The sequence below is a fragment of the Corynebacterium alimapuense genome, from assembly GCF_003716585.1.
Taxonomy (GTDB): domain Bacteria; phylum Actinomycetota; class Actinomycetes; order Mycobacteriales; family Mycobacteriaceae; genus Corynebacterium; species Corynebacterium alimapuense.
In genome coordinates, this window is record NZ_PTJO01000005.1 from 1 (window position 1) to 57671 (window position 57671).

General features: G+C 57.3%; 54 protein-coding genes and 1 tRNA gene (1 of these 55 running past the window's edge). 14 read left to right on the top strand and 41 right to left on the bottom strand.

Annotation, left to right across the window (positions count from 1 at the left end; genetic code table 11):
• Positions 1–236: 236 nt before the first annotated feature.
• From tyrS to C5L39_RS10730, 19 genes are all read right to left on the bottom strand, one after another.
• The gene (gene tyrS, locus C5L39_RS07100) at positions 237–1502 is read right to left on the bottom strand and encodes a tyrosine--tRNA ligase (RefSeq protein WP_123048216.1); all 1266 of its coding nucleotides are present in this window, start codon (positions 1500–1502) and stop codon (positions 237–239) included.
• Between the two features lie 38 nt (positions 1503–1540).
• Positions 1541–1726, bottom strand: coding sequence for a Trm112 family protein (locus C5L39_RS07105; protein WP_123048217.1), 186 nt, complete (start codon positions 1724–1726; stop codon positions 1541–1543).
• A 113-nt stretch (positions 1727–1839) separates the two neighbouring features.
• Positions 1840–3273 (bottom strand): argininosuccinate lyase, encoded by a 1434-nt coding sequence (gene argH, locus C5L39_RS07110; protein WP_123048218.1) that lies wholly within the window; start codon positions 3271–3273, stop codon positions 1840–1842.
• Position 3274: 1 nt separating this feature from the next.
• Positions 3275–4474, bottom strand: a complete 1200-nt coding sequence (locus tag C5L39_RS07115; protein WP_123048219.1) for an argininosuccinate synthase — start codon at positions 4472–4474, stop codon at positions 3275–3277.
• A gap of 85 nt (positions 4475–4559) precedes the next feature.
• A complete protein-coding gene (locus C5L39_RS07120; RefSeq protein WP_123048220.1) occupies positions 4560–5036 on the bottom strand; it encodes an arginine repressor in 477 nt (158 codons plus the stop codon).
• Positions 5033–5995: an ornithine carbamoyltransferase gene (gene argF, locus C5L39_RS07125; RefSeq protein WP_123048221.1), complete on the bottom strand. Its 963-nt coding sequence runs from the start codon at positions 5993–5995 to the stop codon at positions 5033–5035. Before argF ends, C5L39_RS07120 begins: the two co-directional genes overlap by 4 nt.
• Entirely contained in the window at positions 5992–7179 is a 1188-nt protein-coding gene (locus tag C5L39_RS07130; RefSeq protein ID WP_123048222.1) for an acetylornithine transaminase, read from the bottom strand. Before C5L39_RS07130 ends, argF begins: the two co-directional genes overlap by 4 nt.
• The gene (argB, locus tag C5L39_RS07135; RefSeq protein WP_123048223.1) at positions 7172–8119 is read right to left on the bottom strand and encodes an acetylglutamate kinase; all 948 of its coding nucleotides are present in this window, start codon (positions 8117–8119) and stop codon (positions 7172–7174) included. The genes C5L39_RS07130 and argB overlap by 8 nt, the downstream gene beginning before the upstream one ends.
• Positions 8120–8134: 15 nt before the next feature.
• Positions 8135–9295 (bottom strand): bifunctional glutamate N-acetyltransferase/amino-acid acetyltransferase ArgJ, encoded by a 1161-nt coding sequence (gene argJ, locus C5L39_RS07140; protein ID WP_123048224.1) that lies wholly within the window; start codon positions 9293–9295, stop codon positions 8135–8137.
• Positions 9296–9335: 40 nt separating this feature from the next.
• A complete protein-coding gene (gene argC, locus C5L39_RS07145; RefSeq protein WP_123048225.1) occupies positions 9336–10388 on the bottom strand; it encodes an N-acetyl-gamma-glutamyl-phosphate reductase in 1053 nt (350 codons plus the stop codon).
• A 239-nt stretch (positions 10389–10627) separates the two neighbouring features.
• Positions 10628–13135 carry a phenylalanine--tRNA ligase subunit beta gene (gene pheT / locus C5L39_RS07150; RefSeq protein WP_123048226.1) on the bottom strand — a complete coding sequence of 836 codons (2508 nt, stop codon included), beginning with the start codon at positions 13133–13135 and terminating at the stop codon, positions 10628–10630.
• A 34-nt stretch (positions 13136–13169) separates the two neighbouring features.
• A complete protein-coding gene (pheS, locus tag C5L39_RS07155) occupies positions 13170–14216 on the bottom strand; it encodes a phenylalanine--tRNA ligase subunit alpha (protein WP_123048227.1) in 1047 nt (348 codons plus the stop codon).
• 62 nt (positions 14217–14278) lie between these two features.
• Complete coding sequence (locus tag C5L39_RS07160) at positions 14279–15109, bottom strand: TrmH family RNA methyltransferase (RefSeq protein ID WP_123048228.1); 831 nt, start codon at positions 15107–15109, stop codon at positions 14279–14281.
• A gap of 21 nt (positions 15110–15130) precedes the next feature.
• Positions 15131–15577, bottom strand: a complete 447-nt coding sequence (locus tag C5L39_RS07165) for a TM2 domain-containing protein (RefSeq protein ID WP_123048229.1) — start codon at positions 15575–15577, stop codon at positions 15131–15133.
• Between the two features lie 158 nt (positions 15578–15735).
• Positions 15736–16122, bottom strand: coding sequence for a 50S ribosomal protein L20 (rplT, locus tag C5L39_RS07170; RefSeq protein ID WP_123048230.1), 387 nt, complete (start codon positions 16120–16122; stop codon positions 15736–15738).
• 54 nt (positions 16123–16176) lie between these two features.
• Positions 16177–16371 carry a 50S ribosomal protein L35 gene (gene rpmI / locus C5L39_RS07175; RefSeq protein WP_123048231.1) on the bottom strand — a complete coding sequence of 65 codons (195 nt, stop codon included), beginning with the start codon at positions 16369–16371 and terminating at the stop codon, positions 16177–16179.
• 35 nt (positions 16372–16406) lie between these two features.
• Positions 16407–16976: a translation initiation factor IF-3 gene (infC, locus tag C5L39_RS07180; RefSeq protein WP_245974929.1), complete on the bottom strand. Its 570-nt coding sequence runs from the start codon at positions 16974–16976 to the stop codon at positions 16407–16409.
• Between the two features lie 244 nt (positions 16977–17220).
• Entirely contained in the window at positions 17221–18027 is an 807-nt protein-coding gene (locus tag C5L39_RS07185) for a hypothetical protein (protein ID WP_126268743.1), read from the bottom strand.
• Between the two features lie 33 nt (positions 18028–18060).
• Positions 18061–18606 carry a hypothetical protein gene (locus C5L39_RS10730; protein ID WP_165858007.1) on the bottom strand — a complete coding sequence of 182 codons (546 nt, stop codon included), beginning with the start codon at positions 18604–18606 and terminating at the stop codon, positions 18061–18063.
• A gap of 85 nt (positions 18607–18691) precedes the next feature.
• On the opposite strand from C5L39_RS10730, the gene C5L39_RS07190 reads away from it, so the two are divergent.
• Positions 18692–20578 (top strand): DUF2339 domain-containing protein, encoded by a 1887-nt coding sequence (locus C5L39_RS07190; RefSeq protein ID WP_123048234.1) that lies wholly within the window; start codon positions 18692–18694, stop codon positions 20576–20578.
• On the opposite strand, the gene uvrA is transcribed toward C5L39_RS07190, so the two are convergent.
• A complete protein-coding gene (gene uvrA, locus C5L39_RS07195; protein WP_123048585.1) occupies positions 20554–23403 on the bottom strand; it encodes an excinuclease ABC subunit UvrA in 2850 nt (949 codons plus the stop codon). The genes C5L39_RS07190 and uvrA overlap by 25 nt on opposite strands.
• Positions 23404–23502: 99 nt before the next feature.
• Between uvrA and C5L39_RS07200 the strand changes: the two genes are divergently transcribed.
• The 3 genes from C5L39_RS07200 to C5L39_RS07210 all read left to right on the top strand — a co-directional run bounded on the left by C5L39_RS07200 (position 23503) and on the right by C5L39_RS07210 (position 27345).
• On the top strand, positions 23503–24105 hold the full coding sequence (locus C5L39_RS07200; protein ID WP_123048235.1) for an MBL fold metallo-hydrolase: 603 nt from the start codon (positions 23503–23505) through the stop codon (positions 24103–24105).
• Positions 24106–24165: 60 nt separating this feature from the next.
• The gene (locus tag C5L39_RS07205) at positions 24166–25083 is read left to right on the top strand and encodes a DoxX family protein (RefSeq protein ID WP_123048236.1); all 918 of its coding nucleotides are present in this window, start codon (positions 24166–24168) and stop codon (positions 25081–25083) included.
• A 117-nt stretch (positions 25084–25200) separates the two neighbouring features.
• On the top strand, positions 25201–27345 hold the full coding sequence (locus C5L39_RS07210) for a HelD family protein (RefSeq protein ID WP_123048586.1): 2145 nt from the start codon (positions 25201–25203) through the stop codon (positions 27343–27345).
• Positions 27346–27428: 83 nt separating this feature from the next.
• Here the strand turns inward: C5L39_RS07210 and C5L39_RS07215 are convergent, their stop codons facing one another.
• The 8 genes from C5L39_RS07215 to rpsA all read right to left on the bottom strand — a co-directional run bounded on the left by C5L39_RS07215 (position 27429) and on the right by rpsA (position 36089).
• Positions 27429–27872 carry a universal stress protein gene (locus tag C5L39_RS07215; protein WP_123048237.1) on the bottom strand — a complete coding sequence of 148 codons (444 nt, stop codon included), beginning with the start codon at positions 27870–27872 and terminating at the stop codon, positions 27429–27431.
• Between the two features lie 69 nt (positions 27873–27941).
• Complete coding sequence (locus C5L39_RS07220; protein WP_123048238.1) at positions 27942–28397, bottom strand: universal stress protein; 456 nt, start codon at positions 28395–28397, stop codon at positions 27942–27944.
• Positions 28398–28406: 9 nt separating this feature from the next.
• The gene (uvrB, locus tag C5L39_RS07225) at positions 28407–30509 is read right to left on the bottom strand and encodes an excinuclease ABC subunit UvrB (RefSeq protein WP_123048587.1); all 2103 of its coding nucleotides are present in this window, start codon (positions 30507–30509) and stop codon (positions 28407–28409) included.
• Between the two features lie 75 nt (positions 30510–30584).
• Complete coding sequence (locus C5L39_RS07230) at positions 30585–31064, bottom strand: heme-binding beta-barrel domain-containing protein (RefSeq protein WP_123048239.1); 480 nt, start codon at positions 31062–31064, stop codon at positions 30585–30587.
• Between the two features lie 26 nt (positions 31065–31090).
• Entirely contained in the window at positions 31091–31507 is a 417-nt protein-coding gene (locus C5L39_RS07235; protein WP_245974930.1) for a DUF4259 domain-containing protein, read from the bottom strand.
• 89 nt (positions 31508–31596) lie between these two features.
• Positions 31597–32196, bottom strand: coding sequence for a dephospho-CoA kinase (gene coaE, locus C5L39_RS07240; RefSeq protein WP_123048240.1), 600 nt, complete (start codon positions 32194–32196; stop codon positions 31597–31599).
• Positions 32197–32214: 18 nt separating this feature from the next.
• Positions 32215–34263 (bottom strand): glucose PTS transporter subunit IIA, encoded by a 2049-nt coding sequence (locus C5L39_RS07245; protein ID WP_123048241.1) that lies wholly within the window; start codon positions 34261–34263, stop codon positions 32215–32217.
• 359 nt (positions 34264–34622) lie between these two features.
• Positions 34623–36089 carry a 30S ribosomal protein S1 gene (gene rpsA / locus C5L39_RS07250; protein ID WP_123048242.1) on the bottom strand — a complete coding sequence of 489 codons (1467 nt, stop codon included), beginning with the start codon at positions 36087–36089 and terminating at the stop codon, positions 34623–34625.
• A 226-nt stretch (positions 36090–36315) separates the two neighbouring features.
• Between rpsA and C5L39_RS07255 the strand changes: the two genes are divergently transcribed.
• Positions 36316–37071, top strand: a complete 756-nt coding sequence (locus C5L39_RS07255; protein ID WP_123048243.1) for a class I SAM-dependent methyltransferase — start codon at positions 36316–36318, stop codon at positions 37069–37071.
• A 12-nt stretch (positions 37072–37083) separates the two neighbouring features.
• Here the strand turns inward: C5L39_RS07255 and polA are convergent, their stop codons facing one another.
• Positions 37084–39687 carry a DNA polymerase I gene (gene polA, locus C5L39_RS07260; RefSeq protein WP_245974955.1) on the bottom strand — a complete coding sequence of 868 codons (2604 nt, stop codon included), beginning with the start codon at positions 39685–39687 and terminating at the stop codon, positions 37084–37086.
• Positions 39688–39806: 119 nt separating this feature from the next.
• Between polA and C5L39_RS07265 the strand changes: the two genes are divergently transcribed.
• The 6 genes from C5L39_RS07265 to C5L39_RS07290 all read left to right on the top strand — a co-directional run bounded on the left by C5L39_RS07265 (position 39807) and on the right by C5L39_RS07290 (position 44112).
• Positions 39807–39883, top strand: a tRNA-Leu gene (locus C5L39_RS07265).
• A gap of 364 nt (positions 39884–40247) precedes the next feature.
• Positions 40248–40514, top strand: a complete 267-nt coding sequence (locus C5L39_RS07270; RefSeq protein WP_123048244.1) for a hypothetical protein — start codon at positions 40248–40250, stop codon at positions 40512–40514.
• Positions 40515–40597: 83 nt separating this feature from the next.
• Positions 40598–41518: a DUF368 domain-containing protein gene (locus C5L39_RS07275; protein ID WP_123048245.1), complete on the top strand. Its 921-nt coding sequence runs from the start codon at positions 40598–40600 to the stop codon at positions 41516–41518.
• Positions 41515–42420, top strand: coding sequence for an ABC transporter substrate-binding protein (locus C5L39_RS07280; RefSeq protein WP_123048246.1), 906 nt, complete (start codon positions 41515–41517; stop codon positions 42418–42420). The genes C5L39_RS07275 and C5L39_RS07280 overlap by 4 nt, the downstream gene beginning before the upstream one ends.
• A complete protein-coding gene (locus C5L39_RS07285; protein WP_123048247.1) occupies positions 42417–43340 on the top strand; it encodes an amino acid ABC transporter permease in 924 nt (307 codons plus the stop codon). The genes C5L39_RS07280 and C5L39_RS07285 overlap by 4 nt, the downstream gene beginning before the upstream one ends.
• Position 43341: 1 nt before the next feature.
• Positions 43342–44112, top strand: coding sequence for an amino acid ABC transporter ATP-binding protein (locus C5L39_RS07290; RefSeq protein WP_123048248.1), 771 nt, complete (start codon positions 43342–43344; stop codon positions 44110–44112).
• On the opposite strand, the gene C5L39_RS07295 is transcribed toward C5L39_RS07290, so the two are convergent.
• Positions 44109–44840 (bottom strand): TIM barrel protein, encoded by a 732-nt coding sequence (locus C5L39_RS07295; protein WP_123048249.1) that lies wholly within the window; start codon positions 44838–44840, stop codon positions 44109–44111. The two genes, C5L39_RS07290 and C5L39_RS07295, sit on opposite strands and share 4 nt — an antisense overlap.
• Before the next feature lie 45 nt (positions 44841–44885).
• Between C5L39_RS07295 and C5L39_RS07300 the strand changes: the two genes are divergently transcribed.
• The gene (locus C5L39_RS07300) at positions 44886–45608 is read left to right on the top strand and encodes an SDR family oxidoreductase (RefSeq protein WP_123048250.1); all 723 of its coding nucleotides are present in this window, start codon (positions 44886–44888) and stop codon (positions 45606–45608) included.
• A 121-nt stretch (positions 45609–45729) separates the two neighbouring features.
• Here C5L39_RS07300 and C5L39_RS07305 read toward each other — a convergent pair whose 3' ends face one another.
• Genes C5L39_RS07305 through C5L39_RS07340 form a run of 8 tightly spaced genes read right to left on the bottom strand, consistent with a single transcriptional unit; the run spans position 45730 to position 52948 of the window.
• Positions 45730–46473 (bottom strand): sulfite exporter TauE/SafE family protein, encoded by a 744-nt coding sequence (locus C5L39_RS07305; protein WP_123048590.1) that lies wholly within the window; start codon positions 46471–46473, stop codon positions 45730–45732.
• A 12-nt stretch (positions 46474–46485) separates the two neighbouring features.
• Positions 46486–46971 carry a pantetheine-phosphate adenylyltransferase gene (gene coaD / locus C5L39_RS07310; RefSeq protein ID WP_123048251.1) on the bottom strand — a complete coding sequence of 162 codons (486 nt, stop codon included), beginning with the start codon at positions 46969–46971 and terminating at the stop codon, positions 46486–46488.
• Complete coding sequence (gene rsmD / locus C5L39_RS07315) at positions 46972–47547, bottom strand: 16S rRNA (guanine(966)-N(2))-methyltransferase RsmD (protein ID WP_123048252.1); 576 nt, start codon at positions 47545–47547, stop codon at positions 46972–46974.
• The gene (locus tag C5L39_RS07320; RefSeq protein WP_123048253.1) at positions 47544–47753 is read right to left on the bottom strand and encodes a biotin/lipoyl-containing protein; all 210 of its coding nucleotides are present in this window, start codon (positions 47751–47753) and stop codon (positions 47544–47546) included. Before C5L39_RS07320 ends, rsmD begins: the two co-directional genes overlap by 4 nt.
• Positions 47754–47763: 10 nt before the next feature.
• Positions 47764–49875 carry an ATP-dependent DNA helicase RecG gene (locus C5L39_RS07325; RefSeq protein ID WP_123048254.1) on the bottom strand — a complete coding sequence of 704 codons (2112 nt, stop codon included), beginning with the start codon at positions 49873–49875 and terminating at the stop codon, positions 47764–47766.
• Positions 49876–49877: 2 nt separating this feature from the next.
• The gene (locus C5L39_RS07330; RefSeq protein WP_123048255.1) at positions 49878–51320 is read right to left on the bottom strand and encodes a DAK2 domain-containing protein; all 1443 of its coding nucleotides are present in this window, start codon (positions 51318–51320) and stop codon (positions 49878–49880) included.
• 11 nt (positions 51321–51331) lie between these two features.
• On the bottom strand, positions 51332–51976 hold the full coding sequence (locus tag C5L39_RS07335; protein WP_123048256.1) for a uracil-DNA glycosylase: 645 nt from the start codon (positions 51974–51976) through the stop codon (positions 51332–51334).
• A 3-nt stretch (positions 51977–51979) separates the two neighbouring features.
• Positions 51980–52948, bottom strand: a complete 969-nt coding sequence (locus C5L39_RS07340; protein ID WP_123048257.1) for a thiamine-phosphate kinase — start codon at positions 52946–52948, stop codon at positions 51980–51982.
• A 29-nt stretch (positions 52949–52977) separates the two neighbouring features.
• Between C5L39_RS07340 and C5L39_RS07345 the strand changes: the two genes are divergently transcribed.
• Entirely contained in the window at positions 52978–53916 is a 939-nt protein-coding gene (locus C5L39_RS07345) for a DUF3515 domain-containing protein (RefSeq protein ID WP_123048258.1), read from the top strand.
• Between the two features lie 63 nt (positions 53917–53979).
• Here C5L39_RS07345 and C5L39_RS07350 read toward each other — a convergent pair whose 3' ends face one another.
• Positions 53980–55053: a D-alanine--D-alanine ligase family protein gene (locus C5L39_RS07350; RefSeq protein ID WP_123048259.1), complete on the bottom strand. Its 1074-nt coding sequence runs from the start codon at positions 55051–55053 to the stop codon at positions 53980–53982.
• 21 nt (positions 55054–55074) lie between these two features.
• Positions 55075–56055: an NAD(P)H-dependent glycerol-3-phosphate dehydrogenase gene (locus C5L39_RS07355; protein ID WP_123048591.1), complete on the bottom strand. Its 981-nt coding sequence runs from the start codon at positions 56053–56055 to the stop codon at positions 55075–55077.
• 137 nt (positions 56056–56192) lie between these two features.
• Between C5L39_RS07355 and C5L39_RS07360 the strand changes: the two genes are divergently transcribed.
• Complete coding sequence (locus C5L39_RS07360) at positions 56193–57197, top strand: bifunctional NUDIX hydrolase/histidine phosphatase family protein (RefSeq protein WP_123048260.1); 1005 nt, start codon at positions 56193–56195, stop codon at positions 57195–57197.
• Here C5L39_RS07360 and leuD read toward each other — a convergent pair.
• On the bottom strand, positions 57175–57671 hold the 3' portion of the coding sequence (leuD, locus tag C5L39_RS07365) for a 3-isopropylmalate dehydratase small subunit (protein WP_123048261.1). Its footprint extends 106 nt past the window's final position; only the last 497 of its 603 coding nucleotides appear in the window; its start codon lies beyond the right edge, outside the window; its stop codon occupies positions 57175–57177. The two genes, C5L39_RS07360 and leuD, sit on opposite strands and share 23 nt — an antisense overlap.

The window sequence follows — 57671 nt, forward strand, 5'->3', positions numbered from 1 at the left end:
CTCAAACAACATTCGCACACTCTCTCACCTTCAACCCTTGCGGGCTGGACTTGAAAGCGGCTGAGATTCTCACTCTAGTTGATATCTTAAGAAGATGTCAACTCGGGGTTAATCTCTCTGTCATCTTCAGGTCTTTGCGGTTAACCCGCCGTCCCTGTTGGCGACTTGAACTAAGTTACTCACCAACTCAGCATCTAACAAATCGCCAGGTCAGGACGGACAAATTGACGATCTACCTACTTGAGTAGCCGCACTCCTGCGAAGTTTTTCTTTCCGCGACGCAATACCAACCATGATCCGTGCAGAAGATCATCTTCTGCCGGCTCCCAGTCCTCGGCGGTGATTCGAACGTTGTTGACGTAGACGCCGCCCTCCTTGATTGATCGACGTGCAGCGCCCTTGGAATCGGCGAGCCCCGATCCCAGCAACAGATCTACGATGCTGCGTGGCTGTTCTGCTTCGATCTCAAGAATGTCGGTCTCTGATAGAGCCGATGCCAGCGTGGCCTCATCCAGATCAGTCAATTCTGCTCGCCCAAACAGTGCCTGAGCTGCCAGCTCGACCGCGGCAGTCGCAGCTTCACCATGTACGAGGTTGGTCATCTCTTGAGCCAAGCGCTTTTGTGCTTCTCGCTTGAAAGGCCGTTCAGCCACCTCAACGGCCAGTTGGTCGAGTTCTTCCTGAGTCAGGAAGGTAAACCACCGCAGGTAGCGGATGACATCGGCATCCGATGCGTTGATGAAATACTGGTACCAGGTGTAAGGACTGGTCATCTCAGGATCTAGCCAGAGGGAGCCACCACCGGTGGATTTTCCGAACTTCTTGCCCTCCGAGTCAGTGACCAGCGGGACGGTGAGTGCATGGACGGACTCGCCATCCATACGACGGTTGAGATCAACTCCGGCGACCAGGTTGCCCCACTGATCTCCGCCGCCGATCTGCAAGCTGCAGTCATATTCACGACGTAGCTGTACGAAGTCGTTGGCCTGCAACAGCATGTAGGAAAATTCAGTGTAGGAAATGCCATCATTTTCCAGACGACGTTTGACGGTATCCCGGGACAACATGGTGTTGAGCGAGAAGTGCTTGCCCACGTCACGCAAGAACGTGATCACGGACATGTCCTTGGTCCAGTCGTTGTTGTTGACCATCTGAGCTGCGTTATCTCCTTCAAAGGAGACAAACCGCTGGAGCTGCCCAGCGATCCGTTGCGACCAATCGGCGACAGTATCGGTAGAGTTCATCGTGCGCTCACCAACATCACGAGGATCGCCGATCATGCCGGTAGCACCGCCGGCTAGGACTAGGGGTCGGTGTCCGGCTTGCTGGAATCGACGCAACATCAGCAGCGGGACTAGGTGCCCGGCGTGGAGCGAGGGCCCCGTTGGGTCGAATCCGCAGTAGAGGGTGATCGGGCCAGCTTCGGTGGCCTCACGGAGGGAGTCGAGATCGGTGGACTGGTTGATTAGTCCGCGCCAGGACAGTTCTTCAATGATGCTCATATGGTGTTCAGGGATCCTCTGGAAATGTTCGGAATGGATTATTCGGCAGTAGCGGGCGGCCAGGTAATTGCTTCATCAATGAGCATCACTGGGATGCCATCATCGATGCGATAGGCGAGGCCGCAGCGCTCGTTTACCAGGACCTGCTGGTCCTCCAGATAGGTCAACGGGCCTTTGTCCTTGGGACAGGCCAGGACCTCCAACAGCTTCGGATCAAGACTCATGAGTGTGTATCCTACCCGCTTGTACCTTCGCCCGACCGGAGAGATCGGGCAATGAGAAAGCGGGTGGAGAGGATATCCTCTCCACCCGCTGAACTGTTTTCGTTTCAGATGACTTAGCTGCGTACCGGTTGTTGTGCCCACTCGCGGTAGCTGCTGACAGCCTCACTGACGCGATCGCGCTGTTCGCGTACTCGCACGCCAGCGGTACCGCCACGAGTCGACCTAGAAGCCACTGCCCCATCGATGGTCAGCACCTCACGGACTGCCGGGGTCAACCGCTTATCGACGCCGCTGAGCTCCTCGTCGCTGAGCTCAATCAGGCCTACTCCGCGGGCCTCCGCGATCCGGACGCAAGCGCCGGATGCCTCGTGTGCCTCGCGGAAGGGAACTCCTTGTCGAACCATCCACTCGGCCAAGTCGGTGGCCAGGGTGTATCCAGCGGGAGCAAGCTCCCGAAGGCGATCTTCATGGAAGGTCAAGGTGGAGATCAACCCGGTCATCGCCGGCAAAAGCAGGTTGAGCTGGGCCACCGAATCAACGATGGGTTCCTTGTCTTCCTGCAAATCCCGGTTATAGGCCAGCGGCTGCGCCTTGAGTGTGGCCATCAACCCAGTGAGGTTGCCAATCAACCGGCCAGTCTTGCCGCGGGTGAGCTCAGCAACATCTGGGTTTTTCTTTTGCGGCATAATCGACGAACCCGTCGACCACGCATCCGAAAGCGTGACGTAGCCAAACTCCGGGGTGCTCCAGGCGATGATCTCCTCGGACAAACGCGACATATCCACCGCAATCTGAGCGAGCACATAAGCGGTCTCGGCAGCGAAATCTCTCGAGGAGGTCGCATCGATGGAGTTATCGGCGGCCGAATCAAAGCCCAATTCCGCGGCGATAGCCTCAGGGTTGAGCTTGAGCGACGAACCCGCTAGAGCTCCGGAGCCGTAGGGAGACACAGCCAGGCGCTTATCCAAGTCGCGGATGCGCTCGACATCGCGCAGCAGCGGCTGCGCATGTGCCAGCAACTGATGAGCAAGCAACACCGGCTGCGCTGCTTGGAAATGGGTCTTGCCCGGCATGATCGCGTCCGGATGGGCAGCTGCCTGGCCCACGAGGGCGTCGATAAGCTCGGTGACACCTAGGGCGATGTCACGCACCGCGTCACGCACCCACATCCGAAATAGGGTCGCTACCTGGTCATTGCGCGAACGGCCAGCACGCAGGCGTCCGCCTACCTCTGGTCCCACGCGGTCAATCAAACCGCGTTCCATCGCACCATGGACATCCTCGTCACCCGGGTTGGGGCCGAAGCTGCCATCAGCGACGTCTGCGCCTAGCTGATCGAGTCCAGCCAGCATTGTTTCCAGATCAGCATCCGACAACAGATCAGCCGAATGCAGGACGCGGGCGTGTGCTTTGGAGGCAAGAACGTCATAAGGGGCCAATACCCAGTCGAAATGGGTAGACACACTCAGTGCGAACATCGCATCAGCAGGCCCGCCGGAAAACCGGCCACCCCACAATGCACCTTCGTTAGTTCCGTGCTGTTGCATGTTACTTGGACTCGCGGTCACGGCTGTTGGCGATCTTGGAAGACAGGCCGTGCAGCTCGACGAATCCCTTGGCCATGGTCTGGTCGAAGGTATCGCCGGTGTCATAGGTAGCCAGGTTGAAATCGTAGAGCGAGTGGCTGGAGCGACGACCGTTGACCACGATCGAACCTGCGTGCAGCACGAGGCGGATATCGCCGGTGACATGCTCCTGGGTGGAGTCAATGAAAGCATCCAGGGAGCGCTTGAGCGGTCCGAACCAGAGGCCGTCGTAGACCTCTTCAGACCAACGCCCATCGATCTGGCGCTTGTAACGTGCCAGCTCGCGCTCGACGGTGACATCCTCGAGTGCCTCGTGAGCGGCGATGAGCACCATCGCGCCCGGTGCCTCATAGATCTCGCGGGACTTGATGCCCACGAGGCGGTCCTCGACCATGTCCAAACGGCCTACGCCCTGAGCGCCGCCACGGCGGTTAAGCTCTTCGATCGCCTGCAAAACGGTGACCGGGCGGCCATCGATAGCGGTGGGCTTGCCGGATTCGAAGGAGATGATCAGCTCATCCGGGGCGTTACCCAGGGAAGGATCCTCGGTGTAGGAGTAGAGGTCCTTGGTCGGCGGGTTCCACAGGTCCTCCAGGAAACCGGTCTCAACAGCGCGGCCCCAGACGTTCTGGTCAATGGAGAAAGGCGACTTGGTCGACTGCTCGATCGGTAGGTCGATCTCCTCTGCGAAGGCAATAGCCTTGTCACGAGTCCAGGCGTAGTCGCGGGCCGGGGCGATGATCTCCAGGTCCGGGTTGGTGTTACGGAAGCCAACCTCGAACCGGACTTGGTCATTGCCCTTGCCGGTGCAGCCATGGGAGACGTGCGTGCCACCGTGCTCCTTGGCAGCCTCAACCAGGTGCTTGACGATCAGCGGGCGCGAAATCGCAGAGACCAGCGGGTACTGCTTCATGTACATGCCGTTGGCCTTGATGGCCGGCAGGCAGTATTCGTCAGCGAACTCATCCTTGGCGTCAATGACGATGGATTCCACAGCGCCACAGTCGAGGGCACGCTGGCGGACGGACTCCATGTCCTCGCCGCCCTGGCCCAGATCGAGAGAGACAGCGACGACCTCGCCGCCGGTCATCTTGGCCAGGTAAGGGATGGCGACGGAGGTGTCGAGTCCACCGGAGTATGCAAGTACGACGCGATCGGTCATGAGGTTCTCCTTAAATAAAAGTACTGGTGTTACTGGGAAAGAAAAGGTGAATCTGTAGCTGTGTTCTTATCAGGATACCGGGGTCCTAGCGGGAGGTAAGCAGCTCCCCTAGCTCTCGGCCACTCATCGGCTCACGAGCGAGCACGAAAATGGTGTCATCGCCGGCAATTGAGCCCACGACTTCTTCCAAGCCGACCCGATCAATAAAGCTAGCCAGATATTGTGCAGCCCCGGGCGGAGTGCGCAGCACTGCGGTGTTTCCAGACGCGTCCACCGATACCACCAAATCATCAAGCATCCGACGAAGTTTTTCTCGGGGCCCACTGAGCTGCTCAGCTAGTGCCTGCTCAACGTGTCCGACGGTGTAGTAGGAACGCCCGTCATCGGGCCGCACCTTCTTCGCTCCTAGCTCATCAAGGTCCCGGGAAAGGGTGGCCTGGGTGATGTCGAAACCCTCGTCTAGCAGCAGCTCGGAGAGTTGCACCTGACTATAAACCCTGGTCTTGGCCAATATTTCGAGGATTTTTGCTTGGCGTGCGGCGCGGGTGACTGGGATAGTCATCGCTGACCTGGCTGATGAGCAAGCAACCAGGTCATCAGCGCCTTCTGCGCATGCAAACGGTTTTCCGCCTCATCGAAGACCCTCGAGGCGGGTCCGTCAATGACCTCAGCGGTGACCTCATTGCCACGGTAGGCCGGCAGACAGTGGAGGAAGATTGCGTCCTCTCCTGCGGTTTCCATCAACTCCGTGGTGACTTGGTAGGGCAGGAAGGGCGTGCGGCGATCTTTGCCGTCATTTTCCTGGCCCATAGATACCCATGTATCGGTGATGACCACATCCGCGCCAGCCACTTCGGCAGTATCCGAGGTGACGGTGACAGTGGCACCAGTCTCGGCTGCGCGCTGCTGTGCCCGCTCAACGAACTCAGCTGCCGGCTGGAATCCGGCCGGGGAGATGATGGAAATATCCATCCCTGCGGTGGCAAAACCGATCATGTAGGAATTGGCCATATTGTTATTGCCATCGCCCAAATAGACTGCCTTCTTGCCTGCCAGGCCAGCTGGCCCCTGCTCTGGGCAGAGGTTTTCTACACAGGCTTGCAAGTCCGCGAGAATCTGGCAGGGGTGCAGATCATCCGAAAGCGCGTTAATGATCGGAGCCGAAGAGGTTTCCGCCATGGCATGGAAATTCGAGTGATCGTAGGTACGCCACACGATGGCTTCCACGTAGCGAGATAAAACTGCGGCGGTGTCCTGGTAGGTCTCGCCCTTACCCATTTGGGTCTTGCCAGAGTCCACAACGATTGCGTGACCGCCGAGGTGGGCAATGCCTGCGTCGAAAGAAAAGCGGGTTCGCGTCGAAGACTTATCAAAGAGCACTGCCACCGACAGCGGGCCTTCAAGAGGACGCTTCGACAGCGGGGCCTTCTTTAGCTCCGCGGCAAGCGAGAGCACCTCTGCCTGCTCGGCTTGGGTGAGGTCGTCATCGGCCAAGAAATGCCGGACGTTGGGCTTGATCATGAGGAAGACTCCTGAGAATGAAGTTCGGTGAGCAGGTTTTTCAGTGCGTCAGCAGCGATGGCGATTTCGGCGTCGCTGATGATCAATGGCGGAGTTAGCCGAATGACATCCGCGGCTGGAGCGTTGAGAATCAATCCGTGGTCGAAGCCGCCAGCAACTGCTGCTTTGGCAATCGGCTCATCGAGCACCACACCAAGCATTAGGCCACGTCCGCGGACCTCGCTGACTCCCGGAATCTCGCTGACTAGTTCAGCGAACTGGGCGCCCTTGCGAGTGACCTCAGCACAGAATTCATCGTCGATAATGCCCAGCACCGCGTTCGCTGCTGCACAAGCGACGGGGTTACCGCCAAAGGTGGTGCCATGAGCGCCTGGTGCAAAGAGCTCAGCAGCGCGGCCTCTAGCTAGGGTCGCTCCGATCGGGATGCCGCCACCAAGGCCTTTGGCCATGGTGATGACATCGGGAACGATTCCCTCGTGCTGATAAGCGAAGAAGTCTCCCGTACGCCCCACGCCGGTCTGGACTTCATCGACGATCATCAAAATTCCGTGCTCATCGCAGAGCTCACGAACGGCACGGAGAAAACCCTCCGGTGCCGGGATGACGCCCGTTTCACCCTGAATTGGCTCGAGGATGATGGCCGCGGTCTCTGCAGGGTTAACTGCCACGAGACTAGTGAGATAGTCAATATCGCCGTAGGGGTAAAACTCCACGCCACCGGGCAGCGGCTCAAAGGGCTTGCGCTTGGCCGGCTGGCCGGTCATAGCCAAAGAACCCATGGTTCGACCGTGGAAACCATCCACTGCGGCCAAGATCCGAGAACGCTTAGTCAAGCGTGCCAACTTGAACGCAGCTTCATTTGCCTCAGCGCCGGAATTGCAGAAGAACACTCGGGTCGAGTCATCGCCGACTTTGGCAACCAAGCTCGCGGCTGCGTCGACAACCGGGCTGCTGGCGAAGAGGTTGGACACATGTCCCAGAGTGCTAACTTGTGCCGTCACTGCTTCGATGATCGCTGGATGTGCGTGTCCAAGGGCATTGACCGCGATTCCGGCCAGCAGGTCAATATGACTACGTCCTGCGGCGTCGACGACTATCGCGCCCGAGCCGGAGACCAACTCAAGCGGCGGAGTGCCGTAGTTGTTCATGAGCACGTGGTTCCAATTGGATACAGAGTTATTCATTCGGGGCGTCCTTCCGGAATACCGTTCCCTCGGGGTAGTCCCCTCGGTCGTAGTTGTCGGGTAGCACCATCGTTCCGATACCGCCCATAGTCATGAGCTCGAGGATCACTGCATGAGAGATTCGTCCATCGATGACATGCGCTGCAGATACGCCACCGCTGACGGCTCTGAGGCAAGATTCCATCTTGGGGATCATGCCGGCATCTAGGTTAGGCAAAATGGCCTTGATTTCATTGGCCAAGATCTTCGACACCAAGGACTCGCGGTTGGGCCAATCGGTGTAGAGACCCTCAACGTTGGTCAGTACCACAAGGCGCTCAGCGCCGATGGCCTCAGCCAGAGCACCTGCTGCGATATCGGCATTGATGTTATAAACTTCGCCGTCCGCTCCTGGTGCGATGGTCGAGACCACGGGGATCCGGCCAGCTTCAATGATGTCCATAATGCCGTCTGCGTTGACGCTGGTGATGTCACCGACCAAGCCGATATCGGTAGGCACTCCGCCGATATCGACCAAGCGACGCTCTGCAGTAAACAGGCCAGCATCTTCACCAGAGGTACCCACCGCATAGGGGCCATAGGAGTTGATCAAACCGACCAAGTCGCGGCCAACTTGACCAAACAAGACCATGCGTACGATCTCCATGACCTCAGGGGTAGTAACCCGAAATCCCCCCTTAAACTCGCCTTCTAGGCCGACTCGTTTAAGCATCGAGGAAATCTGTGGCCCGCCACCGTGGACGACGACCGGCTTCGCGCCTACGGTGCGCAGGAAGACCATGTCAGCGGCAAATGCTGCTTTAAGATCCTCGTCGATCATGGCGTTGCCACCGTATTTAACCACGATGATTTTGTCGCGGAAATGCTGCAACCAGGGCAGCGCCTCGGCTAGCACATGCGCCCGCTCCTCGGAGCTAAGGTCTTTCATCAGATTCTGCATTCTGGTTGTCCTCCTTTAGCTGGAGTAGGCGGAGTTGATCTCCACATAGTCGTGGGACAGATCGGTGGTACGAACGGTTGCTCGTCCGGGGCCATCAATGCCGAGATGAACCAGAACGTCAATATCCGCTCCGCTGAGGTCAACCTCACGGGCGCCTGGGGTACCAGTGGTATCGACGCATACGGGCTGGCCGTTGAAATAGACGGAAATATGCTCGGGATCCATGTCCGCGTCAGCTACTCCGACGGCAGCAAGCACTCGACCCCAGTTGGGGTCTGAGCCAAACATCGCGCACTTGAACAGGCTGTCCCTAGCAAGGGTTCGAGCAGCATCCAAAGCTTGGATGTCAGTAGAGGTGCCCTCAACGGTGACTGCCACTCGCTTGGTCACGCCCTCGGCGTCGGCTTGCAGCTTGCTGGTCAGTTCTTGGCTTGCTGCTAGGACTGCGGCGTTGAGTTCTTCCTGAGTCGGACTGACTCCAGAGGCGCCAGAAGCCAGGAGGAATACGGTGTCATTGGTTGAGGTAGAACCATCAATATCGAGGGTGTCGAAGGTGACCCGAGTAGCTGCCCGCAACGCGGTGTCTAGCATCTCCGGAGTGGCGGAAGCATCGGTGGTAAAGCACACCAGCATGGTGGCCAAAGACGGGGACATCATTCCCACACCCTTGCCCATTCCACCCAGGCTCCAACCATTGCCTTGGACCAAGATCTCTTTCTTCACCAAATCGGTGGTCATGATGGCTTCAGCAGCCACCCCACCGTTGTCTCCCAAGTCGGTCGCTAACTTATCGATGCCCGCGCGCAGCTTGCCCATGGGCAGTAGCTCCCCGATCAGTCCGGTGGAGCAGATACCCACGTCCGAAGGACTCAAATCCAGGAGCTCTGCCACTTGGTGCTGCAGCTCGGCAGCATCAAGATCTCCTTGTCGGCCGTTACAGGCATTGGCATTACCGGCGTTGTAGAGCACTGCTTTGACCTGGCCATCAGCGATTGCTTGGCGAGAGAGCTTCACCGGGGAGGCAACTACACGGTTGCGGGTGAATACCGCTGCGGCATGGAACTCTGGTCCAGTGTTGACGACCAATGCCATGTCGGGGTTGCCGGAGGGTTTGATGCCGGCGGTGAGTGCCGCGGCAGTAAATCCGGCTGGGGCGGTGATTCCAGTGGTGCTCATAATGGTTTTGAGAGCTTTCTATGGGTGAGAGGGAGCTAGATCAGGGGGCGACGGCAGCTTGTGGGAGTCCGGCGATCTCCGGCCACCCTAGGGAGAGATTCATACACTGGAGAGCCGCGCCACCGGTTCCCTTAGTTAAATTGTCAATCGCTGAAGTCATCAGCAACCGACCAGATCGCATATCTACTTCAACCTGGACATGGCACATATTGGAGCCAACCACATTCTGTGTTTGCGGTTGCTGACCTTCTGGGAGCAAGTGAACAAACGGTTCATCTTGGTAGAACGCCCGGTAGGTCTCGTAGGCAGCGTCTTGGGTAACCCCAGCGGCTAATGGAGCGGTGATAGTGGTGAGAATCCCGCGCGGTAGCGGAGCCAGGACCGGAGTGAAGCTCACGGTGATCTCTTCATCGGTGACCTCAGCGAGATTCTGGGTAATTTCCGGGGTGTGTCGATGCTTACCTGCGGTGTTATAAGCCTTGAGATTGCCCATTACCTCGGAGCCAAGCAGTCCCACGGCAGCTTTCTTACCGGCTCCGGATACTCCGGTGATGGAGACCACTGCAAGATCTGGCACCACGAGTGCTGCAGCAACGGCAGGAAGTGATGCCAGAGTTGCACCGGTGGGGAAACAACCAGGCACCGCGATCCGCTTGGCGCCTTGTAGCTGCTCGCGGTGACCCGGCATCTCCGGAATGCCATAAGGCCAGTTCCCAGCGTGTTCACCGCCGTAGTAGTGCTCCCACTCCCCTGCGTCCTGCAGGCGGAAATCCGCCGCACAGTCAATAACGACGGTCTCTGGGTTGCGGTCGGCCAAAGCCTGACCGATCGCTGCAGAATGACCGTGCGGAAGGGCTAGGAAAACGACGTCATTGTCTCCCAGGATTTCCGGAGTGGTGTCCTCGACAATTCGGTGGGCTAACTGCGGCAGATGCGGAAGCAAATCAGCCACAGAAGCGCCAGCTGAGGACCCCGCGGTCAGCGAACCAATCTGGAGGTCCCCGGACAGGTAAGAGGGATGCCCCAAGAGCAAACGCAGGATTTCTCCACCTGCGTATCCTGAGGCACCGGCTATTGCAACCTTGATCGTCATGTCGGACACTCTAGCAATTATGCATCAGAATGAAAAGTATGCACGCCGGAAATCTCTAAGATCTTCCAAAAGTTCTATCGCTCCGCGCCCAGCCTCAGTACCCCTCGCGCAGAGCTAGTAGTTAAGTCTCCAGTGCCAAGACACTCGATCTGAATTCGATCATTCTGGTGCCAGAGCGCTGAAATGGGCCGACCGATATCCGGCCGACCCAGCTACTAGCTACCTTATTCTCCCGAAAATCAGGAGCGCAGCTCAGCTCCGAGCTGCTCGCTGGCTAGCTCAGCGGCAGCCAGCCGACATACATTGGCTTCCTCATCGGTCAAAGTTCGGTCATTGGCACGGAACAACAGTGCAAACGCCAGAGACTTACGGCCCTGCCCAAGGGACTCTGAACGGTAGACATCGAATAGTTCGACGGACTCGAGCAACTGGCCCGCGCCCTCCTCAACTACTCGACGCACGGTCTCTGCCGGCACTGCCTCATCAACCACCAAGGCGATGTCCTGATGCAAAGCCGGGAACGAGGACAATACCGGTGCTGGGAAACGCTCAACTAGCGGCACTGCAGTGACGTTAAGCTCCATCGCACAGGTTCGAGCAGGCAAACCAAGTGCTTCAAGGACCTGTGGGTGCAGCTCACCGGCGTAGCCAACAACTTGGCCGTCGACACTCAATGCAGCGCAGCGACCTGGATGCCACGGAAGCGACTGTCCAGCGGAAACCTCGATCTCCACGTCTGCTGCTCGGGCCACAACTCGTGCGGACTCGATGGCATCGGCAAAGGTATAACTACGTCCCTTACCCCACGGTCCCTCGAACTCGATGGCGCCAGTTCCGACGGTAGCTACGTGCAGTGGCTGGTAGGGCAAAGATTCCAAGAGCTCATTCACGGTCTCCTCATCGGGGCGCTGAGCCACCGAAGGCATCGGAGAGGCTGCTGCTTTGGTGAACGAGACCTGCTGAAGTCCGAAGAGAGAGACGTCATGTCGACCACGAGCAACATTGCGGGCCAAAGCATCAAGCATTGAGGGCAGCAAGGTGGTCCCCAGGACCGCACGATCACTCTCCAGGGGATTCTGGACGGCGACTACTCGACGGCGCTCATCTTCAGCTGACAAACCCCAAGCATCGAAGGTGTCATTGTTGATAAATGGGCTAGGCAGGATCTCGGCATAGCCGTTGTAGGCCAATGAGTGGCCGATTGCCCTGCGGCGTCGCTGAGCAGGGGTCAAGCCGCGGCCTCCCACCGGAGTCGGAAGGACCAATGGGATATCTTCTAGACCCTCTAACCGCAGGACTTCCTCAACCAGGTCCGCAGGCATAGTCAAATCAGAACGCCACGTCGGCGGTGTCACACTCAGGAGCTCTCCAGAGCGCTCAACCAGACAACCAACCTCTTCCAGGCGAGCAATAACTGTCTCCGCGGAGTACTCCACACCGGCGAGCTCAGAAGGCTTAGTCACCCGCATCTCGATGCTGGGCATAGCCGGCACGTCACCAACCAAGGTACGAGCGGGCGAGATCGTACCGCCAGCGATATCTACCAGCAGCGCGCACGCCAAGTCCAGCGCAACCTCAACGATCGCCGGGTCTACTCCGCGTTCGAAACGACGGGAAGCCTCTGAGCTGAGCTTGTGGCGCCGCGAGGTCCGTGCCACGGTGATCGGATCCCAGGTAGCGGCCTCAAGAAAGACCTCGGTGGTGGAATCAGAGATTTCTGAGCGGGTACCGCCCATGACACCAGCCAACGACTGGATGCCATTGTCATCGCAAATAACGACGTCGCCAGCATCAAGCGTGCGCTTAACGTGATCCAAAGTCTCGAAAATCTCGCCAGCTTCAGCATTCCTCACGTTCAAGCCACCAGCAATAGCTGTGGCGTCAAAAGCGTGCATCGGCTGGCCCAGCAACAGCATGACGTAGTTGGTCACATCGGTAGCAGCATTAACCGGACGCTGACCTGAGAGCATCAGCTCGCGCTGCAACCAGAAGGGGGAATCAACATTGGGATCAATTCCGGTTACCTTGCGCAATCCGAACCGGATGGCCTTGGTCTCTGGTTTTAGCTCTACCGAGAGCAGCTCTGAACTCGGGGCAGGAACCTCGGATAGGTCATGCCCAGCGGCAGCCGGGTTCTGAGCGATATCGGTGTAGTCCAGGCCAAAAGCTGAAGCCAACTCACGGCTCAATCCCCTGGCAGAGAGTGCATAGCCGCGATCCGGGGTGATATTGACGTCGAACACAGTGTCTGAGAGACCCAACACCTCGCGCGCGTCATCGCCCGGCTTGCCAGCAGAAGGATCAAGCGTGATGATGCCGGAGTTTTGTTTGTCGCTCAGACCCAATTCGGCGGCTGAGCAGATCATGCCGTCTGAAATATGGTCGTAGGTCTTTCGCGCCGCAATCTTGAAACCGCCGGGCAGCTCTGCACCAGGCAGAGAGACCACCACGGTGTCACCCTCAGCGAAGTTTCGAGCACCACACACAATGCCCTGCAGCTCGCCGGTGCCATTGGCCTCGCCGACGTTAACCTTGCAGTAGCGAATTGGCTTCTTGAAGCTCGTGAGCTCTTCGATATTGTCGACCACACCAATGACCAGCGGGCCAGTGGATTCTGGGATGGCCTCGAAACCTTCGGTCTCGAAGCCAACGCGTACGAAACCAGCGTCGAGTTCAGCGGAGCAAACTCTGAAATCGGGGTTGGTGTGGCGCAGCAGTCCGGTCACCCAGTTCTGAGCGATAAGCATGAAAAATGATCTCCTTGTCGGTCGAACTGGTCAATTACTTGCTGATGCCGAAGGGCAGAGTAAAGCGGGCATCGCCCTCCACCATGTCGCGCATATCGGATAGTCCGTTGCGGAATTGCAAAGTGCGCTCCAAGCCCATGCCGAAGGCAAAGCCGGTGTAGATTTCCGGGTCCACGCCTACTGCACGCAGGACATTCGGGTTGACCATGCCGCAGCCGCCCCATTCGATCCAGCCAGCGCCACCCTTTTTATTGGGGAACCACACATCAACCTCGGCTGAAGGCTCCGTGAAGGGGAAGTAATTCGCCCGCATGCGGGTCTTGGTCTCCGGACCGAACAAGGTCTTAGCCAAGTGGTCAAGAGTACCGCGCAGGTGCGCCATGGTCAGTCCCTTATCCACTGCCAATCCCTCTACCTGGTGAAACACCGGAGTATGGGTAGCATCAAGCTCGTCGGTGCGGAATACCCGACCCGGGCAAGCAATATAGACCGGCACGTCACGATCAAGCATCGTGCGAATCTGCACCGGCGAGGTATGGGTGCGTAGTACCTGGCGCGAGCCAGCCTCACCGACGTGGAAGGTGTCTTGCAGCGTACGGGCCGGGTGATCTGGCAAGAAGTTCAGCGCGTCAAAGTTGAAGTACTCAGCCTCGACCTCAGGACCATCTTCAATTTCCCAGCCCATACCGAGGAAGATATCCGAGATGGTCTCCATCAAGGAGGTAATCGGATGAAGCGCACCAGCCTGGGCGCGGGTGGTGGGCACAGTAACGTCAACGGCTTCCGTCACCAATTGTGCCGCACGATGTTCGGCCTCTAAGCGAGCTGCGACTTCTGCGTAGTGCTTCTCGACGCGCCCGCGAGCCATGTTGACCAACCGTCCGGCGTCCTTGCGCTCTGCCTTGGGCAGAGTGCCTAAAGAGCGCCTAGCCTGCGGAATAGCAGCCTCATCGCCCAAGTGGTCGCGGCGAGCGGCGGCCAGTGATTCGAGATCCGTGGCTGCGTCGAATGCGGCGACGGCCGTCTCTGCAGCGGCGGTCAGGCCCGCCTCGGTCAGTTCAATTCCAGGAGTCTCAGACACGTGGCCCTACCCAAACCCTTCCATAGTGTGGACGCAAACCTAACCCGTACAGCATACCCGGATCAGTTACGATCCCTTTCCCGGGCCTGTGCCTGCGCTTTGGCGGATTCATAGAGGCAGATCGATGCGGCGGTAGCCAGGTTTAGAGATTCAGCTCGTCCCCGGATCGGGATGCGAATCCGGTGATCGGCTTCTGCTAACAGCTCTGGTCCTAGACCATGCGCTTCATTGCCAAAAAGCCAAGCTGTAGGGCGTTCTAGGAGCTCATCAGCATCATCGAGATCAATCTCTCCGTCGGCAGCAGTCGCCAGAATGGTCAGACCGGCCTTGCGCAACTGACCAAGAACGTCGCGCACCCCGGTATTGCGGGCGACGGGAAGGTGGAACAGTGACCCAGCCGATGAACGGGCAGCTTTTCCTGACTGGGGATCGACGGTTTCTCCGGCGAATACGACAGCATCAGCACCCATGGCATCAGCAACTCTGATCAGGGTTCCGGCGTTGCCAGGCTCGGAAGTCTCCACCGGGACAGAAACCAGTTGTGGTCTCCCCTGCAGTGCCTTACCGACCGTCCACAACACCGGTTCGCAAACTGCGAACAGGCCGGTAGTGGTGACAGTGTCAGACAGGGACCGAGACGCACCTTCAGTGATCGGATGTACGTAGACCCCGAGATGTCCAGCAGTGGTAACAATCTCGGCGAATCGTGATGCGGCGGCTTCAGTGACAAAAAGGTCCTGAGCCGCACCGGTGGCCACCGCCGCTTCTACAGCGTTTGCCCCCTCCACCAGGAAGGCTTTCGCCTTCTTCCTCGCTGCCCCCCGATGAAGCTTGGCAGCATTGACGATGCGAGGGGTGCGTTCGGTGAAGGCGTCTTCAAAATTTAGCGGCATGGGCACAACAGTACCCAGCTACTACTTCAGTGGAATGCCTCGGGAGTCACGTCCAAGGGAACCACTACGAAGCAGGATAAAAATGAAATCTATAAATGCCCAGATGCCGACTACCGCTAGGAAAACAAAACCGATGAGAAGAATTGCGGTAATCCACCCGATGACAGTCAGTGCCAACTGGATAGCACCTTTCGAGGTGTAGCCAAGATAGAAGTTGTGCACCCCAAGAGTGCCAAAGAAGAAGGCTAATAATGCGGCAACTACCCAGGACTTCTGATCCACTATTCCGTGTGCGTACATGGCCTGCGGAGTGGAGGCCTGGTAGATCGGCTGCGGAGTTTGAGCCTGATACATCGGCTGAGAGGTCGGTGCTTGATAGATGGGTTGTGGATTCGACGTAGGTGCCGGTGCGATCGGCAGTCCATCTTTGTCATACTGAGTGAACTGGTTGGGATCGGGATAGGTCATGAGTGCAACTCCTGCGAGAATCGGCCAAAAAGTCCACTCGATCGAGCGGTTGAGCAATCTTATCAGAACCCACCAACACCAACATCGATCTTTCGAAATGCAAAACCCCCGACACGCAGTCAATGCGTAGTCGGGGGAAGCAAGGTAGAAGCCAAAAACTAGGCGGCAACCCGGGGAGCGTTAACGTCAGCCGGCAGAGCAGCCTTGGCTGCTTCGCACAGTGCGGAGAAGGCACCAAAGTCATTGACAGCCAGCTCGGCGAGCATCTTACGGTCAACCTCGATCTCAGCCAGGCGCAGGCCGTGGATGAGGCGGTTGTAGGTGATGTCGTTCATGCGGGCAGCGGCGTTGATGCGCTGGATCCACAGCTTGCGGAACTCGGACTTACGCTGCCGGCGATCGCGGTAGGCGTAGGTCATGGAGTGCAGCCACTGCTCTTTTGCCTTGCGGTAAAGGCGGGAGCGCTGGCCGCGGTAGCCCTTGGCGGACTTGAGGATTGCGCGACGCTTCTTCTTGGCGTTAACTGACCGCTTGACACGTGCCACGGTGATACTTCCTTAAATGCTTATGAGAGATGTGTGGAGGGCAGGCGGCCTGAATTAGGCCTTGCCGAGGAGGCGCTTGATGCGCTTGACGTCGGCCGGGGCAACGTCTTTGGTGCCCTTCAGGCGACGGGTGCGGGTGGAGGGCTTGCCCTCGAGAAGGTGACGACGGCCAGCCTGCTCGCGGCGCAGCTTGCCGGAGCCGGTGATCTTCACGCGCTTAGCGGTGCCCTTGTGGGTCTTCTGCTTCATGAGATGTAAGTCCTTAAAATCCCGGTTGGTGGTTGCTACTTCTTGCCCTTGCGCAAGGGGCCCATGACCATGGTCATGTTTCGGCCGTCTTGTTTTGGTCGCATCTCGACGGTGCCGTAGTCTACGACGTCGTTGGCCAGTCGTTCCAAGAGCCGGTAACCCAGCTCGGGGCGAGACTGTTCACGGCCGCGGAACATGATGGTTACCTTGACCTTGGATCCCTTCTCCAGGAAGCGGATCACGTTGCCCTTTTTCGTCTCATAGTCGTGGTCATCGATCTTCGGGCGGAACTTCTGTTCCTTGACCACAGTCTGCTGCTGGTTCTTACGAGACTCGCGAGCCTTCTGTGCCGCCTCGTACTTGAACTTTCCGTAATCCATGATCTTGGCGACCGGCGGCTTTGCAGTCGGGGCAACCTCGACTAGGTCGAGATCTGCATCGAAGGCAAGTTTGCGGGCATCGTCAGTGCGGACGATGCCGACCTGCTCACCATTCGGACCGACAAGACGGACCTCGGGAACTCGGATACGCTCATTAATTCGAGCTTCAGCGCTGATGTGTGACTCCTCTACTAAACGGGGGTTTCGTGATCTATACCTTGCCACCCGCGGAAGAATCATTCCCGAGATCAAAAAACCCGCCTGCCGATTACCGGCATGCGGGAGATCTCAAAAGTTAGAACACAGACCGAAACGGTTTCTGCATCCTACGATTGACCTGTGTCCATCCGAAAAATCGGCGGCATGAGGTGGGATAATCTCCGCTTGTGGCCCGAGCCCCTGGAGTGGCACTTCGGGCGGTAGTGAGATCACCTTAACAGACCCCTCACTTCAGCGCCAAATCGTGGTTCTATTCGACACAGTTGATGCCTGAGCCAAGCAGCCCACTCTCAAGAAGAACACTCAATCCTTGCCCTAGCTCTTGGATCATGGCCTCTGCCGTCTCTGGAGTGTTATCACCCGGATGAGCGATCACTGCCAAGCCAAGTGCACCGTCTAGCGTCTGTACCGAACCGAATTGCCGGTAGGTATAGATGTCGTCAGTCTCTTGACCCCAACCGCTCTTGAAGTGTGCTTCCGGAATAAGTCCGAGACCGATGTCTTGCCACTCGACTATCCGACCCATTGCGTCATAGGTTGTTCCGACGGTATCAAGGCAAGAAAGATTAGTGGCAAACTGCGCTTGATCGGCCAAAAGCCAATGAGTCTCCCCCATCAGCTCTTCCAGTTCCGGTACATAGGGCAATTCAGTCTGATCGACTTGTAACCGAAGCAGATAGGCCGCGTCATTATCAGAAACAGTGATCGCAGCCTCTATTAGCTCGGGATCTGCCAACCCTGCGGCATCCGCGGTGATCGCGACTGGAACCTTGATAGTTGACCAAGCATCAGAGTCACCTAGGTCGCCCACTTGGACTACTCCATCGGCCCCGGCCACAGCAATACCAACGGTGCCACCATGAACGGCTTCGATGTCGTTGATAAGCCTCGTGAGGTTTTCTTCGACCGGTAGGACAGCTGTTTGCTGAGCCTGTTCGGTGAAAGTCTGTACCGGCGGAAGTTCCGCATCAAGACTCGCTTCAGCGCATCCTGCCAGCAAGTTAAGTGACCCAGCAAGAGCCATCACCCGCCAGAGAATGCGTGTTTTTCTGTTCATTTATAGGAACAATACAACCGAGAACTGTGAAATCTAGGAGTCGATTCCTGAGACTCTCTCGAGCACAACCACTGCGTTGTCTCCGCCGCGGCAGATGAAAGAGCTCTCATCCTCTGGCTCGCACCGCATATCATAGTCCTGACCAGTGACGGGACTAGTTGCTCGAATCTCCTGAGCTAAGGAACTGGAAGCCATCGGAGCCATGGCTCGCCCGACCGCCTCTGCAAATCCACAGCTAGTTTCCACACTTCCCCGATATATGTGCCAGCTTTGGCTACTTAAACAAAGGTCAAGATCTTCTGCGACCTCAACTGCGGTCTCCGGGACCACTGACGCACTCAATGGTATTGATTCCGGCGCAGAGCTTTCTGAAACAGCTGGGCTCTGCACCGACGCTATTGGTGTCTGCTGCGATCCGCCGAAGACGGTATTAAAGAGGCTGAGCCCTAGCGCTACTACTCCGACTACCAGCAGTAGGAAAAGCACCAACGCCAATCCAGAGCGCTTCCGCGTCGGAGGTTGGACAGAAAACTCGATGGTCTCTGGCTCTGAGCGAGAGGGTGTCCCGTGCAAGCTCATATTCGGGTTCTCCTCATATCGGATGGTCTTGCTTGGTGACTATATCCGAGACACTTTGGCCCCTCGAACAATCTAAGCTGATCTCATGGATCACAGACATCAAGAGTCCATGGACCTGCGGATCGCGCTCGCTAGGATTGAAGCTGCCGAAGTCGCGCTTTCCGATGCCCATCGCAGTCTGTCCGATGTCATCTCCCGCGAGGATGCTCCGACTCCGAAACCCGTCGTCGCCTCGGTGGACATTACTGATGCCACCCCGACGGAAGTGGTGGCATCAGTTGCATCAGCTACATCTGTGCCGTCTGCTGAAGTCCAGGACCATCCGACGGCCGTCGCCGCTCCAGCCACAGCTGAACCTGGCCACCGATTGAAAGCTCCAGTGTCCATGGAAACCAAGGTGCTGCGAGTCATCGCTGTCCTAGGCACATTAATCACCGTCGCCGGAGTGGGCTTCGTTGTGAACTTGGCGATTCAGCAGGGACTACTTGGTCCCTTAGCTCGAGTGCTGATGGCGATAGCTTTGTCGATGCTGCTGTTGGGAGCGGCACTCTGGCTCGAAAAATACCGAGGACACTCGGCCGGCGTCGGTGCACTAGCCGTAACTTCTTTGCTGATTTCAGTTCTGGTGGTCTATTCCTTGGTGAGGATCTTAGACTGGTGGTCAGAAATAGCCGGAACCATCGCATTGTTTGCAGTGTGGCTAGCCTATTTGATGCTGGCCAAGCAAAGGCACTGGTGGATCGTCATGACAGGCATGGGAGTCGTGGCAATCCCTATCGTCGATGGATTTCTACTTCCAGAAGTTCCAGCCACCTGGCCGGTCGCGCTACTGCCCCTCATTCTCTTAGGTTTTACCTTCCGCACCAAGTACCCCGTACCCCGAATTATCGTGGCGATCGCATCCCTACTCCTCCAAGCTCAGCTTTTGTCCTGGATGGACACGGACTTCCGTAACACCGGGATCATCATCGCTGTGGTCACGGCCCTGGCCTTCGCGACAGTTTCCCTATCCGACAGCCAAGATCTTCGGACCGGTCGATTCACGGGCGTGATCACCCCCATGCTGTTGCTATTGCTCTCAGCCGTTGCAGCCTCTGGGCCGAAATATCTCAATTCACCCGGAGATTCCCTCGTGGTCTGGTTGCTCATCCCAGCGATGATTGGACTCATCGCCCTTGGTCATTTCTACCGTCATTCGAATCACCCGAAGACCAAACAACTAGCACGAATCCTCGAATTAGTTTCATGGTGCGCCACCGCGGTGACTTTCCTCATTGTCTGGCTGCTGAGTCCGCCGCTAGGAGCCGAAGAACGGACCAATGCCACCGTGGTCGTAGTCCTATTTTTCCTCGCTGCTTCGGTGACTATTGTGTGGTTGTCGCGACATCCGGTCTCTCAGAACAAAGCGCTACCCTGGTTGTTTTGGATGGGGGCTGCACTGATCATCACGTTCAGTCTGGGACACAATGTCCTAGCTGGAACTCCACTCTGGTTAACAGACCAAGTCGCATTGCTACAGGCGCTGCTGATCACGCTATTCCTGGGTGTTTTAGTATCTCATCAGCGGGTGATCTCCGAATTTGATACTTGGATTCAGATCGTGTTTGCCGTGCTAGGACTCTATTTGTCCATGATCGCGATAGTCACCGCCAGTACGTGGGCGGGAAACGTGCTGGGCGGTTCCAACGGCATGTGGCTGGGCTATTTCATCGGCCATGCGACGGTCTCGGTGCTGTGGATGGCCATGGCAGCTTGGATACTCTTGGCGCCAAGCACTCTCTCGGACCGAGTTTCCTTGGGCGCTGGGGTGGTATTGGCAGCAGCTGGCGTGATCAAACTAGTGTTCTTTGATTTAGAGGCGCTAGACGGTCTCCCCCGAGCGGTCGCTTTCTTGGCCTCCGGGCTAGCGCTGCTGGCTATGGCTTCTCTACGTTCTCGAAGAAAAGCTCAGAGCACCTCAGCCAAGAACTGACCGGTATAAGACCCGGATACCTTTGCTACGTCTTCTGGGGTGCCTTCCGCAACGAGGAGACCACCACCAGAACCGCCTTCCGGACCCATATCGATTACCCAGTCGGCTGCCTTGATCACATCCAGATTGTGCTCAATGACCAACACCGAGTTGCCCTTGTTCACCAACCCCTGGATGACCAACATCAGCTTTCGAATGTCCTCAAAATGAAGGCCAGTGGTCGGCTCATCGAGGATATAGACGGTTCGGCCATTCGATCGTTTCTGCAGTTCGGCAGCTAGTTTCACTCGTTGTGCCTCGCCACCAGAAAGTGTGGTGGCAGATTGTCCAAGCCGGACATATCCCAGTCCGACCTCGACCAAGGTATTCAAGTAGCGATGGATTGAGCTGATCGGTTCGAAAAACTCTGCAGCCTCAGAGATCGGCATATTCAATACCTCTGAGATGTTCTTTCCCTTGTACTTAACCTCAAGAGTCTCCCGGTTGTAGCGGGCCCCCTCACAGACCTCACAAGGGACAAAAACATCTGGCAAAAAGTTCATCTCAATCTTCAACGTGCCATCGCCCTGGCAAGCCTCGCAGCGACCACCCTTGACGTTGAAAGAGAAACGTCCAGCTTTATATCCACGAACTTTCGCCTCAGTGGTCTCGGCAAAGAGCTTGCGCACCTTATCGAAGACCCCCGTATAAGTCGCGGCATTCGACCGCGGCGTACGACCAATAGGTGATTGATCAACCTGGACGAGTTTGTCCAAGTGCTCGATACCGTCGACTCGCTTGGCTCGGCCAGGAACACGCCTGGCTTTATTGAGCTGGTTAGCCAGGGTTTTAGCCAGAATCTGATTGATCAAGGTGGATTTACCAGAACCAGAGACACCGGTAATGCAGCACAAGACACCGAGTGGAATCGCCACATCGATGCCTCGAAGATTGTTCTCTCTGGCACCAACCACACGCAATTGTCGTGCCGGATCAATCGAGCGACGCTGATCGGGCACTCCTAGTGCTTTTCGCCCGGACAAGTAGGCACCGGTCAGGGAATCCTCGCACGCCAATAAGCCCTCTGGGTTGCCTTGGTAGATGACTTCACCACCGAACTCGCCGGCTCGGGGTCCGACATCAACAACCCAATCGGAAGCATTGATGGTCTCTTCATCATGCTCCACGACAATCAGGGTGTTGCCGATGTCACGCAAGCGTTGCAGCGTAGCGATTAACCGCTGATTGTCGCGCTGGTGCAAACCGATCGAGGGTTCGTCGAGGACGTAGAGGACCCCGGCCAAGCCAGAGCCAATCTGAGTAGCTAGGCGGATGCGTTGAGCCTCGCCACCAGAAAGCGTCCCAGCAGCGCGATCGAGAGTGAGATAAGACAGCCCCACATCGAGCAAAAACTGCAGCCGGGCTTGAATCTCTTTAAGCACTGCCCCTGCGATGACCAATTCCTTTTTCCCCAGCACCAAGCTGTCAAGGAACTCACGAGCATCCATAATCGACAGACTCGTCAGTCCAGCAATGGACTGTTGACCATGGGTGGTTGACGCCAGCCGCACCGCGAGGATCTCTGGTTTCAGCCTGGCTCCCTGGCAGGTCGGGCAGGCAACCTCTCGGGTGTAGGCGAGGTAGCGTTCCTTCGACCACTCCGATTCCACTTGATCAATCTTGCGGTGGAGATAGCCCATTACCCCTTCAAAAGGAGCGCTCCAATTGCGGACCCGCCCATAGCGGTTTTTATAGCGCACGGCGACCTCGGTGCTGGTGCCATGAACCAGTGCTTTACGTTGCGCCGCAGTCAACTCCGAAAAAGGAGCCTTTGGGTCAAAGTCGAGAGCTCCGGCGAGTCCCTCAATGAGCTTTTCAAAGTAGCTGCTGTTGGGGCTTGAATTCCAGGGTTGAACCGCGTGGATAACTGGCGCGTCTGGATCCGGGATGATCAGATCAATATCAACTTCTGCCCGGGTACCGATTCCATCGCATACTGGGCACGCACCATAAGGAGAGTTAAAAGAAAACGCCCGCGGCTCCAACTCATCAACATTGAGGCTATGCCCATTAGGGCACGATAGCCGTTCCGAAAAACTGATATAGCGGGCTGGATCGTTCTCGGCTTTGCTGACAAATTCCAGGGCTACCACGCCATCGGCAAGCTTTAATGCCGTCTCCACTGAGTCAGTCAGTCGCTGCTTCTGGGTCGGTTTAACCTGTAGACGATCAACAACGACATCAATATCGTGTTTGATCTGCTTTTTTAGAGTCGGAGGTTCGGAGAGCTGGTAGACCTGCCCATCGACTCGGATTCGGGAATACCCCTGCGATGCTAGGTCAGCAAATAGATCAACGAACTCACCTTTTCGCGTCCGGACCACCGGGGCGAGGATCTGAAATTTCAGCCCCTCCTCCATCGCCAAGACTTGGTCAACAATCTGCTGAGGGGTCTGTCGCTGCACCGGAGCGTCACACTCTGGACAGTGCGCAGTACCGGCACGTGCGAACAGCAGTCGAAGATAGTCGTAGATTTCCGTGATAGTGCCCACGGTCGACCGAGGGTTGCGGTTGGTGGATTTTTGATCGATGGACACTGATGGAGACAATCCATCAATGAAATCGACGTCCGGTTTGTCCAGCTGCCCAAGGAACATACGAGCATAAGAGCTCAATGACTCCATATAGCGCCGCTGCCCCTCAGCGAAGATGGTGTCGAAGGCCAAGGAGGATTTTCCAGATCCGGATAGACCAGTGAATACGACCATCTTGTCGCGGGGCAGATCGATATCCACACTCTTGAGATTGTGTTCGCGTGCTCCGCGCACTACGAGGCGATCAGCCACTTTGTCCAGCCCTTCATCAGCATCAGTCGCCGGTGTCACCGGCAGGCATCAAGTCTCGAACATACCAACGAGAGCGCATCCAGCGCTACCCTAGAAACCATGACTCATGACCTCTCGCTGCACCAGATCTCCGTCTCAGAGATGGACAACAACTGCTACCTCATCGTCGCAGGACAACAGGCACTGCTTATCGACGCCGCCGCTGATGCCCCCGCTATCGCAGACATGGCACAGGCTGCTGGGGCCACCATCACCGCGGTATTGACCACCCATCGACACGCTGATCACTATCAGGCCCTAGTCGAGGTCTTGAAGGAGACCGGTGCGCAGCACTACGCCACCTTCTTAGACTCTCCGGCACTACCGGCCGCTGTCGATATTGAGCTCCACCACGGCGACTCCATTGAATTCGCTGGCTATAGCTTTCCCATCGCTGTGCTGCGCGGACATACCCCAGGAGGGGCTGCCCTGGCCGCCGAGATTGATGGAACCACTCACCTATTTGTAGGAGATAGCCTCTTTCCCGGCGGGCTCGGTAAAACTTCCTCCGAAAACGACTTCGTCCGCCTATTCAAGGACGTCTCCAAGCGGATCTTCGATGTCTACTCAGATGATTCCATCGTGCACCCAGGACATGGCAAAGACACCACGATCGGAGCTGAGCGCCCCCACCTAGCACAGTGGTGGGAACGTCGTTGGTAGAGATTCGTCGCTAAGGTGGAACCTAGATACAGATACCGCACTATCCCCCAAGGAGCCGTCATGATCCGAAAGATCGCCCGCCCGATGATCGCGTCCGTCTACATCGCCGATGGGGCGGATACCCTCATCAACACCAGCGAGCACGTCGATGGTGCGCAGGCCCTTCTCCGCCAGGTACGTGTGGTCCTGCCGCGCCAGTGCGCACGCAATCTTCCTACTGACCCCGAACTGATTGTGCGCTCTCTTGGTCTGGCCAAGGTCGGCGCCGGTTCCACCCTCGCGGTCGGATTCTTCCCTCGTGTCTCGGCCACCGTGCTTGCCGCCGCTGCGATCCCCACGATGCTCAGCCGGCACTCTTTCTGGGAAACCCAAGACACCGAGGAGCGCGCCGCACGTCGTTCCGGTTTCCTCACCAGCTTCGCTCTTCTTGGTGGCCTGATGATCACCTCGATGGATACCGAAGGCAAGCCAGGTCTGCGCTGGCGCGCGCACAAGGCTGCGGAAGTCACCAGTGACAAAGTCCAAGCGGCGCTTCCTACTAAGGATGAGCCAGAGAAGTTCGCTGACAGCGCTAAGAGCTGGTTCGAAGATACTTCTGACAAGGTCTCCAATTACGCGACCTTGGCTCAGGATTACGTCCACGAGAATAAGGACGAATGGATCGATTCCGCTAGCACCTCCGCGGCAGTCGCTTCCGCTTCTGCTACTGATGCTGCCCACAAGGTCACTGATTATGTTCATGAGCATAAGGATGACTGGCTGACGCTGGCTCGGGACCATGCTGCCCATGCCCGCAAGGAAGTAGTCAAGGCTGCAGCACAGACTCAGGAGTTAGCAGACCAAGCTCTGGCCGCTGCTGACCAAAAGGCTGGCATCGGCGCAAAGAAGGCTCGCAAGCATGCCGATAAGCTGCAGTCGCGTGCAGACAAGGCGTTGGTTAAGGCGCAAAAGCAGATCGGAACCAACTTCAACCGCTAGTCGGTCGGAGTAGCTGCGCTAGACTAATAGTTTTCGTATCTGGTGACGCGGAAGGTATTAGGAGGCAGCGACGTGAAGGATAAATCGCAACAGGAACACGCGCTCGAACAGGCTTATATGGATGGCCTGTTCGAGCGTCTCGACGTTGAGGTCTCCCAAGCCAATGAGCATCTGCGGCAGGTCCAGCTGGAGGTCGATCCAACAAATCCGGACGCTGATGCATTGGTACGTCGGGAAACGGAATACCATGCCTTAAACTCTAAAATCGACCGGCTCAACTTAGCCCAGCTCGGATTAGTTTTTGGTCGCATTGATATCGCCTCAGATGATCCGGACAATCCCGTCCCCGGGCAACCTGGATTGGACCGTCGCTACATCGGTCGCATGGGGCTCGATGTCCGAGAAGAGGGCTATCGCAATCTTTTGCTCGACTGGCGGGTGCCTATGGCCCGCCCCTTCTATCTCGCTACTACTGCCCAGCCCGAGGGCGTCCACTTGCGCAGGCATATCCGCACTGCGGGACGCAAGATTACCAAGATCGATGATGAGTATCTTTCCGGCGAAGCCCTCGACGGCAGCCTCGACGGCGTAGGCGGAGAATCTGCATTATTGAGCGCGATGGCAGCGGCCCGCACGGGACATATGCACAGCATTGTGGAGACGATTCAGCGCGAGCAGGACCTCATCATTCGTGATGAGCATCGCGGAATCATGGTGGTCGAGGGAGGCCCCGGCACGGGTAAGACCGCCGTGGCATTGCATCGCGTGGCGTACCTGCTCTATACCGCTCGTGAGCAACTATCTAAATCCGGTGTCTTAATTGTCGGGCCCAACCCGGACTTTCTGAACTATATTTCTCGGGTGCTCCCAGAGCTCGGCGAGACCGGCGTGGTGTTAGCCACTATTGGTGAGCTCTACCCTGGTGTCATCGGCAACGCTGCGGAATCCCTGCTGACCCGTGAGGTCAAGGGTTCCGAAGAGATGGTCACTATTCTCAACGAAGCCGTCCGCGCTTATCAGGTGCTCCCCGATCGAACTTTGGAGCTACCACACGGTTCCCTCACCCTGCTTATCGACGCCCAGATGATCAAGGCCGCGCGAACCCGCGCCCGTCGTTCCCAGCGAGCTCATAATGATGCCCAAGAGATCTTTGCCGAGCATCTCATCAGTCAACTTGCCGCGCAGTTGGCCGAATCCATCGGTGCTGATCCGCTAGGCGGGCAGAATCTTCTCTCAGCTGCTGATGTCGACCAGCTTCATGACGACCTTGCGGGAGAAATCGGCGTCGAAAAGCTCATTGACGAGTATTGGCCCCGACTCGACCCCGAAGAGGTCTTAAGGGGTTTGCTCGAAGACGCCGAAGCCATTGAGTATGCCGCCGGCGATTACGACGAGGAGACCCGTGCTGCGTTGCTCCGGGACCAAGGCTCGCCTTGGGCTGCCTCAGATGCGGCGTTGCTCGATGAACTAGCCGTTATGGTGGGACTGCCTGACCCTGAGACGTTGGCTGCCCGCGCCGATCAAGCATGGCGACAACAGGTCGTTGAGGCCCAGGAGGCTCTAGATATTCTCACGGGTTCGGCGTCCACTGACAATGATGATGATCTCTTCGATGCCGAGATTCTCTCTGCCCATGATGTCATCGATGCTGAAACCCTTGCCGGGCGTCAGATAGTCAGCGACTCTCGTTCCACCGCTGAACGAGCCCGCGAGGACCACACCTGGGCCTATGGGCACGTCATTATTGATGAGGCTCAAGAACTCAGTCCGATGGAATGGCGGATGATCTTCCGGCGCAGCCCCTCGCGGTGGATGAGCTTGGTCGGCGATACTGCGCAGACTGGCTCGCCGGCGGGAGTGGATTCTTGGGCAGAAACCCTCGAGCCTTATGTGGGCGAGAGATTTCATCATCATGAGCTGACCGTGAACTACCGCACCCCGGCAGAGATCATGGAGGTGGCCAACCGCATCTTGGCTCATATCTCCCCAGAGGCAAGTCCAGCTACCGCCATCCGAGAGTCCGGAAAGCCCGTATCCTTCCTGCCCTTAGGCGCTGAATATTCATTCCCAGGGGACGGATTATCCAAAGTCATCACCGCTGAAAATGTCACCGAGATCAAGGGGTTGGAATTCGATCACGTCTTTGTCATCGAACCAGCTGCGATAATCGCACGCTCCCCTCAAGGCTGGCAAGACCTCTATGTCGCGGTCACTCGAGCAACCCAAACGCTCACCATTGTCGGTGAGCTGCCAGAGATCTAGGCCTTATCTTGGCTGTTTGCAACCTAGATTAGGCAGGAAAAAAGGGCCTCCGAAGAGACCCTGGTTTCGCCGTCAGACAAATACTAGGTGACGGTGTGGACGATCATAACGTCGCAGTCGGACTGACGCGCGACATCGGCTGGCACCGATCCCAGCAGACGACCGGTCAGGGAGTTGATTCCCCGGTTACCGACGACCAGTAGATCAGCCTTGTTGTCGGTCATGATGGCCATAAGTGCCTCGACTGGAGTGCCGGGACGAACGGCCTTCTCGACCTTGGTGGCACCGGCCTCGCGGGCGGTAGCTTCACCTGCCTCAAGATTCTTCTGTGCGGTCTCATCACCGAGGATGGTCACGGAGTCCTGACGAAGCGTCTCCGAAGCATCATCTTTGTTCTCGTAGTAAGCGCAACCGATGATGAGGGTGGCATCGAAAGCCGCAGCAATCTTCGCTGCTCGTTCGACGGCCAGCAGGGAAGACTTGGAGCCGTCCGTGCCAACCACGATTGTCTGATAATTATCGCTCATGGGACCTCTCGGGACCTTTCCTCGGGGATGACTGTTTATTGTTACAGCCATTTTAGCAACGTTTCAGAATCAAGACGCGCGGTCGTCAGTATTGACGATCAAGACGTTGACCGGCGAACGACGCACTACCTCAGTCGGGATGTTGCCAAACACTCGTCCAGTCAGGGTATTTACTCCCTTGTTTCCGATAACCAGCAGGTCAATGTCGCTTTCGATGACGGCCTTGGTCATGGCCGTAGCCGGAGCTCCGGAGACTTTGCGCAGCTCGATGCTGGTTGCTCCCTCTTCTGTGGCTGCCTCATGAGCAGCCTGGAGGCAGCTGTCGGCGGCGTCTTCGCCGACAATCGGCACTACTGAGACGTCGCTATGGGGAGCGTTAAGCAAGGAGCCAGAAGCGGCATACCAAGCAGAGATGATGACGAGATTGGCATCATAGACACGTGCCAAGCTAGCAGCAGTACGGACAGCGAGCAGCGAAGATTCAGAGCCATCGGTGCCCACAGCGATTGTGGAGTAAGTGATCATGCGAACAGCTTACATCCCAACGTCCTTTATTCCCTTGAGTTCCTTACGCAACTCGGTGATCTCATCCCGCAACCTTCCGGCCAGTTCGAATTTTAGTTCTCGCGCAGCCGCACCCATCTGGGCGGCCAAGTCATCAATGAGTTTCTGCACCTGTTGCGCCGGCATCCCCGAAGTGTCTGGGCGTTCGACCATCGCCGCCTCGCTGCCACCTCCGCTGCCTCCCGGATTATCGGCGGTCGAATCATAGACCTGATCGAGAATATCTGCGATCTTCTTCCGCAACGGCTGCGGGTCGATGCCGTGCTCAGTGTTGTAGGCGATCTGTTTCTCCCTGCGGCGATCTGTCTCCTCGATCGCATGCTCCATCGAATCGGTGACTCGGTCGGCATACATAATCACCTCGCCAGAGACGTTTCTCGCTGCTCGTCCTATCGTCTGAATGAGAGCGGTCGCTGAACGCAGGAAGCCCTCCTTATCTGCATCCAGAATTGCTACCAAGGAGACTTCAGGAAGATCCAGCCCTTCACGCAGCAGGTTAATGCCCACGAGAACGTCGTAGTCACCCAGCCGCAGTTGACGCAGCAGCTCCACTCGCTGGAGAGTGTCAATATCCGAGTGCAGATAGCGGACCTTGATCCCATTTTCCAAGAGATAGTCGGTGAGATCCTCTGACATTTTCTTCGTCAGGGTAGTGACCAACACCCGCTCTTTTTTCGCGGTGCGTTCTCGGATCTCGTGAATAAGATCGTCGATCTGGCCTTGAGTGGGTCGAACACTGACCTTCGGATCTACCAAACCGGTAGGCCGGATGACTTGCTCGACGAACTCTCCCCCAGCCGCCGCCATCTCATATTTGCCAGGTGTGGCTGAGAGATAGACCGTCTGGCCCACTCGTTCCTCGAATTCTTCCCACGTCAATGGACGGTTATCCATCGCGGAGGGAAGCCGGAATCCAAACTCCACCAGATTGCGCTTACGCGACATATCCCCTTCGAACATGCCACCAATCTGCGGGACGGTCACATGCGACTCGTCGATAATCGTCAGGAAGTCCTCTGGAAAGTAGTCGATCAGAGTAGCTGGTGCGGTCCCGGAGCCACGGGCATCTATGTGGCGTGAATAGTTCTCAATTCCAGAACAAAACCCCACCTGCTCGATCATTTCTAGGTCGTATTCGGTGCGCATCCGCAGTCGCTGCGCTTCCAAGAGCTTGCCGCGATTTTCCAGATCGGCCAGGCGCTGGGCTAGCTCTTCTTTAATAGCCACAACGGCCTTTTCCATCCGCTCTGGTCCCGCCACATAGTGAGTTGCCGGGAAGATCCGGATATCTTCCACTTGGCGTACTGCATCCCCGGTCAGCGGGTGAATATAATACAGGGCATCAATCTCATCACCGAAGAATTCCACCCGCACTGCCAGCTCTTCATAGGCCGGAATGATATCTACGGTATCGCCTTTAACTCGAAAAACTCCGCGCTGGAAAGCGATATCATTGCGCTCATATTGGATATCCACCAACAGCCTGAGGAAGCGGTCCCGGTCGACTTCTTCGCCCACGTTGAGAATTACAGAGCGGTCCAAATAGGACTGCGGAGTGCCTAGACCGTAGATGCACGAAACTGAGGACACCACGACGACGTCGCGACGCGAGAGCAACGAGGAGGTCGCCGAGTGTCGCAATCGCTCAACATCATCATTGATCGAGGAGTCTTTCTCGATATAAGTATCCGTTTGCGCAATATAGGCTTCAGGTTGGTAGTAGTCGTAATAACTAACGAAATACTCCACCGCATTATTAGGTAATAAGGTGCGCAGCTCATTGGCTAGCTGTGCTGCCAGCGTCTTATTCGGCGCCATTACCAAAGTGGGACGCTGTTGCTGCTCAATCAGCCAAGCAGCAGTAGCAGATTTGCCGGTACCAGTAGCGCCCAACAAGACGATGTCACGCTCACTACGATTGAGCCGCTCATCGAGTTCTTTAATAGCCGCAGGTTGATCGCCAGCCGGCTGATAGTCCGAGATGACCTCAAAACGGCCATCACTGCGCTCTACCTCGCCGACGGGGCGGTGTTCGGAATGGGACAACACGGGGTGTTCAGCAGCAAAAGCCATGGAAACGAGGATACCCCGATCTTGGATCTGCCAGACCACCTCAGCCAGGCTCGGCCACCGAAACCACCGAATCGCTTAAGAGTCTTGCTGAGACAATTCACTGGCTAGGTGCTGCTGAAGCGGCTGACCGACGGCACCCATGTCGAAGCGAGTAGAAAGCACAGAGAAGTCATCATTGAAGGTGTAGATTCGCCGCGTGGTATCCACATGCTTGGCGGTGGCGGTATTGACCACGGAGGATTGTCCGAACTCTAGGACTCGCCCGCCCTGCTGAGCCTTGCCTGCAAGCAACTCTGTTTGACCGGTTGGTTGAGCGATAACCAGCTCTAGGTTGCCCTCACCGACGGGTCGAAGAAAACCAACTTCAGTGTGCATCGGACCATTAGCTCCCCTGCTCTTCTGCTCATAGCGGAAAAAGGGCTTGCCCGCAGCAGCGGTGAAAGTCACGGTTTCAGAATAGGAAAAGTCCTTAATGGTCGGATAAAAGCCCCGTCCATCTCCTGCCCAAGAGCCAAGGAGAAAAGCAAAGGGCTGCAGGTTCGGGTGAAGTTCCATGACTATAGACATTAGGCGAGAAACGCCTAGCTCAGGCTGACATGCGCCTTCGCTTTCCATTCGTAGAGCTGATCAGTGCCCTGCTTGGCCCAATGCCCGGCGAGTCCGGACACGGTTCCATCAGCAAGCACTGCTTCCAAGCTCTGGCGGAGCCGTTCTTTCATCGCTGGATCTTGCAGCTCGCTGACGTGTTCAGCAGTGATGTTCTCGGGCAGGTCGCCTGCGGCCAAGTGCGCCAAAGCAATAATCATCGCGCCTTGATCAGCCTCAATATAATGGTTGCCAGCGCCTGGAAGTAGTTCATCTAAGTAGAGTTCCTCTCCCTGGCGAACATCCTCGAGCAGTTCGGCAGCATCGTCATTGTCGAATGGTCCGGTGTTCCAGATTTCCATGATCGACACCATACTCTGATCTAGAACGATGCCCCATGCGAGAAAACTCATTCGTAGGATTGCGCGTCTTATCTGCTGCGGTGTCCGTAGTCCTCTTCCCTATTCTCGCGGCGCCTGCCAGCGCCTTCGTCTGCGTAGTTTCAGCTCAACGCACGAATGCGCGCTACCAGCGCATCGACCTGGGGTGCCAGTGCTTCAAGTGCGCCATTGTTGTCAATGACTACATCGGCTGCTGCCAGCCGGATCTGATCATCAATCTGGGCGTCGATCCTTCGACGGGCATCGGACTCAGCTAAGCCTCGCCATTCCACCAGTCGCCGGATGCGCTTATCGACGTCGACGTCAACCACCACCACCAGATCCATCCCGGTGTGCAGCCCGTTGTCGACCAACAAGGGCATGTCATAGACTACTGCGGCTTCCCCAGTTGCTTCGGCGTGGGCAAACTGACGCTGGGTTTCCTCGTGGATCCGCGGGTGGGTGATGCCATTGAGCAACCCGGTGTGTTCTTGATCAACGAAAGCTCGAGCTGCCAGCTCTGCACGATTGAGGGTGCCATCGGGATGGATGATATCTGCGCCGAAAGTCTGGGCCAGCTCTGCTAATGCAGGGGCGCCTGGTTCGACGATATCCCGGGCAATCTGATCGGCGTCAACGATCTTGAGGCCTTGAGAATGAAGAAGATCGGCAACGGTTGTCTTACCGCTGCCGATCCCTCCGGTGAGTCCGATTTTAAACATGGACTCGATTCTAGCTAGTTATGCAGTTTCCGCTTCCGGAGCAGTCACCGTGATGATTTCATCACCGATGCTTGCCTGAGCGCCGGTATGGCCCTCGACGGTAGCGAACTTCTTGGTGTTGACTACCAACACTGGGGTGACAGCTGAGTAGCCGGCAGCCTTAATCTTGGCTAGGTCAAAGCGCACCAGCGGAGTGCCAGCAGAGACTTGCTGCTTCTTTTCCACGAGGACCTCGAAGCCATCGCCGGCCATGTTCACCGTGTCAATGCCGATGTGGATGAGAAGCTCCACGCCGTTGTCCAAGCGCAGGCCAACCGCGTGGCCGGTCTTTTGGACAGTCAGGACTTTGCCAGCAGCCGGAGCAACAACAGTGTCGCCAGTCGGCTCAATTCCCACGCCCTTACCGAGTGCTTCACCGGCGAAGACTGGGTCGGGAACCTCGGAGAGGGCAATGACCTTTCCTTCTAACGGAGCAGTGATCATCGTGACTGTTCCTGCTTCCAGGGCAGTCTTAGTCGGGGCCGGAGCGGTAGCTACGGCACCAGCGGCTCCAGCGGTACCTGCACCAGCGGAAGCTGCGGTGATGTTCTCAGCAGCATCGATGCGCTCGTCCTCAGCTTCGTTGGCCTCGGCCAGCTCAGCTTCAATCTGAGCATGAATCTCATCGCGCTCATCCTTGGTGCGGTAATCAAGAACGATAACCAGCAGCATGGAGGTCAAGAAGGCTGCGGCGATACCGATGGTGTAGCCGCCCCACGGGTCCATAGCCGGGATGGTCAGCAAAGAGGTGAAGACGAAGGCATAAGCCTTGACGTCGAAGATGCCCATGACAACGCCACCGACGAAACAGCCCGGCAGCAGGCGGTAGTAGGTCTTCTTGAAACGCAGCAGAACACCGTAGAGAGAAGGTTCAGAGATACCGCCGAGCAGGCCGGCAAGCATGCCGCCAAGGGAGACCTGGCGCATTGCCTTGTTGCGTTCCCGAATGGAGAGGACGAAGACACCGGTGACGACACCGAAGCAAGCGAAGTTCCAAGCACCCATTGGGCCCTGGATGAAGTCGTAGCCCAAGGTGGCGATGTTCTGAATCATGATGGCGTTGAGCGGCCAGTGCAGACCCAGCGGAACCAGGAAGGGGTAGAGCAGCGGGACGATGATCGCCAGGATGAACGGCGAGAGGTCATTGACCCAGAAGAGCATATCGGAGATACCGTTACCGATACCGATACCGAATGGGCCGAGCAGGAATGCGGTAGCCGGGATCATGATCAGCAGGGAGAAAAACGGCACGAAGACCATCTGCACGGCGGCAGGGATGATTTTCTTCAGGCCCTTTTCTGCCCAGAACAAGCCGATGGCTGCGATCAGCGGCGGGAAGACCTGGCCGGAGTAGTCGTTGAGGACCATCGGCAGGCCGAAGACGGTGACGGTATCACCAGCGGAGCCCAAGGAGAGGAACTCCGGGGTCAACAGTGCAGCCGGGATAGCGGCGCCCACCCACTCATTAGCTCCGAGCTTTCGGGCTGCAGTGGCACCAACCATGATCGGCAGGAAGTAGAACACCGAACGCCACATGGCATGCATGAAGACGTAGGAGTCAGGCTGCTCATCCATTGGTGCGCGGAAGTCCTGCAGGCCGAAGGTATCGGCGAGGACCAGCAGGGTAATGATCAGTGATGCGCCAAGCAGCGCCCAGAGGATCGGACGGAAAGTATCAGAGAGGAATTCGAAAGCGAAGTCGACGCGGGAGGACTTTCCGCGAACTCCGCCGTATTCCTTAGTTCCGGAGGACTTATCTTCGGAGAGATTGCCCATTCCGGGTTCTTTGATGATGGCACCGTAGTAGTCAGCGACACCACCACCCATAACCACCTGCAGGCCGGTGGTTCCCTGAGGAACCACACCGAGCACAGCTGGGTCAGATTCCAAGGCAACCATATCTACCTTGGACTGATCTCGAAGTTGGAAACGCAGGCGCGTTGCGCAATGCGTAAGCGAAGTAACATTCTCAGCCCCACCGATTTTATCGATGATGTGCTGAGAGGTCACTATGGTCTTAGACGCCATGTTCAGGACCTTTCTCAGGGGCCCAGCCGACTTACCTGTAGGTAGAACCAGCCGCAGCCATAATTGTCCGGTAGCCGATTAGGGCCTCGCCGAACTGGTTATGACCAGAATTCCCTCCGCGCTAGCGACGGGCGATGAGACAATCTCCGACTCTCGGTATTACACAGATATAGTACAACGAAAACCACCTGAACAAAAGACCATATTCATCCTTTTCCCACCAGATCCCAAGCCTCCCCACATTCTTAAGGTGGTAATGACCTGTTGGGCCTCATTGCCTGCACTAACAGCTAGAAATAGCAAAAAGGGCCGTGCGTGAGAAATTTCTCACGCACGGCCCTTTCGGGCAAAACTAGTGACTAGTTGCCAGCCAGCTTCTCACGCAGAGCAGCGAGCTGCTCGTCGGAAGCCAATGCTCCACCGTGCTCTTCGGCGACATCCTCGGAAACCGGGGCGTCATCCTCAGACTTGGACTCGGAAGAGTAGTTGGTAGCGGACTCTTCTGCAGCCTCAGCGGCAGCGGCACGGTGACGCTCGATCTGAGCGGTGTGCAGCTGGAAGCGGCGCTCCGACTCTGCGTAGCGACCCTCCCATGCCTGACGCTGCTCTTCGAAGCCTTCGAGCCATTCGTTGGTCTCGGCGTCGAAGCCCTCAGGGAAGATGTAGTTACCCTGATCGTCGTAGGAGTCGGCCATGCCGTACTTGGAGGGATCGAACTCCTCCGAGTAATCCTCGTCGGCCTGCTTGAGGGACAAGGAGATGCGGCGACGCTCGAGGTCGATGTCGATGACCTTGACCATTGCTTCTTCGCCAACGGTGACAACCTGGTCGGGAACCTCGACGTGGCGCTGAGCCAGCTCGGAGATGTGGACCAGGCCCTCGATGCCCTCTTCGACGCGCACGAAGGAACCGAAGGGAACCAGCTTGGTGACCTTGCCGGGAACGATCTGGCCGACAGCATGGGTGCGTGCGAACACGCGCCACGGATCCTCCTGAGTCGCCTTCAGCGACAGGGAGACACGCTCGCGGTCGAGATCGACGTCGAGCACCTCCACGGTGACCTCGTCGCCGACGGTGACAACCTCGGAGGGGTGATCGATGTGCTTCCAGGACAGCTCGGAAACGTGAACCAGTCCGTCGACTCCGCCGAGATCGACGAAAGCGCCGAAGTTAACGATGGAGGACACGACGCCCTTGCGGACCTGGCCCTTCTGGAGCTGGTGGAGGAACTCGGAGCGAACCTCAGACTGAGTCTGCTCGAGCCATGCACGACGGGACAGGACCACGTTGTTGCGGTGCTTGTCCAGCTCGATGATCTTAGCTTCGAGCTCCTGGCCGATGTAGGGATCCAGGTCGCGCACGCGGCGCATTTCAACCAGCGATGCCGGCAGGAAGCCACGCAGGCCGATGTCGAGGATGAGTCCACCCTTGACGACCTCGATGACGGTACCGGTAACCGGCTCGTCCTTGTTCTGCAGTTCCTCGATGGCGCCCCATGCACGCTCGTACTGGGCGCGCTTCTTGGACAGGATCAGACGACCCTCTTTGTCCTCCTTGGTGAGGACAAGTGCGTCGATCTCGTCGCCGACCTGGACAACCTCGTCCGGGTCAACATCGTGCTTGATCGACAGCTCACGGGACGGAATGACGCCCTCGGTCTTGTAGCCGATATCGAGCAGCACCTCGTCGCGGTCGACCTTGACGACAGTGCCTTCAACGATGTCGCCATCGTTGAAGTACTTGATCGTCGCGTCGACGGCGGCCAGGAAATCCTCAGCGGTGCCAATGTCGTTGATGGCAACCTGAGGGGCAGTGGTGTTGGGCATGTGTTCAGTTGCTCCGAGTTGGATAGGAGATAGGAAGTGGACAGGAACGCATCTTTCGACGGGGTTTCACTAAAGAAAACACGGCTCGATCTCACTTTGAAGTAGCACGGACCCTCCCATTACGGCCCGGCACGCCACAAAGCTACGACACGCCTGAGATACAATACTCTTTTTATGCAGCGGAAGCAAATACCACAAACCTGAGTTTCCCGGAGGGAAAACGCACGTGACTAACACCGATACCCCCGCAGCTCAAGCTGCGAGCGCCAACCGGAGCTGGTGGGATTCTGATGCCGATCGCTACCACTTAGACCATGCCCCCTACCTGGCTGGATTTCATTGGTGTCCGGAAATGCTCGCGGAATCCACCGCCCAGTTACTCGGAGATGTGAACAACTCTGCTGTTCTCGAGATTGGGTGCGGCTCTGCCCCCTGTTCTAGGTGGCTGGCAGAGCAGGGCGTCGGTTTTATCACTGCTTTCGATCTCTCCCTTGGCATGTTGCGCCACGCCGAAACCAACACTGTCAATCTCGTCCAGGCCGACGCCCAATCGATGCCCTACTGCGAAGATTCTTTCGATGTGGCCTTCTCCGCTTTCGGCGCCTTTCCCTTCATCCCTGACATAACAGCAGTTTTTGCCGATCTAGCCCGGGTGCTTCGCCCCGGTGGCCGACTAGTGTTTTCCGTCAACCACCCCATGCGGTGGATTTTCCCTGACTATCCCGGATCTGAGGGACTAACCGCCGAAATTTCCTATTTCGAACGGGAATACCTCGAAACTGATGAACACGGCACCATCACCTACGCCGAATACCACCGAACTATCGGCGATTGGGTGCGAGCGTTAGTGGCCGCCGGGTTCACTATCGAGGACATTATTGAACCCGAGTGGCCAGCAGAGCTCACCGAAGAATGGGGACAGTGGTCTCCCCTACGCGGGCGAATCTTCCCCGGCTCGGCAATTTTTGTCGCCTCACTATAATTTCGCCAGACCTCAGTGAGCTGCTTGATCCCAGTTCGCGCCTTCGCCAGCTGAGATTTCCAAGGGCACCCGCAGACTGATCGCTCCGTCCATTTCCCTGGCGATGATCGACCGCACCTGCTCAAGCTCACCCGGCGCGATTTCCACCACGAGCTCATCGTGGACTTGCAGTAGGACGCGGGAGGACACGCGGGCGTCGCGAAGCTGCCGATCTACCCGGATCATTGCCACCTTGATGATGTCTGCCGCGGTTCCCTGGATCGGCGCATTCAGGGCTGCTCGCTCGGCGTTTTCCCTTGCTACTCGGTTATCGGAGGTGAGCTCCGGCAGGTAGCGTCGGCGGCCAAATAGGGTCGAGGTATAGCCATCTTTGCGTGCCTTGTCGACGATCTCGGCAAGGTAGCGCTGTACTCCGCCAAAGCGCTCGAAGTAGCTTTCCATAATCGTTTTGGCCTCACCTGCGGGGATATCGAGCTGTTGGGAGAGCCCGAAAGCCGAGAGCCCATAGACCAGGCCATAGGACATTGCTTTGACTCGGCGTCGCAGTTCCGGGGTGACCTGATCGATGGGGACGTTGAAGACCTTGGAACCTACGTAATTGTGGAGGTCTTCGCCTGCCAGGTAAGCCTCAATGAGTCCGGGGTCCTCCGATAGGTGCGCCATGACGCGCATCTCGATCTGGGAATAATCGGCGGTCAGCAAAGTCTCATAGCCTTGGCCAACAACAAAGGCAGAGCGGATTCGCCTGCCCGCTGGGGTGCGCACGGGGATATTCTGCAGGTTCGGCTCAGTAGAGCTGAGACGGCCTGTAGAGGCAACGGTCTGGTTGAAGGTGGTGTGAATTCGACCATCGGACTGAACCGTCTTGATCAGACCTTCCAGGGTCGTCTTCATCTTCTGGTATTCGCGGTGTGCCAGGAGTCGGTCGAGGAAGGGGTGCGGATGCTTGGCCGCTAGCTGCTCAATCTCTTTTGCTGCAGTCGAATGGCCCGTTTTGGTCTTCTTAGTCTTCGGCAGGCCGAGTGTTTCAAAAAGGACGACCTGTAGCTGCTTCGGGCTGGAAAGGTTGAGTGAAGGGTCGCCAGCAAGTTCGCGAGCGATCGCTTCTTCGTGTGCAACTTTCTCAATGAAATCTTCTAGTTGTTCTTCCAGAGTGGCTACATCTACCGCGATACCGGCGGCTTCCATCCGGCCGAGGATTCCGGCTAGCGGAAGCTCAAGATCGTGGTAGAGCTCAAAACCATCAATCTGTTGGAGCTGAATGGTCAATTCTTCTGCCAGCTCGAGTACCGCTACCGCCGAATCAACCAGGGAGGTATCCCCCATCAGCGAAAGCTGACCATCAGGTTCGGCGAGCTGACGTTGCAGATGGCGTTGGTAGATATCTTTCAGATCATAAGTACGTTGACCAGGTCGCAGCAGATAGGCCGCGATCGCAGTGTCATGAGCTACACCCTGAAGCGGCATTCCCCGCCCGGCCAACATATGGAAAGCGGCTTTGGACTCGTGCAGGTACTTAGGCTCCGCAGAATCTAGCCAGTTGGCTAACGCCTGTTCATCAGCTGGGTCCAATTCTCCCAGTTCAACGCTGACTGCATGCCGCTGCTTATCGACGATCGCCAGCGCCGAGGCATCCCCCTGGTTCGGCGTAGCCGTGCCCATGATGAACAAGGCCATCCCTTGTCCCCTGCGGGAGGGCAGCCATGTGGCAAGCGACTCCTCATCGACCACGACATCGGATAACTCGGCGACTTCCTCGGATACCTCGCCTTCGGTGGGAACCACTGCGAGAACACGTTCACGGAGGTTGGCACCGAATTGAAGTTCATCAAAACGCTCGGCGACTGCTGCCACATCGACCGAATCGATCTGTAGCTGATCGGGACCAACGGGCAGCTCCATGTCAGTGAGCATTTGAGTGAGTTCTCGATTGAGCCGAACCTGATCGAGTCGCTCTCGGAAGTTCTCGCCAGCACGTCCCTTAATCTCCCCGGCATGATCGAGCAGGCTATCGAGAGTGCCGTACTGCTTGATCCATTTGGTGGCCGTCTTTTCCCCTACCCCTGGGATATTGGGCAGGTTGTCTGACGGGTCCCCACGCAGTGCTGCGAAATCTGGATACTGCTGAGGGGTCAAGCCATATTTTTCTTCAACTGCTTGCGGGGTGAAGCGGTGCAGTGTTGATACCCCACGCATGGGATAGAGCACGGTGGTCTGCCCATCAACTAACTGAAGATAGTCGCGGTCACCGGTGACAATTCGAATCTCATAACCCAGTGGCCGCGCGGCAGTAGTCAAAGTGGCCAGGATGTCATCGGCTTCGTAGTTTTCCATGCTCAACGTCGTAATGCCGAGAGTCCCCAGGATTTCTTGCAAAATGCCCACTTGGCCTTTGAAGGCTTCCGGAGTGGCCTCGCGTTGAGCCTTATACGCGGGGAACATCTCCGTACGGAAAGTCTTGCGCCCCACGTCGAAAGCCACCGCGACGTGGCTCGGCTTTTCCTCCGCCAAGATATTGGCCAGCATGGACAAAAATCCATAGACGGCGTTGGTGTGCTGACCTCCCGTCGTGGAAAAATTCTCGGCCGGTAGGGCGTAGAAAGCACGGAAGGCCATCGAGTGTCCGTCGATGAGCAGGAGGCGGTTGTTCTCGGTCTTCTCAATCACGTTCACGAGTCTAGCGAGGGGCTATTGGCTATTGGGCTACCTGTTGGTTTAAGATATATTTCGGACACGCCCTAGTAGCCCAATTGGCAGAGGCAACGGATTCAAAATCCGTCCAGTGTCGGTTCGAGTCCGACCTGGGGCACCAATAGAATATCTAGTTATCCCCGATCTCCGGATTACCCTCTGTGAGCTCGGGGATAACTCCATTGTGGGCATCATCATGATTCCCTGATTGCATCCACTAAGCTCTTGCCTGAAATCATGCCTATAGGCTTGACCTAGCATCAGAATGAATGTGTATCGAGTCGAGAGCCGGAATATTTTTCGACTCCATCATTAACGTTCCTAGTACTCGCGAGTCTTTCTGAGTTTTAGCCAGAACCGCCACGATTGACGAGGGACAACACAAATCTCAGGCTGATTGATCTGCGACGGAAAACGATAGGATTCCAACAACTTCGGGCTATAGTTTGCAAGTCTCTATAAATACTCTCGAGGAGCCTTTGAGCATGCGCCGCACCATTGTTGCACTAGCCACATCCACCGCCCTGATCTTCGGTGCCATACCTGCTGCAAACGCAGCTGAAGACCTACCGGATGCGTTGACCACGGGCTCTACCGGCTTTGAACTGATCGTGAATAATCTCTCCTCTGATCCGTTTGGCCCTGAGGTGCTTGAAGGCTCTTCGCTATTGCTGCGCGACTGGCTGGTCGGCTTCGTGGGTATCACCGTGGTCGGTTCATCACTCGCAGCAATCTCGTCCTCCAACTACTGATCGATATACCCGTTGAGTGTGTCTTTTAGACTGACCCACGCAACACACATCTTCTGAATTCTTTAAGGAAAGCGACGTCTGATATGTCTACAGATCTCACTCATCCAACCCCGACGTCGCGCACCCCGATGGCTGTGATCCTCAATGTCATCCGTGGTGCCCTTATCGGTCTGGCAGAGCTCGTCCCAGGAATCTCCGGTGGCACAGTCGCACTCGTGGTCGGTATCTACGAACGCGCACTCCACGCCGCCGACATGCTCTTTCGCCGTAAGTTCTCTGAGGTTGACTGGTTTTTCCTCATCTCCGTCGCGGTTGGCATGGTTACGGCTGTATTCACGTTGTCGACTGTCCTCCACGATTTCGTGGACAACTCACCCGAATATGCCCGTGGATTATTCCTAGGCATGGTCGCGGTATCCATCTGGGTTCCCGTGGCCATGATGGACCACCGGGAGCTGCGCAACCGGTGGATGGTCGTCGTTCCTTTGTTCCTTGCCGCTGTCGGATTGAGCTTCCTAGGTACTGGTTTCTCCTCTACCACGCAGACTGATCCTTCGCTCATCGTCATCTTCTTGGCCGCGTCTGTAGTGGTCTGTGCTCTCGTTCTTCCGGGTGTTTCCGGATCATTTCTTCTGCTGACCATGGGCCTATATTCACCAGTCTTGGCTGCGGTCTCTGACCGAGACTGGGTAGTGATCTTTACCTTCATTGCAGGTGCCGCAGTCGGTATCGCGCTGTTCGTCCGAATGCTGAGCTACGCCATGAAAAACCACCGCACCCTGACACTGACGGTGATGGCCGGCTTTATGCTCGGTTCCCTCCGCGCATTGTGGCCGTGGCAGTCTTCCACCTCAGAGCTGCTTGCCCCCGGAGATAACCTCTGGGCGGTCTTTGGGATGACACTTATCGGGGCACTGGTAGTGCTGAGCTTCATCATCGCTGACCGAGTTGCCTCTGCCCGACGGAAGGCAACGGTGATTGAGGAAGAAGCATCAGCCTCATGAACCAATACCGAGCCCTCGCGTTAGCTACCCCGCTACTGTCCGCCCTGTTATTGGGCGGTTGCGTCACCAATGTTGAAGACAGCACCCCGGCTGGTTGGGAACCAATAGTCCCCGAGGCTGTCCCGGAGATCGCGGAGATGGTGCCCGCGGATATCGCCGATGCTGGAGTCCTCAGCGGTGGAGTTAATCCACCATTTGCTCCATTCGAGCTCAAAGACCCCGACGGCGCCATCATCGGCATGGAAATGGATCTAGTTCACGCGGTCGCAGCTGTCATGGGACTAGAATTCCAGCCAGTTGAGCAGGACTTCGCGCTGATTCTTCCGGCAGTTCAAGCTGGCACTCTCGACGTCGGCGCCTCCGGATTTACCGATAACCCGGAACGACGAGAGAGCTTCGACTTCGTCAACTTCCTGTACGCAGGAATCCAGTGGGCTCAGCAAACTGGCACAGACGTCGATCCAGATAACGCTTGTGGTCTGACGGTAGCGGTGCAACGCACCACCGTCTCCGACACTGAAGATGTCCGACCGCGATCCGCCGAATGCGAAGCTGCCGGACAAGAGCCAATCACGGTGCTGGCCTATGACACCTCTGATAACGCCGCGTTGTCAGTGCTCATCGGCCGGGCCGATGCCCTCTCCGCCGACTCTCCGGTCACTGCGTGGGCGGTCTCTCGCTCCGAGGATGAGATGGAATTAACCGGCCCGATGAAAGATGCTTCTCCTTATGGCTGGGCAATCCCGCAGGACTCCGAGCTCGGCCCGGCGATGGCCGCTGGTCTGCAATATCTCATCGACTCCGGGGACTATGAACGCATCCTGGCTCAATGGGGCGTCGAGACCGGATTAATCGACACTGCCCTGATTAATGAACAACCCGTGGACGGAGTCTCCTCATGACGAACACCCCTGCCCCGATTAAGGCGAAGCCACTACGCCACCCCGGCCGATGGACTTTAGCCATCATTCTGCTTGCCCTAGCCGGCTGGTTTATTATCAGCGCGCTCAACAACGAGGCTTACGGCTGGGAAACCTACCGCGCCTATCTTTTCGACACTCGAATTGCCAACGCAGCACTTCATACCCTTGCTTTGACGGTGCTCGCCATGCTGATCGGTGTAGCCCTGGGTGCTGTTTTGGCAGTCATGCGGATGTCGCCCAACCCAGTTTTGCAAGGAGTCGCGTGGGTCTATCTGTGGATCTTCCGTGGCACCCCGGTCTATGTTCAGTTGGTGTTCTGGGGACTGCTCGGATCGCTGTATCAGAGCATCAACCTCGGTTTCGCTGAAATTGACTTGGAAAGCATGCTGCGCAACGCCTTCCTGCTGGCGGTAATCGGCCTTGGCCTCAATGAGTCCGCCTATATGGCCGAGATCGTCCGTTCTGGTATCTCCTCGGTACCAGAGGGACAAATGGAAGCCTCCAAGGCACTCGGGATGGGCTGGTCCATGACCATGCGCCGGACTGTGCTGCCCCAAGCTATGCGCATTATTATCCCACCCACCGGCAATGAGCTGATCTCGATGCTCAAGACCACCTCGTTGGTCGTAGCAATTCCTTATACCCTCGAGCTCTACGGGCGATCGATGGATATCGCGGCTGCACTATTCGACCCAGTCCCTATGCTCTTGGTTGCCGCCACCTGGTATCTGGCCGTGACCTCTTTGCTGATGGTCGGCCAGTACTACTTGGAAAAGCACTTCGAGAAGGGTGCCACTAGGCAGCTAACCGCCCGTCAACTCGCTTCGTTGGCAGATGCTGAGGGCACTGCCCCTGGCAACGTCACCATCATCCCCAACAGCACGCGGAAGGACCGTTGAGATGACTGAGACCCCTCTGATGATCGACGCCCAGCAAGTCTGCAAGTCCTTCGGCCAGCTCGAAGTCCTCAAAGGCATCGATCTTAAGGCACCACAAGGCACCGTCACTTGCCTCATCGGCCCCTCCGGCTCTGGAAAATCTACCTTCCTCAGGTGCGTTAACCACTTGGAGAAGGTCACCGCGGGCCGGCTCTATGTCGATGGTGAACTCATCGGTTATCGCGAAGGTGGCGGTATCCTCCACGAGATCTCCGAAAAAGATGCTTCTCGACAGCGCGCGGGCATCGGCATGGTCTTCCAGCAGTTCAATCTCTTTCCCCACCGAACTGCTCTAGACAATGTCATCGAAGCACCCATCCACGTCAAGGGTCTCTCCCCTGCCAAGGCCAAAAAGCGTGGTTTGGAACTACTCGAGCAAGTAGGACTAGCCCATAAAGCCCATGCCTACCCGGTGCAATTGTCCGGTGGACAGCAGCAGCGCGTGGCTATTGCCAGAGCAGTGGCAATGGACCCCAAGCTCATGCTCTTTGATGAGCCCACCTCAGCGCTCGACCCTGAGCTGGTCGGCGATGTCCTGCGGGTGATGCGTGAGCTGGCCGATGCTGGAATGACCATGTTGGTGGTTACTCATGAAATGGGTTTTGCCAGAGAAGTCGCCGATAAAGTGGTTTTCATGGACGGTGGCATAGTCGTTGAATCAGGCACCCCGAGCGAGGTCCTCGATCATCCGAAGGAACGCCGCACCCAGGCCTTCCTTTCTTCCCTGCTCTAAGCCTGCTCCGCTTTCGGCCAGCATTCAGGCCGCGGCAGCCACTCCCCAACGATGAGCCCGTCATATCCGCCCTCGCGGAGCTGATCGATCCACTGTTGAAGTGGCAACTCGCCGGTTCCTGGGGCACCACGCCCGGGGAAATCGGCGATCTGCAGATGAGCTGGCTCAACGCCAGCCAAATCGAGCACTCCCTGGGCGTTGACGGCCACGTGGTAGAGATCCAACAGCAAGCCTCCCGCCCCAGCCCGCTCCAACAAGTTCTGGGCTTGGGCAATGGTGGTCACCGGATAGTCCGCCACTCCTGAGAGCGGCTCAATCATGGCGAGACCGCCACACCTGGCATCCAATTCCTCGGCTATCTCAGCAAAGCGTGTGACTTGAATCTGCGATAGTTGTTTTCCTCCACGGCCAAGCAACAGATTGAAGCGATTTACTCCGGTGGCCTCATGAATACTGACCACGGCATCGAGGTGAGCCGGTGGCAAGTGACTTTGATGGAGTACTCCCCTATCCCCGCTTCCGAGATTTCCGCCCCAGAGATTCAGCGCCACCAGCTCCAGTTCCCGCTGAGCCAACTCTGCAATGAGGCCATCGATCTTTTCAGGTGCTGGGTCTGGCACCGGAAATGGCCACCACAGCTCGACTGAGGATATTCCGGCGGCTACCGCGGCATCGAGGCCCTCAAGGTAGGTTGCACGCCCGATCGAACAGTTCATCGCGGTGATCATGGAATCTACTGTATCGCCGTGTCTGTCCTCTTAGGATGGATAGCTATGGACATCTCCGCTAAAAATGTCGTCGTGATCACTGGAGCTGGCAGTGGTCTCGGCCGGACCTTCGCCCGCGCATTGGCCGCAGCTGGTTGGTCGGTGGCCTTGATCGGGCGTCGATTAGATCGTTTGGAAGAAACCCTCGAGGGCCTTGATCCGGTCGGCGATCATCTCCCATTGGTCTGTGACATAGCCGATCCGGCGGCCGTGAGCCTGGCATTTGATCAGCTCATCAGCCACTATGGTCGACTCGACCTATTGGTCAACAACGCTGGAGTTCCGGGGCCAACTGGGCAGCTAGATACCGTGGGATTCGAGGCTTGGGAGCAGACATTGGCAACCAACCTCACGGGGACTTTCCTTTGCACTCAGCAGGCATTCGCCTGGATGTCTGCTCACGGCGGCGGCAGAATCATCAACAACGGATCCATCGCCGCCCATGCCCCTCGCTCAGGGACGGCCGCCTATGCCGCTTCCAAAGCTGCGGTGGCCAGCTTGACGGTCTCGACGGCCCTGGATGGCCGGGCCTATGGGATTACCGCCACTGAGCTAGACATCGGAAATGCGCAGACTGATCTACTCGGAAGCTTCACCGGGGATGAGCCCATGTTCGATGCCACCGAAGCCGCTCGGCTCTTGGTCACCGTGGCAGCGCTGCCAACTGGAGTCAGCGTCGACCGAGTCACCGTCACCGCCGCCGGTATGCCCTATCTTGGGCGAGGCTAACTCCATCGAGGCTTGGTCAAACGGAACAGTTGCCCGAAGAAGCACCAGCGAGGGGCTAGCCGGATTTTCGGACACCACCCGCACTAGCCTGCAACAGCACTGGGCTAAGTAGCTAGGGCAATCAGGACATTCCGGCGAGACCACGTACTAATGCGGTAGCACCACCGGCTGAAGCCAGCAGCAACGAGAGCTTCCTGGCTTTTTCTCGCGGAACCTTCTTGCTCAGTTTCACTCCCAGCCACAGACCAACGGCCATGCCCAGCATGCCCACCGGCCAAATCAGCCAGTTGGTTCCGGAAAGATCTCCGGCACCAGAGAGAATCTTGGTCAAAAAGGAGATGGCTCCGGCCACCATAAAGATGGGCTGAAGGGTGGCAGCAAAAGTTTGCTGTGGCCAGCGAGAGGCCTGCGCGTAGACGGTAATGGCAGGACCTGCGATGCCAGCAAGGGTGTTCATGAAACCACCGGCGATACCAGCAGCGACGGCAGGGGTGGTCCCGGAGACGGTCGGGATGTATTTCTTGCCGAAGGTAGTCACTGCCAGTGCCAGCAGCAATAGGCCACCGACTAGGGCTTGCAGGAGTGCCCCGGATACTTCCCGGACCAAAAGTGCGGCGGGGATAGCTCCGAGGATGAGGACGGAGGAAATAATGGAGAATTTCCGCCAATCGACATACTCCCGAACCGTCATGGTCGTCGCAGCGGCGTTAATGAACGCCAAGACATTGACCACCAGGATTCCCTCGACTGGTCCCATGATGACCACGAGGACGGGGCCGGCGACAAGACCGAGCCCCATGCCGGAGATCCGCTGCATGCAGGAGCCGATAAGGACCACTATGAAAATAAGAGTTAGATCGAGAATCACTCGATCAGACTACTCCTCAAGCTCACGGTATTTCGCCTGAACGGCCTCAACCACCACATCTGGGAGCATTCCACGGACATCGCCACCGTATTTGGCGACTTCTTTGGACAAAGAAGATGAAATATAGCCGTATTTGTTGTCGGTGAGCAGGAACAAGGTGTCAATGCCAGAAAGACGTCGGTTCATCTGCGCCATCGGCAGCTCATACTCATAATCCAACGCAGTGCGCAGACCTTTGACGAGTGCGTTGACGTTATTGGCGTTGGTGTAGTCGACCAGTAGACCACCCCACCAATCAACCGTGATGCTGGGGACATCCGCGGTAGCTTTCCGAATGAGCTCCATGCGCTCTTCAATCGTAAACAGCCCGGAGTGCTTGTTCGGGTTTCCGGTGACCAAAACAATGACTTCATCGAAGTGGTCAGCAGCGCGACGAAAGATATCCAGGTGGCCCATAGTTACCGGGTCGAAGGATCCGGGGCAGACGGCTTTCACTCAGATCTCCTCTCGTTGGTGGTAGACGGCCATGTCCATTCGGGCAATGCCGTAGGTACGTTTTTTGAGCTTCTGGGTCGTGGGGACAAAGCCCTCTGGCCAGTCGGTCTCCGGCGAATCTACCTGACGCTCTACGACCACTGCAGCCTGATCAACCAACGCAGGCTCTAAAGCCTCAAGCATCTCGCGGACCGATTCATCCGCCAACTCATAAGGCGGATCAGCAAGCACCATATCGAAATAGCCGCGTGGGGCACGTGCCAAGTACTCCGATACTTTTGCTTGTTCAACCTGGATTGCAGGGTGCCCGACGACCTCGGCATTGCGTCGAATGATCTCGGTAGCAGCCGAGTTGTCTTCTACCAAGACCACCTCAGCGGCTCCTCTGGAGGCGGCTTCTAGGCCGAGAGCGCCGGAACCGGCGAAGAGATCAAGCACGCGGGCATCATGAAAACCGAACCGCACCTGGAGCGAGGAAAATAGACCTTCTCGTGCTCGATCGGAGGTGGGCCGAGTGCCAGTTGGCGGCACGGTGATCTTCCGGCCACGGGCTTGTCCAGCAATGATTCGGGTCATGGGTTTACCTCCAGCAATAGATCTCCACCGAGGACATCGGAGAAGTCCTCTTGAGCCAGGCTAGCTACGGTGCCCGGCCCCGGTGCTGGGACTGGGCCTTCTAGTTTGACTGCCTCGACGGTAGCCAAGACATCGCCGGTGGCCACGGTCTGTCCGGGATGGACATGAAAGCGCACGATGCCCGCGAAGGGGGCGCAGATATTCATGGCTAACACCCTAACTCTTGTCGAGGAACTCGCGATCGCCACGGTCGATTTCCAAGACTAGACGTTGTGCCAGCAGCGGGTGCCGGTCAACGAAGCCCTCAGCATCAACCGAGGCTCGTTCGATAATCGCACGGTCCTGAGCAAGATTGAGCAGCCGCAGGGTTCGAAGACTGCCAGATTGCCTGGTCCCCAGCACATCGCCTTCTTGACGATGAATCAGATCCAGCTCGGCAAGCTCAAACCCATCTGACGTCGCGGCCACCTCCCCGATGCGTTGATAGGCGGGGCTGCCGGGCTCAGCGAGGGTATGAAATAGGCATAAGGACTCGTGGCCGCCTCGGCCGATCCTGCCCCGCAACTGATGGAGCTGGGAGACGCCGAAATTCTCCGCCTCCCGGATGAGCATGACGGTGGCATTAGGAATGTCCACACCGACTTCAATGACGGTAGTGGCCACCAAGACATCGATCTCTCCGGCGGCGAATGCGCGCATCACCGCATCCTTTTCTTCACCGCTGAGGCGACCGTGAATCACCTCGACTAGGAGATCTTGAAATGGACCTTGAGAGAGTTTCTCTGCCAATTCGATGACTCCACCAGCGCCTTCAATGCGTGGGCAGACGATATAGGCTTGCCGCCCAGCGGCTACCTCTTCGGTGATTCTGGCTATCGCCCGGGTGATCCAGGCAGGTCGACTCTCTGGAAGCAGCGTCGATTGAATCGGACGTCTACCGCCAGGCAATTCCCGCAGAGTTGAGACTGCTAAATCACCGAATACGGTCATGGCGATAGTGCGCGGAATGGGGGTGGCAGTCATGACCAACAGGTGAGGAGTCTGGCCCTCGCGTCCCTTGGCCCGCAAGCGGTCGCGTTGTTCAACGCCGAACCGGTGCTGCTCATCGACCACCACTAGGCCAAGGTCGAAAAACTCCACCGAATCTTGGATGAGCGCATGGGTGCCGACGACGATATCGGCTTGGCCGGAGATGATATCCAACAAGGCTTGGCGGCGCACAGCGGTCGGCATCGACCCAGTCAGTGGGATGACCGTAGCGGCCACGCCAGTCTGTGCCAGAAGCTTGGTCAGCGTCCTAGCGTGCTGGATGGCGAGGACCTCAGTGGGTGCGAGCAGCGCACATTGGCAGTCGGAGTCAACGGCTTGGAGCATCGCCAACAAAGAGACCACTGTCTTGCCCGAGCCGACTTCGCCTTGGAGCAGCCGACTCATCGGTTCATCGGCCTCAAGGTCTTCGGAGATTTCATCCAGGACCTGCTGCTGACCATCAGTGAGCTGATAGGGCAATTGTGCCAATAACCCGGCGCGATAGCCGTCTTTGTGGACAGGCAGCGCAGGTGCGCTGCGTTTGAGGGTATCTAGGCGTCGCAGCGCCATGACCAGGCCGAGAGTGAGCGCTTCGTTGTATTTGAGTCTTTCTAGGTGTGGCTCGGGGCCTTCGGGTCCGGGTAGGTGGGCGCCGCGGATCGAGGCGTCGAAACTCGGCATGCCAGCAGGTACCTCTCCGAGTGGCTCGGTAATAGGTGGCAGGGTGCTCAAGATGTATTGGATCGCGCTCATGATTCGCCAGGAGGCAAGTTTGGCGGTCGCTGGGTAGATGGGGACATAGTCGAGGTTGCGGAGGAGCTCGTCTGGGTCGCCATAGGCGCTGAGGCTGTTGAGTGATCCGGTGCCAGCGGCTTTTTGGCCGGGTGCTGGCAGGAGGAGGAAGTCTGGGTGCTGCAGCTGGGGTTGCCCTCGGTAGAAATTGAGCTTGCCGGCGAACATCGCTCGAGATCCTTGGTGGAGGACTCGGGTGAGGTACTTGGCGTTGAAAAAGGAGGCAGCGAAGGTGGTTTGGCCATCTGAGATGGTCAACCTGGTGATTGCTTTGCCAGCGCCGGAGTGGAATTGGCGGATGTCGGTGACCTCGCCTAGGAAGGTGACCATATCGCCTTCTTCGGCTTCTTCGGCGAGTACTCCTGATCCGTGTCGGGAGTAGGCCCGGGGGAAGTACTCAAGCAGTAATTGTCCGCAGGTGTGGACACCGAGCGCCTTCGTGATTGCTTTAGCTTCCTTCGCCGGTAGGACCGCGCTCAGGGGGCGTTCGTCCTTCCACCCGAGCATTGCTACTCGACCCCGATCTCGACTAAGTGCCCTAACCCGTCTGCTGGAAAGACCAAAACTTCGACGTCGAGTTGTTGATCGAGCTTATCGACGTCGAGTTCAGTGCCGCTCAAGAGGATGACCTGCTCGGTGGCATCCCCGACCAATCCTGCACAGATCTTTTCGGTCGCTGCTTGAACGGTGGTCTTAACATCATCTTTGGTGACAATCGCAGTGTGCATCGCAGCTGCGGCTTCAGCCATGGTGTAGGCGGCTACTCCCAGCGGAGCATTCGGATCATGGACGGTCAATGCTGCCAATCCCGAAACTAGGCGTCTGGTGGGCACGATGGTGATGGCTTGTTCAAAGGCGTGGGTGGCTCGTTCCACTGCGACCAGTTGGCGACGATCAAGGAGTCCATTGGGCAGCATGATCAATTCTTGGGCGCTGATGTGGCGGACGAGGCCGAGGATGTCGGAGACGACATCCGGGCCGGGGTTGACTACCATCGCTCCGGCCTGTTGATAGAGGTTAGCCACAGATCCTTCTGGAGTGACTGCAACGACTACCCGGCGCGGGGCGTCTACTTGGGGGGCACTCGGCAGCACTTCAAGGTGAAGGCCACTGACTTGGCCGGTAGCGAAAGCAGTCTCGATGACCTTGCCTGCCAGGGTGGTATGGATATGGACGCTGCCGCTGTTTTCATCGTTGCGCGCGATGATCAGGCTGCCTCCCAGCAGCTCGATTCGCTCTTGGAGGGTGATGAGGTCTCCGATGAAAAAGAACACTACTTCCAATTCCACCGCGTGTCCGTGGTGCTCGGAGGTGACTGGAGATGGGACATCATCGCCTTCGATCTCAGCGAGCAAGGCCTCTAGTAGGACGACGAAACCTGCGCCACCGGCGTCAACGACCCCTGCTTCGCGGAGAATATCGAGCTGGGATGGAGTTTTTGCTAGTGCGGTTCGGGAGGCAATCACTGCTTCGGTGACTACTTCGTGGAGCTGGCCGTTAGTGGCCTGGGTTGCTTGGGCAGCCACTGCTGCAGCGCGCAGCACCGTGATGATGGTGCCTTCCACTGGTGCGGAGATGGCTCGATCAACCAGTTGCACGGCCGTCGATAATGCTTGGGCAATGTCTTTGGGCCCAATAACCTCACTATCGGTGGCATCAGCTACTCCACGCAGCACCTGGCTTAACACTAAGCCCGAGTTTCCCCGGGCTCCCCGAACACTGCCTGCCGATAGGGCTCGAGCAACCTTTCCTACTTCATTGAAGTCGTCGAGCTTTTCAACCTCTGCTAGCGCGGCTTCCATGGTGTGAGCCATGTTGGACCCAGTATCGGAATCGGGCACGGGGAAGACGTTGAGTTCGTTGATTTCCGCACGACGAGCCGATAGCTCGGCCACGGCACGGGTTGCCCAGTCATGCAATCGGGCGCCATCGAGCTCTCGTGGGAAAGACATAGCCCAAGAGTCTACAGTCGCCAGTCCACAGTGTCGGCCCCGGCGCGGGCCAGTAGCTCATTGGCTCGGGAGAATGGTCTAGACCCGAAGAATCCCCGGGAGGCAGATAGGGGTGAGGGATGCGCAGACTCGATACAGGGAGTCTGGCCCAAGAACTTCCTAGCAGTCTGGGCGTCTCGACCCCAGAGGATCGCCACCAGCGGTTTATCTCGGTCTACCAATGCTCGGATGGCGGCTTCGGTGACTTCTTCCCAGCCTTGACGACGATGGGATCCAGATTCGCCAGGGCGAACAGTCAGTACTCGGTTGAGCAACAGAACTCCCTGACCTGACCAGGCGCTGAGATCTCCATCTGCGGGAAGATCAATTCCTAGGTCGTCATGGAGTTCACGGTAGATATTGCGCAGACTCCGGGGCAAGGGGCGGACCCCCGGCTTGGTAGAAAAAGCAAGGCCCATCGAATGGCCGGGAGTGGGATAGGGGTCTTGGCCCACAATAAGAACCTTGACTTGGTCAAAGGGATCAGCGAAGGCTCTGAGAACCTCATCGCCGGGTGGCAGGTAGGCAGGTTCAGTGCTGAGGAAACGGCCGAGTTCGTGGATACGCTCCTCGACCGGGGCTAGTGCGGGTAGCCAAGATGAGTGGACCGGCAGCATGTTTTAAAAGCTCACCCACCCATGGCCATAGCGAGGGGCTTGGCCGTCAATGGTGACGCTCTGCCCGCGAATTACCTGCCCGATTGCTCGGAAACCCGAGGGCGGATCACCAAAAGTGGTGGCCAACAACGTGTGGTCCTCTCCACCTGCCAGGATCCATTCCCAGGGGTCTGCGCCGAGAAGTTCTGCGGCTCCACACAACAATGGATCTGGGGCAATCGCCGCCGCAAAGAGATCAATGCCTACTGCGGAGCGACGCGCGATCGTCGATAAGTCGACGACGAGACCATCGGAGTTATCGGTCATACAGGTGGCACCGGTGGCTCGTGCCACGACTCCACGGCCGGGGTTGAGATAAGGCGCGCAATGAGCGTCCACCAGTGGAGCGAACTGGCGAGGAACTTCCTGCCTGCCATATCGCTTAAGCAGTGCTAGTCCGGCAGCCGACCAACCGAGCCGACCATGTGCGACAACGTGCTGGTTAAATCTCGCTCGATCCAAGCTCAATGCGGGATGTGATCCGCCGAGCGAGCCAATGGCTGTCACTGATAGCACTAGCTCATCGCCGGAGGTTAGGTCCCCGCCCACCAGCTCTGCGGAATAGTCCCTCACCCGCGAGGCGATTCCGGAAGCGATATCGCGAATAATGACCAACGGGGTATCTGCCGGGGCAGAAACTGCCAGCAATGCGGCGATGGGACGAGCACCCATGGCCTCGATATCGGCAAAGTTCTGCACGATGGCCTTCATCCCGATTTCCTCGGGCCGAGACCAATCCAGGCTAAAGTGACGACCTTGGATAAGCATGTCGGTGGTGGCCACCCCCCGCGAGTTAGGGGAAGCGTGGGATAAAACAGCCGCATCATCGCCGTTTCTGGATGAGGGTGCGGCAGCAATGATCTCTTCGATGGCTCGGTGCTCCCCGACCTCCCCCAGAGTGGGGCCGGAGTAGTGGACGGGAAAGGAGGTCACACAAGACCTTTCTAATAGACTGTCACTCTATGAGCGCCGCTGATTCCAACCAACTTAGCCGTTATCCTAAAACCGCTGCCTATCTGTTCCTAGTTCTGGCAGTAGCGCTGGTGGTGGGAGTGCTGATTGGCGCCAAAGTGGTCTATGACCGAGTCTCTACCCAACCTGTGGCTATGACGACGCTTCCTGCTCCCCTGGCGGACTCAGCCGAATGCACGGAGTTCATCGCAGGCCTGCCCGATGAGCTGATCGGGCACGATCGAGCCGAGATCGCAGAACCGGTTCCCGATGGTGTCGCCGCGTGGTCTTCTAGTTCTCTCGAGCGAGTGACTTTGCGCTGTGGGGTGGACCTACCAACGCAATATGACGACTACGCCCAGCCAGTAGAAATCGAGGGCGTGGAATGGCTCTTGGTCAGTGACGTCACCCCGGGGTCAACGCTGGCTAGCTGGTACTCAGTGGGACGTTCTCCGATTGTGGCAGTAACTGCCGATGAGCTGGCCCTTGATGGTGAAGATAATCCAGTGGCTGAACTCAGTGAGGCTATGATGAGCTTGGCTGAAACCGAGCAGACTCCTAACCCGGCACCGTTGTCTCAGCTAGCTGCCGGTGATAGCTCCGTGTGTGGCGATCTCATGGACAATCTTCCCGATGCCTTGGCCGATGACTACCAACGCATCGAGGTCACAGAATCTGACACTGCCGCGTGGACCTCACAGGGCAAGGAACCGATTGTGTTGCGCTGTGGTGTGGCTGCGCCGGTCAACTACCAACCAGGTATCCAGCTCAACCAGGTCGATGACATCACCTGGTTCGAAGACACCACCTTGGCTAATGGCACCACGGCCTCGACCTGGTTTGCACTCGGCCGAGCTACTGATATCGCGGTGAGCTTGCCCCAAGACACCGGCAATACCGCCATCGTGGAGCTGGGCAGCCTGATCGCCGAGTACACCCCGGAGCAATAGCTGACCCGGCGCGCCGGGTCTCACCACCTCTCCAGGGCTGGCAAAGCGCGCTCAGGGCTGGGCTCAGTGAGCCAGTGCCTGCTCGATCAAGATATCCAGCAACTCGGGGTAGCTAACCCCAGTGGCGGCGAATACTTGCGGGTACATCGAGATCGGAGTGAACCCGGGCATGGTGTTGATCTCGTTGAGCACCGGTCCAGATTCGGTGGCAAAAAAGTCGACTCTAGCCAGACCATCACAATCAAGAGCGTGGAACGCCTCGATAGCTAAGGTTTGTAGCTGTGTGGTCATCTCATCTGAGACTGGAGCCGGAATGGTGGCAGTAACAACGTCATCGAGATATTTGGTCTCAAAACCGTAGAAGCCCTCATCGGAATCCTCCGTGCCATTGAGCTGAGCTGGGTAGGAAGCAATGACTCGGCCGTCTGGATATTGCAGGACACCGACCTCTATTTCGGCGCCAATGATCTCGGCCTCGACGATGACCTTCGGATCAGATTCGCGTGCCAGCGCTACTGCCGCCGGCAACTGGGACCACTCGCTAACCCGTGAGACGCCGATGGAGGATCCACCCCGAGCAGGTTTGACGAATACCGGCAGGCCGAGCGTCTGTTTTTCCTGCTCACTTAACTCATCGCGCCCAACTAGAACAGCCTCTGCGGTAATCGGCAGGCCTTCGGCCGCAGCGAGCTTTTTGGTGAACTCTTTGTCCATCCCGCAGGCCGAGGACAATACGCCAGTGCCCACATAGGCCACCCCGGATAGTTCCAGCAGGCCTTGAATGGTGCCATCCTCGCCGAACTGTCCGTGCAGCACGGGGAAGACCACATCAACCACGGCGTGTTCCTTGCCGGTGCTCAGGTTTCGGATATGTCCACGAGTAGCGGGGTTAAGCGAGAGCGCTAATTCTTCTCCAGCTGGGACAGTAGGCATCTTTCCGTCGCGCAGCTGCAGTTGAGTGGGATCTGCGGCCCCCAGGGTCCACATGCCCTCCGAAGTGATCCCGATTGGAATGACCTCGTATTTTTCTGGGTCAAGATGAGAGATCACCGCACCCGCTGACACGCAGGAGACGGAGTGTTCGGTGCTGCGGCCGCCATAGACGACGCCGACCCTGATGCGCTGTGGCTTTTCCATAGCAGGCAAGCCTACCGGCAATTACTCCGCTTTTTTTGATCGCCCCATCAAGGCGGTGACCATATCGGAGACATTCATGCCTTTATGGCAGACCGCGAAGACCGCCTGTGTGATGGGCATCTCTACCTGATGAGCTTCAGCTAGTTGGAATACCGAGTTGGAAGAGATCACTCCCTCAGCAACTTGACCGTGGGTGGCTTTTTTAGCCTCTGTAAGAGTTCCCCCCTCACCCAGGCGCACGCCAAAGGAACGGTTACGTGAGAGCGGAGAAGTACACGTTGCTACCAGGTCGCCGAGTCCAGCCAACCCTGCGGAGGTCCGCGGATCAGCCCCCAGTGCCACACCTAATCGCGTGATTTCGGCTAGGCCTCGAGTAATCAGAGTGGCCAAGGTATTTTCCCCCAGCCCTCGTCCGGCAGCAATGCCACAGGCTAGCGCGATGACATTTTTACACGCACCTCCAAGCTCAACACCGATGACATCGGTGTTGGTATATGGACGCAAGTAGCTAGTAGCCACGGCGGCTTGCACGAGCTTGGCTCGGTTTTCATCGGGGCAGGCAATGACGGTGGCTGCGGGTTGTTCCTGGGCGATCTCTAATGCCAGGTTGGGGCCGGAGAGCACGGCTATGCGGTCTGGACTAGCACCTGTGGTCTCGGCGATGACCTGACTCATTCGCAGGTAGGTTCCGGTTTCGATGCCCTTGGAGATGCTCACTAAGGTTGCATCGGTAGGTAGCAGAGGTGCCCACGCGTGGAGATTGTCGCGCATAGTCTGGCTGGGAACCGCGAAGACGACGATGACAGCATTTTTTAGTGCCTCCGACGCATCCGAGGTGGCGGTCACTGCCGAGGGCAATGAAATACCTGGAAGATAGTCCTGGTTGGTACCAGTAAGCTGGATGGACTCCGCAAGCTCAGGGCGTCTGGCCCATAACTGCACGGTATTGCCTGCGTCGGCGAAGACCTTCGCCAGGGTGCTGCCCCAAGAACCTGCCCCCATGATCGCGACATTAACCACTAGTCTGCCCCTTTCATTGGACGTCTCTCATAGCTTAAAGGATGGGCCGGTGCTGCGAATCTGACTACGGTGGGTAAAGATGGTGGAATAAGGTATTTGTCCGACGTCCAAGGAGAGTTATGGCTAAGCAGTCGAAGCCACACGAGATCGACAAGGACCAAGAATCCGCACTGCTGGTTAACGGCCGTCACCAGATTGTCCCCGCTGATCCAGCCAAGGAGTACAAGCGAGCAATATTGGCTGCCGGCGCGGTGCTCTGGCGTGGTGATATCAACAACCTCGATTCCCTCGAGATCGCGGTCATCCACCGCCCGCATTATGACGATTGGTCGCTGGCTAAGGGAAAGATCGATTCCGGCGAGTCTCTACCGACTACCGCTGCACGCGAGATCTTCGAAGAAACTGGCTACCAGGTTCGCTTGGGAAAGCTACTGGGCAAGGTGACTTATCCGATATTGGATCGCACCAAGGTCGTCTATTACTGGACTGGAGAAGTCCAAGAAGGTGAGTTCGCCACTAACTCAGAGGTTGATGAGATCCGGTGGCTGCCGATTGCGCAGGCCCGCGAGCTGTTGAGCTATGAGGTAGACCGGCATGTGCTCGACAAGGCCGAAAAGCGCTTTCGCTGCCCGGCTACCACCCGGATTCTCTATATCCGGCATGGTCGCGCTTATCAGCGCCGCAATTGGAGTGGCGACGATAACCTGCGTCCGCTGGATAAAAAGGGACGTCGACAAGCAGAGATGCTCGTGCCGATGCTGCTGCCTTATCAGCCGACGGCGATCTATTCGGCCGAGCCGGATCGTTGCCAGGCCACAGCTGCTCCTCTAGCCGATGAACTCAATCTTGAGGTCACGGTAGATCCGGCTTTCGGTGACAATGTTATGCGCGAGGATATGGTCGCAGCCAAAGCCAGATTCATGGAGATCGTTAATGCTGGCGGGGTTTCCGCGGTGGTCTCCCAGGGCACGGCTATCCCGGACATGATTGCCTGGCTCAGCGCCAACGGCACCCTCCCGCTTGATGAAATCGAAGCGAAGAAGGCGTCCGTATGGGTGCTGTCGTTTAATGACGGACAGCTGACCGGGGCGGACTATCTAGTTAGTCCGCTACCTGCGAAGTAATCCTCGGCTTGAAGGCCGGTCGCTGCTGCTCGTAGGCAGTGATCTCGGCTTCCTTGCGCAGGGTCAGGCCCACATCATCGAGGCCTTCCATCAGGCGCCAGCGGGTGTAATCATCCACGGAGAAGCGGTAGAGGTTCTCTCCGGCGCTGACCGTCCGTGATTCTAGGTCCACGGTGACTTTCAGACCTGGCTCGGCTTCGATCTGCTTCCACAGCAGCTCGATGTCGGATTCTTCCAGCTGTGCGGCCAGCAATCCGGATTTTCCGGAGTTGCCGCGGAAGATATCGGCAAAGCGAGAAGAAAGCACGACTCTAAAGCCGTAGTTCATCAATGCCCAGACGGCATGCTCACGCGAGGAACCGGTACCGAAGTCTGGGCCAGCGACCAGCACGGAGCCATTCTGATAGGTCTCTTGGTTGAGAATAAAGTTCGGGTCTTTGCGCCAGCTGGCGAATAGCCCATCCTCGAAACCAG

Bases quoted from the DNA above. Each gene is read 5' to 3' on its own strand.
- tyrS (WP_123048216.1), bottom strand. From the start codon at position 1,502: ATGAGCATCATTGAAGAACTGTCCTGGCGCGGACTAATCAACCAGTCC.
- C5L39_RS07105 (WP_123048217.1), bottom strand. From the start codon at position 1,726: ATGAGTCTTGATCCGAAGCTGTTGGAGGTCCTGGCCTGTCCCAAGGAC.
- argH (WP_123048218.1), bottom strand. From the start codon at position 3,273: ATGCAACAGCACGGAACTAACGAAGGTGCATTGTGGGGTGGCCGGTTT.
- C5L39_RS07115 (WP_123048219.1), bottom strand. From the start codon at position 4,474: ATGACCGATCGCGTCGTACTTGCATACTCCGGTGGACTCGACACCTCC.
- C5L39_RS07120 (WP_123048220.1), bottom strand. From the start codon at position 5,036: ATGACTATCCCAGTCACCCGCGCCGCACGCCAAGCAAAAATCCTCGAA.
- argF (WP_123048221.1), bottom strand. From the start codon at position 5,995: ATGATCAAGCCCAACGTCCGGCATTTCTTGGCCGATGACGACCTCACC.
- C5L39_RS07130 (WP_123048222.1), bottom strand. From the start codon at position 7,179: ATGAATAACTCTGTATCCAATTGGAACCACGTGCTCATGAACAACTAC.
- argB (WP_123048223.1), bottom strand. From the start codon at position 8,119: ATGCAGAATCTGATGAAAGACCTTAGCTCCGAGGAGCGGGCGCATGTG.
- argJ (WP_123048224.1), bottom strand. From the start codon at position 9,295: ATGAGCACCACTGGAATCACCGCCCCAGCCGGATTTACTGCCGCGGCA.
- argC (WP_123048225.1), bottom strand. From the start codon at position 10,388: ATGACGATCAAGGTTGCAATAGCCGGTGCCTCAGGATACGCAGGTGGA.
- pheT (WP_123048226.1), bottom strand. From the start codon at position 13,135: ATGCTTATCGCTCAGAACTGGGTGACCGGACTGCTGCGCCACACCAAC.
- C5L39_RS07160 (WP_123048228.1), bottom strand. From the start codon at position 15,109: ATGCCGCTAAATTTTGAAGACGCCTTCACCGAACGCACCCCTCGCATC.
- C5L39_RS07165 (WP_123048229.1), bottom strand. From the start codon at position 15,577: ATGACCTATCCCGATCCCAACCAGTTCACTCAGTATGACAAAGATGGA.
- rpmI (WP_123048231.1), bottom strand. From the start codon at position 16,371: ATGAAGCAGAAGACCCACAAGGGCACCGCTAAGCGCGTGAAGATCACC.
- C5L39_RS07185 (WP_126268743.1), bottom strand. From the start codon at position 18,027: ATGAACAGAAAAACACGCATTCTCTGGCGGGTGATGGCTCTTGCTGGG.
- C5L39_RS10730 (WP_165858007.1), bottom strand. From the start codon at position 18,606: ATGAGCTTGCACGGGACACCCTCTCGCTCAGAGCCAGAGACCATCGAG.
- C5L39_RS07190 (WP_123048234.1), top strand. From the start codon at position 18,692: ATGGATCACAGACATCAAGAGTCCATGGACCTGCGGATCGCGCTCGCT.
- C5L39_RS07200 (WP_123048235.1), top strand. From the start codon at position 23,503: ATGACTCATGACCTCTCGCTGCACCAGATCTCCGTCTCAGAGATGGAC.
- C5L39_RS07205 (WP_123048236.1), top strand. From the start codon at position 24,166: ATGATCCGAAAGATCGCCCGCCCGATGATCGCGTCCGTCTACATCGCC.
- C5L39_RS07210 (WP_123048586.1), top strand. From the start codon at position 25,201: ATGGATGGCCTGTTCGAGCGTCTCGACGTTGAGGTCTCCCAAGCCAAT.
- C5L39_RS07215 (WP_123048237.1), bottom strand. From the start codon at position 27,872: ATGAGCGATAATTATCAGACAATCGTGGTTGGCACGGACGGCTCCAAG.
- C5L39_RS07220 (WP_123048238.1), bottom strand. From the start codon at position 28,397: ATGATCACTTACTCCACAATCGCTGTGGGCACCGATGGCTCTGAATCT.
- uvrB (WP_123048587.1), bottom strand. From the start codon at position 30,509: ATGGCTTTTGCTGCTGAACACCCCGTGTTGTCCCATTCCGAACACCGC.
- C5L39_RS07230 (WP_123048239.1), bottom strand. From the start codon at position 31,064: ATGGAACTTCACCCGAACCTGCAGCCCTTTGCTTTTCTCCTTGGCTCT.
- C5L39_RS07235 (WP_245974930.1), bottom strand. From the start codon at position 31,507: ATGAGTTTTCTCGCATGGGGCATCGTTCTAGATCAGAGTATGGTGTCG.
- coaE (WP_123048240.1), bottom strand. From the start codon at position 32,196: ATGTTTAAAATCGGACTCACCGGAGGGATCGGCAGCGGTAAGACAACC.
- C5L39_RS07245 (WP_123048241.1), bottom strand. From the start codon at position 34,263: ATGGCGTCTAAGACCATAGTGACCTCTCAGCACATCATCGATAAAATC.
- rpsA (WP_123048242.1), bottom strand. From the start codon at position 36,089: ATGCCCAACACCACTGCCCCTCAGGTTGCCATCAACGACATTGGCACC.
- polA (WP_245974955.1), bottom strand. From the start codon at position 39,687: ATGGCCTTCCGTGCTTTCTACGCCCTACCGGCCGAGAATTTTTCCACG.
- C5L39_RS07270 (WP_123048244.1), top strand. From the start codon at position 40,248: ATGCGCCGCACCATTGTTGCACTAGCCACATCCACCGCCCTGATCTTC.
- C5L39_RS07275 (WP_123048245.1), top strand. From the start codon at position 40,598: ATGTCTACAGATCTCACTCATCCAACCCCGACGTCGCGCACCCCGATG.
- C5L39_RS07280 (WP_123048246.1), top strand. From the start codon at position 41,515: ATGAACCAATACCGAGCCCTCGCGTTAGCTACCCCGCTACTGTCCGCC.
- C5L39_RS07285 (WP_123048247.1), top strand. From the start codon at position 42,417: ATGACGAACACCCCTGCCCCGATTAAGGCGAAGCCACTACGCCACCCC.
- C5L39_RS07290 (WP_123048248.1), top strand. From the start codon at position 43,342: ATGACTGAGACCCCTCTGATGATCGACGCCCAGCAAGTCTGCAAGTCC.
- C5L39_RS07295 (WP_123048249.1), bottom strand. From the start codon at position 44,840: ATGATCACCGCGATGAACTGTTCGATCGGGCGTGCAACCTACCTTGAG.
- C5L39_RS07300 (WP_123048250.1), top strand. From the start codon at position 44,886: ATGGACATCTCCGCTAAAAATGTCGTCGTGATCACTGGAGCTGGCAGT.
- rsmD (WP_123048252.1), bottom strand. From the start codon at position 47,547: ATGACCCGAATCATTGCTGGACAAGCCCGTGGCCGGAAGATCACCGTG.
- C5L39_RS07320 (WP_123048253.1), bottom strand. From the start codon at position 47,753: ATGAATATCTGCGCCCCCTTCGCGGGCATCGTGCGCTTTCATGTCCAT.
- C5L39_RS07325 (WP_123048254.1), bottom strand. From the start codon at position 49,875: ATGCTCGGGTGGAAGGACGAACGCCCCCTGAGCGCGGTCCTACCGGCG.
- C5L39_RS07330 (WP_123048255.1), bottom strand. From the start codon at position 51,320: ATGTCTTTCCCACGAGAGCTCGATGGCGCCCGATTGCATGACTGGGCA.
- C5L39_RS07335 (WP_123048256.1), bottom strand. From the start codon at position 51,976: ATGCTGCCGGTCCACTCATCTTGGCTACCCGCACTAGCCCCGGTCGAG.
- C5L39_RS07345 (WP_123048258.1), top strand. From the start codon at position 52,978: ATGAGCGCCGCTGATTCCAACCAACTTAGCCGTTATCCTAAAACCGCT.
- C5L39_RS07350 (WP_123048259.1), bottom strand. From the start codon at position 55,053: ATGGAAAAGCCACAGCGCATCAGGGTCGGCGTCGTCTATGGCGGCCGC.
- C5L39_RS07355 (WP_123048591.1), bottom strand. From the start codon at position 56,055: ATGGGGGCAGGTTCTTGGGGCAGCACCCTGGCGAAGGTCTTCGCCGAC.
- C5L39_RS07360 (WP_123048260.1), top strand. From the start codon at position 56,193: ATGGCTAAGCAGTCGAAGCCACACGAGATCGACAAGGACCAAGAATCC.